The sequence below is a fragment of the Escherichia sp. R1 genome, from assembly GCF_003000935.1.
Classification (GTDB): Bacteria; Pseudomonadota; Gammaproteobacteria; order Enterobacterales; family Enterobacteriaceae; genus Escherichia; species Escherichia coli.
This window is the reverse complement of sequence record NZ_PSRU01000023.1, coordinates 1-56103: the sequence shown is the minus strand read 5'-3', so window position 1 is coordinate 56103 and position 56103 is coordinate 1. Positions and strand designations below refer to the sequence as shown.

Annotated in this window: 60 protein-coding genes, 1 rRNA gene, 1 other RNA gene, 1 pseudogene and 1 other annotated feature (1 of these 64 only partly in view); of the genes and pseudogenes, 24 read left to right on the top strand and 39 right to left on the bottom strand. The window is 50.1% G+C overall.

Annotated elements, in window-relative coordinates:
- The 7 genes from proW to C4F37_RS23160 form a co-directional block, all read right to left on the bottom strand.
- Positions 1 to 533: the 5' portion of a glycine betaine/L-proline ABC transporter permease ProW gene (gene proW, locus C4F37_RS23200; RefSeq protein ID WP_000774978.1), read on the bottom strand. 532 nt of this gene lie to the left of the window's left edge; only the first 533 of its 1065 coding nucleotides appear in the window; it begins with the start codon at positions 531 to 533; the stop codon falls past the left edge of the window.
- Positions 526 to 1728: a glycine betaine/L-proline ABC transporter ATP-binding protein ProV gene (proV, locus tag C4F37_RS23195; protein WP_000985490.1), complete on the bottom strand. Its 1203-nt coding sequence runs from the start codon at positions 1726 to 1728 to the stop codon at positions 526 to 528. The genes proW and proV overlap by 8 nt, the downstream gene beginning before the upstream one ends.
- A 356-nt stretch (positions 1729 to 2084) precedes the next feature.
- A complete protein-coding gene (gene nrdF / locus C4F37_RS23185; protein WP_000777941.1) occupies positions 2085 to 3044 on the bottom strand; it encodes a class 1b ribonucleoside-diphosphate reductase subunit beta in 960 nt (319 codons plus the stop codon).
- A 9-nt stretch (positions 3045 to 3053) separates the two neighbouring features.
- Entirely contained in the window at positions 3054 to 5198 is a 2145-nt protein-coding gene (gene nrdE, locus C4F37_RS23180) for a class 1b ribonucleoside-diphosphate reductase subunit alpha (RefSeq protein ID WP_001539410.1), read from the bottom strand.
- Positions 5171 to 5581, bottom strand: coding sequence for a class Ib ribonucleoside-diphosphate reductase assembly flavoprotein NrdI (nrdI, locus tag C4F37_RS23175; protein WP_000080947.1), 411 nt, complete (start codon positions 5579 to 5581; stop codon positions 5171 to 5173). Before nrdI ends, nrdE begins: the two co-directional genes overlap by 28 nt.
- Positions 5578 to 5823 carry a glutaredoxin-like protein NrdH gene (nrdH, locus tag C4F37_RS23170; protein WP_001223227.1) on the bottom strand — a complete coding sequence of 82 codons (246 nt, stop codon included), beginning with the start codon at positions 5821 to 5823 and terminating at the stop codon, positions 5578 to 5580. Before nrdH ends, nrdI begins: the two co-directional genes overlap by 4 nt.
- A 208-nt stretch (positions 5824 to 6031) precedes the next feature.
- Positions 6032 to 6463 (bottom strand): carboxymuconolactone decarboxylase family protein, encoded by a 432-nt coding sequence (locus C4F37_RS23160; protein WP_000209797.1) that lies wholly within the window; start codon positions 6461 to 6463, stop codon positions 6032 to 6034.
- 77 nt (positions 6464 to 6540) lie between these two features.
- On the opposite strand from C4F37_RS23160, the pseudogene C4F37_RS23155 reads away from it, so the two are divergent.
- Positions 6541 to 7296: pseudogene (locus tag C4F37_RS23155) on the top strand (aminotransferase-like domain-containing protein); the annotation flags it as partial.
- 56 nt (positions 7297 to 7352) lie between these two features.
- Here the strand turns inward: C4F37_RS23155 and C4F37_RS23150 are convergent.
- Positions 7353 to 7682 (bottom strand): DUF883 domain-containing protein, encoded by a 330-nt coding sequence (locus C4F37_RS23150; RefSeq protein WP_001295174.1) that lies wholly within the window; start codon positions 7680 to 7682, stop codon positions 7353 to 7355.
- A gap of 151 nt (positions 7683 to 7833) precedes the next feature.
- On the opposite strand from C4F37_RS23150, the gene C4F37_RS23145 reads away from it, so the two are divergent.
- On the top strand, positions 7834 to 8178 hold the full coding sequence (locus C4F37_RS23145) for a DUF2002 family protein (protein ID WP_000281320.1): 345 nt from the start codon (positions 7834 to 7836) through the stop codon (positions 8176 to 8178).
- A gap of 36 nt (positions 8179 to 8214) precedes the next feature.
- Here the strand turns inward: C4F37_RS23145 and alaE are convergent, their stop codons facing one another.
- Complete coding sequence (gene alaE, locus C4F37_RS23140) at positions 8215 to 8664, bottom strand: L-alanine exporter AlaE (RefSeq protein ID WP_000492656.1); 450 nt, start codon at positions 8662 to 8664, stop codon at positions 8215 to 8217.
- Positions 8665 to 9331: 667 nt separating this feature from the next.
- Here alaE and stpA point away from each other — a divergent pair.
- Complete coding sequence (gene stpA, locus C4F37_RS23135) at positions 9332 to 9736, top strand: DNA-binding protein StpA (protein WP_000115381.1); 405 nt, start codon at positions 9332 to 9334, stop codon at positions 9734 to 9736.
- A gap of 46 nt (positions 9737 to 9782) precedes the next feature.
- Here the strand turns inward: stpA and ygaP are convergent, their stop codons facing one another.
- Complete coding sequence (gene ygaP / locus C4F37_RS23130) at positions 9783 to 10307, bottom strand: thiosulfate sulfurtransferase YgaP (RefSeq protein ID WP_001539405.1); 525 nt, start codon at positions 10305 to 10307, stop codon at positions 9783 to 9785.
- Between the two features lie 9 nt (positions 10308 to 10316).
- Entirely contained in the window at positions 10317 to 10616 is a 300-nt protein-coding gene (locus tag C4F37_RS23125; protein ID WP_000137287.1) for an ArsR/SmtB family transcription factor, read from the bottom strand.
- A gap of 182 nt (positions 10617 to 10798) precedes the next feature.
- On the opposite strand from C4F37_RS23125, the gene C4F37_RS23120 reads away from it, so the two are divergent.
- Together C4F37_RS23120 and kbp are read left to right on the top strand one after the other, a co-directional pair.
- A complete protein-coding gene (locus tag C4F37_RS23120) occupies positions 10799 to 10957 on the top strand; it encodes a YqaE/Pmp3 family membrane protein (RefSeq protein WP_000508177.1) in 159 nt (52 codons plus the stop codon).
- An 83-nt stretch (positions 10958 to 11040) separates the two neighbouring features.
- Positions 11041 to 11490: a potassium binding protein Kbp gene (gene kbp / locus C4F37_RS23115; protein ID WP_001539402.1), complete on the top strand. Its 450-nt coding sequence runs from the start codon at positions 11041 to 11043 to the stop codon at positions 11488 to 11490.
- On the opposite strand, the gene csiR is transcribed toward kbp, so the two are convergent.
- The 12 genes from csiR to C4F37_RS23040 all read right to left on the bottom strand — a co-directional run bounded on the left by csiR (position 11491) and on the right by C4F37_RS23040 (position 24436).
- A complete protein-coding gene (csiR, locus tag C4F37_RS23110) occupies positions 11491 to 12153 on the bottom strand; it encodes a DNA-binding transcriptional regulator CsiR (RefSeq protein ID WP_001357560.1) in 663 nt (220 codons plus the stop codon).
- 20 nt (positions 12154 to 12173) lie between these two features.
- Positions 12174 to 13574 (bottom strand): GABA permease, encoded by a 1401-nt coding sequence (gene gabP / locus C4F37_RS23105; protein WP_001298180.1) that lies wholly within the window; start codon positions 13572 to 13574, stop codon positions 12174 to 12176.
- Positions 13575 to 13810: 236 nt separating this feature from the next.
- Positions 13811 to 15091: a 4-aminobutyrate--2-oxoglutarate transaminase gene (gene gabT, locus C4F37_RS23100; protein WP_001774023.1), complete on the bottom strand. Its 1281-nt coding sequence runs from the start codon at positions 15089 to 15091 to the stop codon at positions 13811 to 13813.
- Between the two features lie 13 nt (positions 15092 to 15104).
- Entirely contained in the window at positions 15105 to 16553 is a 1449-nt protein-coding gene (gabD, locus tag C4F37_RS23095; RefSeq protein ID WP_001539397.1) for an NADP-dependent succinate-semialdehyde dehydrogenase, read from the bottom strand.
- 22 nt (positions 16554 to 16575) lie between these two features.
- Positions 16576 to 17844 (bottom strand): L-2-hydroxyglutarate oxidase, encoded by a 1269-nt coding sequence (gene lhgO / locus C4F37_RS23090; RefSeq protein WP_001539394.1) that lies wholly within the window; start codon positions 17842 to 17844, stop codon positions 16576 to 16578.
- A gap of 19 nt (positions 17845 to 17863) precedes the next feature.
- Positions 17864 to 18841, bottom strand: coding sequence for a glutarate dioxygenase GlaH (glaH, locus tag C4F37_RS23085; protein ID WP_001539393.1), 978 nt, complete (start codon positions 18839 to 18841; stop codon positions 17864 to 17866).
- Positions 18842 to 20041: 1200 nt separating this feature from the next.
- A complete protein-coding gene (locus C4F37_RS23065) occupies positions 20042 to 22375 on the bottom strand; it encodes a primase-helicase zinc-binding domain-containing protein (RefSeq protein WP_106106717.1) in 2334 nt (777 codons plus the stop codon).
- A gap of 14 nt (positions 22376 to 22389) precedes the next feature.
- Positions 22390 to 22710 (bottom strand): DUF5375 domain-containing protein, encoded by a 321-nt coding sequence (locus tag C4F37_RS23060; protein WP_000856729.1) that lies wholly within the window; start codon positions 22708 to 22710, stop codon positions 22390 to 22392.
- Between the two features lie 135 nt (positions 22711 to 22845).
- A complete protein-coding gene (locus tag C4F37_RS23055; protein ID WP_000459295.1) occupies positions 22846 to 23301 on the bottom strand; it encodes a hypothetical protein in 456 nt (151 codons plus the stop codon).
- Entirely contained in the window at positions 23294 to 23581 is a 288-nt protein-coding gene (locus tag C4F37_RS23050) for a hypothetical protein (protein ID WP_001244665.1), read from the bottom strand. The genes C4F37_RS23055 and C4F37_RS23050 overlap by 8 nt, the downstream gene beginning before the upstream one ends.
- On the bottom strand, positions 23574 to 24173 hold the full coding sequence (locus C4F37_RS23045) for a host cell division inhibitor Icd-like protein (protein WP_001774021.1): 600 nt from the start codon (positions 24171 to 24173) through the stop codon (positions 23574 to 23576). Before C4F37_RS23045 ends, C4F37_RS23050 begins: the two co-directional genes overlap by 8 nt.
- The gene (locus C4F37_RS23040) at positions 24170 to 24436 is read right to left on the bottom strand and encodes a helix-turn-helix transcriptional regulator (RefSeq protein ID WP_001149160.1); all 267 of its coding nucleotides are present in this window, start codon (positions 24434 to 24436) and stop codon (positions 24170 to 24172) included. Before C4F37_RS23040 ends, C4F37_RS23045 begins: the two co-directional genes overlap by 4 nt.
- Positions 24437 to 24989: 553 nt before the next feature.
- Between C4F37_RS23040 and C4F37_RS23035 the strand changes: the two genes are divergently transcribed.
- From C4F37_RS23035 to C4F37_RS23015, 5 genes are all read left to right on the top strand, one after another.
- Positions 24990 to 25724 (top strand): hypothetical protein, encoded by a 735-nt coding sequence (locus tag C4F37_RS23035; RefSeq protein WP_001392508.1) that lies wholly within the window; start codon positions 24990 to 24992, stop codon positions 25722 to 25724.
- On the top strand, positions 25721 to 26221 hold the full coding sequence (locus tag C4F37_RS23030) for an ogr/Delta-like zinc finger family protein (protein ID WP_001774020.1): 501 nt from the start codon (positions 25721 to 25723) through the stop codon (positions 26219 to 26221). The genes C4F37_RS23035 and C4F37_RS23030 overlap by 4 nt, the downstream gene beginning before the upstream one ends.
- A gap of 73 nt (positions 26222 to 26294) precedes the next feature.
- Positions 26295 to 26867: a phage polarity suppression protein gene (locus tag C4F37_RS23025; RefSeq protein WP_001430678.1), complete on the top strand. Its 573-nt coding sequence runs from the start codon at positions 26295 to 26297 to the stop codon at positions 26865 to 26867.
- 52 nt (positions 26868 to 26919) lie between these two features.
- Positions 26920 to 27129, top strand: a complete 210-nt coding sequence (locus C4F37_RS27965; RefSeq protein ID WP_071590424.1) for a hypothetical protein — start codon at positions 26920 to 26922, stop codon at positions 27127 to 27129.
- 41 nt (positions 27130 to 27170) lie between these two features.
- Positions 27171 to 29912 (top strand): restriction endonuclease, encoded by a 2742-nt coding sequence (locus tag C4F37_RS23015; protein ID WP_000113630.1) that lies wholly within the window; start codon positions 27171 to 27173, stop codon positions 29910 to 29912.
- 24 nt (positions 29913 to 29936) lie between these two features.
- On the opposite strand, the gene C4F37_RS23010 is transcribed toward C4F37_RS23015, so the two are convergent.
- From C4F37_RS23010 to smpB, 3 genes are all read right to left on the bottom strand, one after another.
- Positions 29937 to 31124, bottom strand: coding sequence for an integrase domain-containing protein (locus C4F37_RS23010; protein ID WP_000124712.1), 1188 nt, complete (start codon positions 31122 to 31124; stop codon positions 29937 to 29939).
- Between the two features lie 184 nt (positions 31125 to 31308).
- Positions 31309 to 31671: a transfer-messenger RNA gene (gene ssrA, locus C4F37_RS23005) on the bottom strand.
- Positions 31672 to 31884: 213 nt separating this feature from the next.
- Positions 31885 to 32367, bottom strand: a complete 483-nt coding sequence (gene smpB, locus C4F37_RS23000; protein ID WP_000162574.1) for an SsrA-binding protein SmpB — start codon at positions 32365 to 32367, stop codon at positions 31885 to 31887.
- A 170-nt stretch (positions 32368 to 32537) separates the two neighbouring features.
- Here smpB and ratA point away from each other — a divergent pair, with 170 nt between their 5' ends.
- Both ratA and C4F37_RS22990 read left to right on the top strand, forming a co-directional pair.
- Positions 32538 to 32975 (top strand): type II toxin-antitoxin system toxin RatA, encoded by a 438-nt coding sequence (ratA, locus tag C4F37_RS22995; RefSeq protein ID WP_001339419.1) that lies wholly within the window; start codon positions 32538 to 32540, stop codon positions 32973 to 32975.
- Positions 32965 to 33255 (top strand): RnfH family protein, encoded by a 291-nt coding sequence (locus tag C4F37_RS22990; protein WP_001117834.1) that lies wholly within the window; start codon positions 32965 to 32967, stop codon positions 33253 to 33255. The genes ratA and C4F37_RS22990 overlap by 11 nt, the downstream gene beginning before the upstream one ends.
- 61 nt (positions 33256 to 33316) lie before the next feature.
- Here C4F37_RS22990 and bamE read toward each other — a convergent pair whose 3' ends face one another.
- The 3 genes from bamE to nadK all read right to left on the bottom strand — a co-directional run bounded on the left by bamE (position 33317) and on the right by nadK (position 36432).
- Positions 33317 to 33658, bottom strand: a complete 342-nt coding sequence (gene bamE, locus C4F37_RS22985; RefSeq protein ID WP_001203437.1) for an outer membrane protein assembly factor BamE — start codon at positions 33656 to 33658, stop codon at positions 33317 to 33319.
- Positions 33659 to 33806: 148 nt separating this feature from the next.
- A complete protein-coding gene (gene recN, locus C4F37_RS22980) occupies positions 33807 to 35468 on the bottom strand; it encodes a DNA repair protein RecN (protein WP_000880935.1) in 1662 nt (553 codons plus the stop codon).
- A gap of 85 nt (positions 35469 to 35553) precedes the next feature.
- Positions 35554 to 36432 (bottom strand): NAD(+) kinase, encoded by an 879-nt coding sequence (gene nadK / locus C4F37_RS22975; RefSeq protein ID WP_001059176.1) that lies wholly within the window; start codon positions 36430 to 36432, stop codon positions 35554 to 35556.
- A 122-nt stretch (positions 36433 to 36554) separates the two neighbouring features.
- Here nadK and grpE point away from each other — a divergent pair, with 122 nt between their 5' ends.
- Positions 36555 to 37148 carry a nucleotide exchange factor GrpE gene (gene grpE / locus C4F37_RS22965; protein ID WP_001332400.1) on the top strand — a complete coding sequence of 198 codons (594 nt, stop codon included), beginning with the start codon at positions 36555 to 36557 and terminating at the stop codon, positions 37146 to 37148.
- Positions 37149 to 37202: 54 nt separating this feature from the next.
- On the opposite strand, the gene C4F37_RS22960 is transcribed toward grpE, so the two are convergent.
- Both C4F37_RS22960 and C4F37_RS22955 read right to left on the bottom strand, forming a co-directional pair.
- Positions 37203 to 38489 carry an HlyC/CorC family transporter gene (locus tag C4F37_RS22960; protein ID WP_032140825.1) on the bottom strand — a complete coding sequence of 429 codons (1287 nt, stop codon included), beginning with the start codon at positions 38487 to 38489 and terminating at the stop codon, positions 37203 to 37205.
- 20 nt (positions 38490 to 38509) lie between these two features.
- The gene (locus C4F37_RS22955; RefSeq protein WP_001314062.1) at positions 38510 to 39301 is read right to left on the bottom strand and encodes a cytochrome C assembly family protein; all 792 of its coding nucleotides are present in this window, start codon (positions 39299 to 39301) and stop codon (positions 38510 to 38512) included.
- A gap of 166 nt (positions 39302 to 39467) precedes the next feature.
- On the opposite strand from C4F37_RS22955, the gene ffh reads away from it, so the two are divergent.
- From ffh to rplS, 5 genes are all read left to right on the top strand, one after another.
- Entirely contained in the window at positions 39468 to 40829 is a 1362-nt protein-coding gene (gene ffh, locus C4F37_RS22950) for a signal recognition particle protein (RefSeq protein WP_000460035.1), read from the top strand.
- Between the two features lie 136 nt (positions 40830 to 40965).
- Positions 40966 to 41214: a 30S ribosomal protein S16 gene (rpsP, locus tag C4F37_RS22945; protein ID WP_000256450.1), complete on the top strand. Its 249-nt coding sequence runs from the start codon at positions 40966 to 40968 to the stop codon at positions 41212 to 41214.
- Between the two features lie 18 nt (positions 41215 to 41232).
- On the top strand, positions 41233 to 41781 hold the full coding sequence (gene rimM / locus C4F37_RS22940; RefSeq protein WP_000043335.1) for a ribosome maturation factor RimM: 549 nt from the start codon (positions 41233 to 41235) through the stop codon (positions 41779 to 41781).
- A gap of 30 nt (positions 41782 to 41811) precedes the next feature.
- A complete protein-coding gene (trmD, locus tag C4F37_RS22935) occupies positions 41812 to 42579 on the top strand; it encodes a tRNA (guanosine(37)-N1)-methyltransferase TrmD (protein WP_000264777.1) in 768 nt (255 codons plus the stop codon).
- 41 nt (positions 42580 to 42620) lie between these two features.
- Positions 42621 to 42968 (top strand): 50S ribosomal protein L19, encoded by a 348-nt coding sequence (rplS, locus tag C4F37_RS22930; RefSeq protein WP_000065253.1) that lies wholly within the window; start codon positions 42621 to 42623, stop codon positions 42966 to 42968.
- Between the two features lie 76 nt (positions 42969 to 43044).
- On the opposite strand, the gene C4F37_RS22925 is transcribed toward rplS, so the two are convergent.
- The 4 genes from C4F37_RS22925 to C4F37_RS22910 form a co-directional block, all read right to left on the bottom strand.
- On the bottom strand, positions 43045 to 43527 hold the full coding sequence (locus tag C4F37_RS22925) for an OmpA family protein (RefSeq protein WP_000589793.1): 483 nt from the start codon (positions 43525 to 43527) through the stop codon (positions 43045 to 43047).
- Between the two features lie 15 nt (positions 43528 to 43542).
- Complete coding sequence (gene dgcN, locus C4F37_RS22920; RefSeq protein WP_000969007.1) at positions 43543 to 44769, bottom strand: diguanylate cyclase DgcN; 1227 nt, start codon at positions 44767 to 44769, stop codon at positions 43543 to 43545.
- Positions 44759 to 45277 carry a YfiR family protein gene (locus tag C4F37_RS22915; RefSeq protein ID WP_001212400.1) on the bottom strand — a complete coding sequence of 173 codons (519 nt, stop codon included), beginning with the start codon at positions 45275 to 45277 and terminating at the stop codon, positions 44759 to 44761. Before C4F37_RS22915 ends, dgcN begins: the two co-directional genes overlap by 11 nt.
- A 148-nt stretch (positions 45278 to 45425) precedes the next feature.
- On the bottom strand, positions 45426 to 45791 hold the full coding sequence (locus tag C4F37_RS22910; RefSeq protein WP_001298694.1) for a DUF2799 domain-containing protein: 366 nt from the start codon (positions 45789 to 45791) through the stop codon (positions 45426 to 45428).
- Between the two features lie 209 nt (positions 45792 to 46000).
- On the opposite strand from C4F37_RS22910, the gene aroF reads away from it, so the two are divergent.
- Together aroF and tyrA are read left to right on the top strand one after the other, a co-directional pair.
- A complete protein-coding gene (aroF, locus tag C4F37_RS22905) occupies positions 46001 to 47071 on the top strand; it encodes a 3-deoxy-7-phosphoheptulonate synthase AroF (protein ID WP_001168045.1) in 1071 nt (356 codons plus the stop codon).
- A gap of 10 nt (positions 47072 to 47081) precedes the next feature.
- Entirely contained in the window at positions 47082 to 48203 is a 1122-nt protein-coding gene (tyrA, locus tag C4F37_RS22900; protein WP_001539387.1) for a bifunctional chorismate mutase/prephenate dehydrogenase, read from the top strand.
- Between the two features lie 42 nt (positions 48204 to 48245).
- Here tyrA and pheA read toward each other — a convergent pair whose 3' ends face one another.
- The 4 genes from pheA to bamD form a co-directional block, all read right to left on the bottom strand.
- Positions 48246 to 49406, bottom strand: a complete 1161-nt coding sequence (gene pheA, locus C4F37_RS22895; RefSeq protein ID WP_000200106.1) for a bifunctional chorismate mutase/prephenate dehydratase — start codon at positions 49404 to 49406, stop codon at positions 48246 to 48248.
- A gap of 21 nt (positions 49407 to 49427) precedes the next feature.
- Positions 49428 to 49553, bottom strand: a sequence feature (Phe leader region).
- Positions 49505 to 49552 (bottom strand): pheA operon leader peptide PheL, encoded by a 48-nt coding sequence (gene pheL, locus C4F37_RS22890; protein WP_001386991.1) that lies wholly within the window; start codon positions 49550 to 49552, stop codon positions 49505 to 49507. (Overlaps the previous feature by 48 nt.)
- A gap of 102 nt (positions 49554 to 49655) precedes the next feature.
- A complete protein-coding gene (gene raiA / locus C4F37_RS22885; protein WP_000178456.1) occupies positions 49656 to 49997 on the bottom strand; it encodes a ribosome-associated translation inhibitor RaiA in 342 nt (113 codons plus the stop codon).
- A 269-nt stretch (positions 49998 to 50266) separates the two neighbouring features.
- Entirely contained in the window at positions 50267 to 51004 is a 738-nt protein-coding gene (bamD, locus tag C4F37_RS22875; protein WP_000197686.1) for an outer membrane protein assembly factor BamD, read from the bottom strand.
- 134 nt (positions 51005 to 51138) lie between these two features.
- On the opposite strand from bamD, the gene rluD reads away from it, so the two are divergent.
- The 4 genes from rluD to C4F37_RS22855 form a co-directional block, all read left to right on the top strand.
- Complete coding sequence (gene rluD / locus C4F37_RS22870) at positions 51139 to 52119, top strand: 23S rRNA pseudouridine(1911/1915/1917) synthase RluD (RefSeq protein WP_000079112.1); 981 nt, start codon at positions 51139 to 51141, stop codon at positions 52117 to 52119.
- Positions 52116 to 52847, top strand: coding sequence for a purine nucleoside phosphorylase YfiH (gene yfiH / locus C4F37_RS22865; RefSeq protein WP_000040138.1), 732 nt, complete (start codon positions 52116 to 52118; stop codon positions 52845 to 52847). Before rluD ends, yfiH begins: the two co-directional genes overlap by 4 nt.
- Positions 52848 to 52976: 129 nt before the next feature.
- Positions 52977 to 55550 (top strand): ATP-dependent chaperone ClpB, encoded by a 2574-nt coding sequence (gene clpB, locus C4F37_RS22860; RefSeq protein WP_001539382.1) that lies wholly within the window; start codon positions 52977 to 52979, stop codon positions 55548 to 55550.
- A 441-nt stretch (positions 55551 to 55991) separates the two neighbouring features.
- A 16S ribosomal RNA gene (locus C4F37_RS22855) occupies positions 55992 to 56103 on the top strand; the annotation flags it as partial.

The window sequence follows — 56103 nt, the reverse complement described above, 5'->3', positions numbered from 1 at the left end:
TTCGCCGCTCGCGGACTTCTCGCCAGCCAGATCCCCAACGGCAAACCTATGACGATACAGAACAGCAGGGCTGTTAACACCAGCGCCAGGGTAACCATTGCCTGTGACCAGGCACCGATTGCGCCGATGGCAATTAGCGAAACCAGCGTCGCCACGCCCATTCCGACCCCGGAAATCTGCCAGGCGATGAGAGCGAAAACGATAATCGCCACCGGCGCGGGCATACCCAGCAGCAATTGCTGGAAACCGTTGAGGATGTAATCAACCGGAACGCGCACGCCCTGAAAGACGGGACGAAAATGGGTAACGACCCAGTCGATCCCTTCAGTGACCCAACTGTCGAGCGGGATCAGCGTTTTATGGAACGGATCGAGAATATTAAAATGCTCGACGTTTGGCGCAGGCGTACTGGTCAGCCAGTCAGCGCCACCGCCGTCAGTCGGTGCAGTCGCCGGTGTACCCCAGGCGTCTGCGGATTGTGCAGCACTGTCCGCCGCTGGCGTGGTATCCCACGGATTATTTTGATCAGCCATTATTTACCCCCTCACGATCTAAAGCGCGCAGCAGCATTCCTTTCGAAATGATGCCGACATACTGTTGGTCCTCGTCGACCACGGGCACCGCACAGGGTGCCTGTCCGACATGAGAGAGCAATTCGCTAAGAGGCGTTTGTGCATCGACCGCTAACGGCGCATCAATCAGCGCCGCATCAAGACCTTGCTGCTGCGTTAACGCGGCTTTAAGCGAATCGATAGACACAGCGCCGACAAACTTATTACCGCGTTCGATGACGTAGCCATATTCGCGATCTTCATCCTGCAATAATTTCAGTGCCGAACGCGGGCCGAAGCCGGGGGTTTTACGAATTAAGCCGTTCGGTGTACGACGGGCAATATCTTTCGCACTGAACACCTGGCTAATATCGACGCCACGGAAGAAGGTTCGGACATAATCATTCGCCGGATTATTAAGAATTTCATCCGGTGTACCAACCTGCACCACTTCACCATTTTGCATAATGGCAATTCGGTCACCAATACGCATAGCTTCATCGAGATCGTGGGAAATAAAGACAATGGTGCGCTGATGTTTCGCCTGTAATTTTACCAGCTCATCCTGCATCTCGGTGCGAATTAATGGATCGAGCGCCGAGAAGGCTTCGTCCATTAATAATATATCCGGATTAATCGCTAACGCGCGGGCTAATCCCACACGTTGACGCATCCCGCCAGAGAGTTCATCCGGGTAGCTGTGGGCATAATTTTCCAGCCCGACCTGACGCAGTGCATCAAGGGCTTTTTCCCGGCGTTCTTCGGCATTAATTCCGGCCAATTCCATACCGAATGCAGTATTGTCCAGCACGGTCATATGCGGCATTAAGGCAAAGGACTGGAAGACCATCGCAATCTTTTTTCTGCGCACCTCACGGAGTTCGGCGTCGGATATTTTGGCAATATCCACACCATCAATCAGCACTTGCCCGCGGGTGGGTTCAATCAGGCGATTGAGAAGGCGTACCATTGTGGATTTACCCGAACCGGATAATCCCATGATGACAAATATCTCGCCTTCTTCAATGGCCAGACTGGCGTCTTTTACGCCAAGCGATAGCCCAGTTTTTTCCAGAATTTGTTCTTTTGAAAGTCCTTGTTCGATATATTTGAAAGCTCGCTGTGGATGCTCACCAAATATTTTATAAAGATTTTTAATTTCTAATTTAATTGCCATGCAATAGAAAGATTCCTGTTATTTGTTTATGTCGATACATTACCCAATGGAAATAGTCACTTTTTTCTACCCTAACATACTGAGAATCTGAGGCAACCCCTGATGGCAAATGTGGCATGAATATTGATGTGAGCAAATCGCCGGAATTTCCCATGATATAAGGGCTGAGAGCAAATCGAGAAAAGTTGATATTTTTTGTCAAAGATAGCGAAAAAACGCCTGAATATTGTGGTTTCAGGCGAATAATGCAACAGAGTGTCAGTGTAGATCACCACAAAATATTTGCGTGATAAAAAGCTATTTGGCGGGAATTATTTCCCTGCTGCGGGTAGTGATATTTTTGAAAAATAACACCCTCAGAAATTCCAGTCTTCATCTTCTGTTTCGACCGCTTTTCCCATCACATATGAAGAGCCTGAACCGGAAAAGAAATCGTGATTTTCATCGGCATTCGGCGAAAGCGCGGCGAGGATTGCCGGATTCACTTCCGCCATTTCTGCGGGAAATAACGGTTCGTAGCCCAGATTCATCAACGCCTTATTGGCGTTGTAACAGAGAAACGCTTTCACATCGTCAGCCCACGGGGTTTCGGCGTACAGCTCATCGGTGTATTGCAACTCGTTGTCATAAAGTTCCAGCAACAAATCGAAGGCGAAACTCTTCAACTCTTCACGTTGTGCCTGGGAGATCTTTTCCATGTTTTTCTGATATTTATAGCCGATGTAATAACCGTGGACTGCTTCATCCCGGATAATCAGACGGATCAGGTCTGCGGTATTGGTTAGCTTTCCGCGGCTGGAAAAATACATCGGCAGCCAGAAACCGGAATAGAACAAAAAAGATTCAAGAAACACACTGGCGATTTTCTTTTTCAGCGGATCATCCCCGCGATAATGTTGCTGAATAATCTGAGCTTTTCGCTGCAACGGTGCGTTTTCTTCACTCCAGGCGTAGGCGGCATCGACATCTTTGGTCTGGCACAGCGTCGAGAAAATTGAACTGTAAGAGCGGGCATGAACCGCTTCCATAAAGCTGATATTTGATAATACCGCCTCTTCATGGGGGGTGAGTGCATCGGGCATCAGCGAGGGCGCGCCGATAACATTTTGCAGCGTGTCGAGCAGCGTCAGGCCAGTAAAAACGCGCATTGTTAGTTGTTGTTCTACGACACTTAATGTCTGCCATGCAGGAATATCGTTCGACAGTGGCACCTTTTCTGGTAGCCAGAAATTGCTGGTCAGGCGATTCCACACCTCCAGATCTTTATCGTCAGATATCTTGTTCCAGTTGATGGCGCTGATACGTGAGAGTTTCATAGATATTCCTTAAAGTGCACAGGAGACGCAGCCTTCAATTTCAGTGCCTTCCAGCGCCATCTGACGCAGGCGAATGTAATAGAGCGTTTTGATACCCTTGCGCCAGGCGTAAATCTGCGCTTTGTTGATATCGCGAGTGGTGGCGGTATCGGGGAAAAACAGCGTCAGCGACAGCCCCTGATCGACATGGCGAGTCGCTTCCGCGTAGGTGTCGATGATCTTTTCTGCGCCGATTTCGTAAGCGTCCTGATACAGCGCCAGATTTTCGTTAGTCATAAACGGGGCAGGGTAGTAAACGCGTCCTGTTTTGCCCTCTTTGCGTATCTCTACTTTCGCCACAATCGGATGAATACTCGACGTGGCATGGTTGATATAAGAGATAGAACCGGTTGGCGGCACCGCCTGGAGATTCTGGTTGTAGATACCATAGCGCATCACGTCGTCGCGCAGCTGTGCCCACATCTCACGGGTAGGTAACGTAATACCGCTACGGGCAAACAGTTCGCCAACTTTCGCCGTTTTCGGCTGCCAGTTACCTTGCAGATATTGGCTGAAATATTCACCACTGGCATAGCGTGACTGTTTGAACCCGGCGAAGGTTTCACCGCGTTCGCGCGCCAGCAACATCGAGGTACGCAGTGCGTGCCAGGTGATGGTATAGAAATAGAGATTGGTGAAATCCAGTGCTTCCGGCGACCCATAAGCGATGCCTTCTCGTGCCAGATAACCGTGTAAATTCATCTGCCCCAGACCGATGGCGTGTGAGGCGGCATTTCCGGCTTCGATGGACGGCACGCTGCGGATATGACTCATATCTGACACCGCCGTTAAACCGCGTACGGCAGTCTCTACCGTGCGGGCAAAGTCGGGGGAATCCATGGTGTGGGCAATATTCAACGACCCTAGATTGCAGGAAATATCATGTCCTGTACGAGCATAGTCGAGATTCTCGTCATATTCTGAGGCGCTGTTAACCTGCAAAATTTCTGAGCAGAGATTGCTCATATTTATGCGCCCGGCGATAGGGTTAGCACGGTTAACCGTGTCTTCATACATGATGTACGGATAGCCGGACTCAAACTGGATTTCTGCCAGTCGCTGGAAGAAATCACGGGCGTTGAGGTATTTTTTGCGGATGCGTTCATCGGCAACCAGTTCGTCATAGTGTTCACTGATGGCGACATCGGCAAACGGCTTGCTATAAACTCGCTCTACGTCATAGGGCGAAAACAGCGCCATCTGCGCATTCTCTTTTGCCAGATGGAAAGTGATATCCGGGATCACCACGCCCAGCGACAGTGTTTTAATGCGGATTTTTTCGTCGGCATTTTCCCGTTTTGTATCGAGAAAACGCAGAATATCGGGATGATGAGCATGTAAATAGACTGCCCCAGCCCCCTGACGCGCGCCGAGTTGGTTGGCATAGGAAAATGCGTCTTCCAGCATTTTCATCACCGGAATCACGCCAGAAGATTGATTTTCAATACGTTTAATTGGCGCGCCCGCTTCCCGCAGATTCGACAGCAAAAATGCTACGCCGCCGCCGCGTTTCGACAGTTGTAGTGCGGAATTTACTGCCCGGCCAATCGACTCCATATTGTCTTCAATACGCAGCAGAAAACAGGAAACCAGTTCGCCGCGCTGCTGCTTACCGCAGTTGAGGAATGTTGGCGTGGCTGGCTGAAAGCGTCCTGACAGCATCTCATCAGTGAGCTGCGTCGCCAGTGTTTCATCGCCTTGTGCCAGCGTCAGCGCCACCATCGTGACGCGATCGGCAAAATCTTCCAGATAACGCTTACCGTCGAATGTCTTCAACGTATAGCAGGTGTAAAACTTCCATGCTCCGAGGAATGTCTGGAAACGAAAACCGCTGGCGTGCGCGTGGGCAAACAGCGTAATGACAAAATCGCGAGAGTAGCGATTAAGGACACTTTCATCATAGTAACCTTCGTTAACCAGCCAGTTCAGGCGCTGCTGCTGGCTACTGAAGGCCACACTGTTCGGACGCACATGCGTCGTCATAAAGGCGTCTACTGCCTGGCTGTCTTTATCGAACTGAATGCGACCTGCGCTATCGTAAAGGTTAAGCATCGCATTCAGAGCGTGATAATCCATCGTTTCCTGCGTCAGGCGTTCTGCGGTTGTCGTTGCCAAAATTCGGTTACTCCTTTACGAACGTTTTCGATATCGCTTTGCGTACCCATGAGTTCAAAGCGGTACAGCCACGGCACGCCGCATTTCCGGGCAATCACATCTCCGGCGCGGCCATATGCCTCACCAAAGTTGCGATTACCCGAAGCAATAACGCCGCGCAGCAACGCCCGGTTATGCTCGTCGTTTAAAAAGCGAATGACCTGTCGTGGCACCGCGCCAGCCGTACCGCCGCCGCCGTAAGAGGGCACGATCAGGATGTAAGGCTCGTCTACCTGAATCCGTTCCCGCTCATTGAGCGGGATGCGCACCGCGGGCAGCCCTAAACGTTCGATAAAACGCTGCGTATTTTCGGAGCTGCTGGAAAAGTAGACGAGCTGGCTCATGCACTGGCCGCGTGTGGCGCTGGATGCAGACGATTGATCATGTCCGGGCGGAAACCAGACCAGCTAAGATCGCCTGCAATCACAACCGGCAACTGACGAAAGCCCTGAGCACGCAGCGCTTCTGCCGCTTCAGGAACGCGATCGACATTAATCATTTCAAAATCAAAGCCCCGGTTTTCCATCGCCCGTTTGGTGGCGTGGCACTGGACGCAATCGTTACGAGTGTAAATAGTAATGCGCATGATTCGTATTTCCGTTTAAAATGAAGATACGGCGCGATGATACGCGTCGGGTTGTCTCTCTGTTGATACAGAGATACTAGATGTAGTTGAAAAAAGATTCAACCACACAAGATATGGGAATTTTAGATTGATTACGCCACCGATGAATGGCTCAACGGGGTAGGGGATTTTGTGTTTTTTTGCCGGGCAAATACCCGGCATCAAGAAGTTACATCCGCATGGAAACGGCCAGACGGTTAAAACAATTCATCAGCCCGATGGCAAACGTTAAGTCGCTGATCTCTGCTGCGCTGAAATGCTCAAGCAAAGGCTGATAAACCTCGTCTTCCGCATGGGTTCTGGCAATTTCGGTTACCGATTCTGCCCATGCCAGCGCCGCCCGCTCGCGTTCATCAAAATGATGGCTTACGCGCCAACCTGCCAGGGCGTCCAGTTTGTGCTGTGGCACGCCGGATTTGCGCAATGCTTTGCTGTGCATCTCCAGACAAAATGCGCAGCCGTTGATTTGCGAGACGCGCAAATAAACTAACTCCATCAACGTGGTATCCAGCGTGCTATTTTCCAGTGCCGTTTTGGCCTGCACTAGTGCGTTATACACTGCCGGGCTAAGTTCGTAGTAAGGCTGACGTAATGTAGTCATACAGTTTCTCCTCTTATTAACGCCCGCAATGTAGCACTATAATGGACTGTTAAAGAGAGCCATAAATTACCTAAAAAAGCAGACCAGATGTGGAAATTTTGCCTGTGCCGGTTGATGACAATGGACTGGATATCACAAGCGGAATACAAAATTATCCTGATGCGCGTTTTGCCCTGATAACACCAGCACACCAAAGTCCGCTGGGTGTGGCGCTCTCTTTAGCGCGCAGGCATCAGATACTGGAATGGGCAGATCGTAGTCAGGCATGGATTATTGAAGATGATTATGACAGTGAGTTTCGCTATCACGGTAAGCCGTTACCGGCGTTAAAAAGTCTCGACGCACCGCAGCGGGTAATTTATGCCGGAACATTCAGCAAAGCGCTATTTCCTGCATTGCGCTGTGCGTGGCTGGTGGTGCCGGTGAAGCAAATTACACAATTCCGCCACCAGGCGTCACTGGCTCCATGTGCGGTACCTGTTCTATGGCAGAACACACTGGCAGACTTTCTTCGCGAGGGGCATTTCTGGCGGCATCTGAAGAAAATGCGTCAGCATTATGCTCAACGTCGGCAATGGATTGAGCAAGCGTTGACGCAGCAAGGATTTCAGGTTGTGCCGCAGAAAGGTGGTATCCAGATGGTGATCAGAATGATAGGCGATGATATTGCCCATGCGCGTAAAGCCAATGCTGCAGGCCTTGCGGTGCAGGCACTTAGCGACTGGCGTATCCGTTCAAGTGGGGAAGGTGGATTACTGCTTTCGTTTACTAATATCGTTAACGAAGCTATGGCGCGACAGGTAGCACAACAATTACGTAAAGCCTTAAGCTAAAAAACCCCGAAGCCAGGCTTCGGGGTCAAAGACGCGTATTTATTATCATTTTTGCACTACGATTTGCGCATGCTTAACAGTGCGCCGATAAAAATACCCACCGCTGCCGCTGTACCCACACTACACCAGGGTCTTTCACGAACAAAAGAATCCGCGCAGCCAACGGCATCGCGCGCGGCTTGCTGGACGCGAGTACGACCATGCATTCGCGCCCTGGTTTCTTTCAGTAGAGCCTGCGCTTTACTACGAGCGGCTTCGGCTTCCCCTTTGGCGTCGCTGCCCCAGGACTTCAATACAGATTCGAGACTGTCAGCTAATTGATTGACATCATTCTGGATATCCTGCACGCCATCATCAACGTCGTTGCGGTTCGGTCGGTTAAACATATGATCCCCCATTAGAATTCGATGTAATTTTCAGTGTAGACCATAATTTTCTTAACTGAGGTTCATCGCGGCTTTATGGACTTTTCTGAAAGCGTTGTGAATGCGCAATCAGGTAAGGTAGGCCCGCGGTTGATAATAACGAGGATCAAATATGTATTTACGACCAGACGAGGTGGCGCGCGTACTTGAAAAAGTCGGTTTTACTGTCGATGTGGTAACCCAGAAAGCGTATGGTTACCGCCGTGGGGAAAATTATGTCTATGTTAATCGCGAAGCGCGAATGGGACGTACCGCCCTGGTGATTCATCCAACATTAAAAGAACGTAGTTCAACACTGGCTGAACCCGCTTCCGATATTAAAACTTGCGATCATTACCAGCAATTTCCGCTCTATTTAGCGGGTGAACGTCATGAGCATTACGGTATCCCGCATGGCTTTAGTTCGCGTGTTGCGCTTGAACGTTATTTGAATGGTTTATTTGGCGAAGCCAGTTAAAGACGCGACTGGCGATGCCAGTCGCGAAAAGAAGGGTCAGGCTTTTACCTGCTGGTAACGGCTGACTTTAAACAGTCGGCGGCAATAATCGAGGAAGTAGCCATAAACCGCCCCCATCAACATCGAAACAACGATGTTTGAACTGACCGCCGCCATAATCTGATGCCAGTCTGCGCCCACCACTAACAAGATCGCCACATACACCGGTGACTGGAACGTCACATAAGCCAGGATATCCGCCAGATTTTTTATCCAGCCCGACGGGCTAACTTTGCGTGCCGCGCGCATAAACAGATCGCGGTACATACCGTATGGCCATGCAATTAAGATGTTCACCGGAATCGCTACCAATCTGGAATAAAAAGACTGTTCGAAGCTCATTCCGGAGAGGAAAACTTCAATACACATGTTCACGACAGAACAGTAAACAACCATCGCGAACGTATCTGCAACTGCATGACGCAAGCGTGACTGCGGTGAGAACATGCTAATGCTCCTTAATAAAAGCGTAATGGGATGTTAATGGAGATGAAAGCAGTGGATCTCATTGCCATCTGCATTTTCGCATAGCGTATATCGCTGGCTATGACTAATCAATTAGTGAAAAATTTTTATTTAATCTGTTTTTGTAGATAAAATATTCCGTAACGGCGCGTTTTTTGTACATTGTGGATTTTTACATGCCGGTATGATTTATTTTTAATTAAATCAATTGGATATGTGTTTACCTTTATTTTCACTCATGAAGGTTTGGGGGTGAGGTAACGCTATAAGCGTAGAGAATTCGGTGTATGTAGTGACCGGGTCATTTTCAGCATTTTTTATGCCAGATAATGTACATTGACAGCAGAAAGCACCAGTGATAGATGTTTTCTTTTATTCGGTTGAGTTGCATTTTTATTCACTTTGGTTTTGTCAGGCTTGCGGAATTATCGAGCAGAGAGAGCAGCTCTGTTCACCAATAACCGAAATTACTCATCAAAATGGCTAATATATAATCTTGAAATTATTCTGAGAGTTTCAGAAAATAACAGCTGAAATAATCTCGTGCAGGACTGTAAATAGATTAAATTTTGTGGAAATATAATAAGTGATCGCTTACACTACGCGACGAAATACTTTTTTGTTTTGGCGTTAAAAGGTTTTCTTTATTATGTCCGTAATGTTACAAAGTTTAAATAACATTCGCACCCTTCGTGCGATGGCTCGCGAATTCTCCATTGACGTTCTTGAAGAAATGCTCGAAAAATTCAGGGTTGTCACTAAAGAAAGACGTGAAGAAGAAGAACAACAGCAGCGTGAACTGGCAGAGCGCCAGGAAAAAATTAGCACCTGGCTGGAGCTGATGAAAGCTGACGGAATTAACCCGGAAGAGTTATTGGGTAATAGCTCTGCTGCGGCACCACGCGCTGGTAAAAAACGCCAGCCGCGTCCGGCGAAATATAAATTCATCGATGTTAACGGTGAAACTAAAACCTGGACCGGTCAGGGCCGTACACCGAAGCCAATCGCTCAGGCGCTGGCAGAAGGTAAATCTCTCGACGATTTCCTGATCTAATTACTGAGGCCGGATGTCGCTGCTATGGCGCGTCCGGCGTCGCTTCTCAAGCTCGTTGGTTCCACGGCATCTTATCTAACAACCTTGCCATTCCACAAAAACCACTAATTCCTGCAAACAGTAACCCAGCACCAACAAAGCCGCTTAATAAGAAGAAAACGCTATTTACGGTATAACCCAGTACAACGCCGATTAATATTAAACCACCCGCGGCGATCTGCACCTGGCGCATTAACGGCAAGGATTGGGATTTATTTACCGCTACTGGCAATCCTGCTTTTTTCCAGCCATCAATCCCATCTTCGAGTAAAAAGATTTCTGCGGGGGCGGCAATCGCTGCTAATTTATCGGCGTTATTACTGGTGCGTTTACCTGACTGGCAGTGGAATATAATTTGCTCGCGACGTAATTTAGGCGGAAGACCTGACTGTTCCAGTACGGATAATGGAGCTAGATCTGCTTCAGGAATATGTTCACGAAGATATTCATCAGCATCACGAATATCGATTAACTTTGCGCCGCGTGCGATTAATTCTTGTGCATCATGCGGCGAAATGGTTGTCAAAGCCATAGTGACTCCTTACGGACAATAGACATTTTTCAGGGTGGCGATAATGGCATTTACCGCCTCATTTTTAATGGAATATAGAATGCGTTGGGCATCCCGTTGGCTGTCGATAAGCCCTTCGTCCCGCATACGAGCGAGATGCTGTGATGTCGCAGAGGCACTCAGTCCGGTAATGCGCGTCAGCTCTCCCGCGCTGGTGCCGGGGGAACCGCTAAGCATACACAGAATCAGCAACCGTTTAGGGTGGCTCATTGATTTCAATAAGGCCGCTGCCTGTTCGGCACTGGCCTGTAATTGTGCGAGTTCAGTCATAGTTATTTAAGTATTTTCTAAATTAAGTAAACTCTAAACTAAGAGTGCAACATATACCAGCCTCAGCCGCGTAAATGAGAGTAAAAGCGTACGCTGAAACTGGCAGGCTCCGCTAAAATTACTACGCTTAAGAGATAAAATCTCTTTTTAAACAATGAGTAATTTTCTTATAGGGAGTACATATGGGTTTCTGGAGAATCGTCATCACCATCATTCTGCCGCCGCTCGGCGTGCTGCTCGGTAAAGGGTTCGGTTGGGCGTTCATTATTAATATTCTGCTGACACTGCTTGGCTATATCCCCGGTTTGATTCACGCGTTCTGGGTGCAAACCCGCGATTAAACCTGTGCTCACCCCCGCGGCGTTAACGCGCCGCGTTCCTCTGCTACACTTTCTGAGTGTTTCCGTTAACGAATGAGGTAGCTATGGGTCTGTTCAATTTTGTGAAAGATGCCGGAGAAAAACTCTGGGACGCGGTTACAGGTCAGCACGATAAAGACGATCAGGCGAAGAAGGTGCAGGAGCATCTGAACAAAACCGGTATACCTGATGCCGATAAAGTGAACATTCAAATTGCCGACGGCAAAGCGACGGTCACTGGTGACGGCTTAAGTCAGGAGGCGAAGGAGAAAATCCTTATTGCGGTGGGGAATATTTCCGGTATTGCCAGTGTCGATGATCAGGTGAAAACGGCGACACCAGCCACTGCCAGCCAGTTTTATACCGTTAAGTCTGGCGACACTCTGAGTGCCATTTCCAAACAGGTCTACGGTAACGCTAATCTGTACAATAAAATCTTCGAAGCGAATAAACCGATGCTAAAAAGCCCGGATAAAATTTACCCGGGGCAAGTGTTGCGTATTCCTGAAGAGTAGTTAATTGCCAGCCATCGCCTGCTGGATAATGGGAATTGGCGTCAGTAAATGCTGGCGCATTAACTCACTGGCGCGCGCGGTATCTCGCGCCAGTACCGTCGCAGTCAGGGTCTGGTGCTGATCGTGTTTATCTTCCAGCATTTCCACCGAAAGCACTGTTCGCCGCAGCCAGATAAATCGATAACGCGCTGCCAGATCAAACAACCGTTCACGCATTTGCAGCAAATAGTAAGAACCACAGCCCGCCACAATTGCAGTATGAAACGCCTGATGACGCAGATCCCACTCATCAAGCATTTTCTCACTGGCGTCACAGGCCTCAAGCTTACTGAGCAGATGCGCCTTCGCAAGAACGTCTGCCTCCCATTCATCGCCACCGCGGGCAATCGCCAGATTCACCAACATCGCTTCCATATTGGCGCGGGCATCGAAAATATCGAGCAGCTCTTGCTCTGACATAGACGCCACCCGATACCCTTTTTGATTCACCACCGTGACCAGTCGTTCTGCCACCAGTTGCGAAAGCGCTTCCCGCAACGGCCCAACGCCAAGTGCATAACGCGATGTCAGCAAACTCATCCGTAATTTTTCATCCGGCTGAAAATTGCCGCGAATAATATCGTTCTTCAGCCAGCGATAGCCATCCAGAGAAGTAATGGTCATGGTGTGACTCCTGATCATTATCAGCGCGTATTATGAATGGGTGTTTTTTGCCACATTATCAGCTTTTTCCAGCGAGCCATAATTGGCACGGTACAGATAATCCCAATCGCTAATAAGCCGGTGGAGAGCACTTCTAACTGTTGCGCCGGGCGGAATAGCATCACTACCAACACAAAGGTAATAAAACCGATTACCAGCCAGGTGAGCCACGGATAAAGCCACATCCGCAGGCGAATTTCGCTTCCTTCTGCTCGCAGAATTTTGCGCATCCGCAATTGTGAAACGGCGATGACTAAATAAACCAGCAGGGCGATAGCGCCGGAGCTGTCGATCAGAAATTTAAACACCTTCGCAGGCGCGTAATAGTTCACCACCACCGTTAAGAATGCCGCGCCGGTGGAGAGTAACACCGCTACGTATGGGGTTTTACTGCGGTTGATTTTACCCATTACCGCGGGAGCATCACCGCGACGGCTTAAGGAGTAGAGCATCCTGGAAGCGGTATACAGTGCCGAGTTCAGGCAACTGGTTACGGAAAGTAATATCACGCAGTCCATGATTAATTTCGCATGAGGAATATTGAGCAATTCCAGAACCGAGCGATAAGAACCAACGGCTTTCAGCCCTGGCATATTCCACGGGATTAATGCAACAACGACAAAAATAGAACACAAATAGAAAATAGAGATACGCCAGATAACCGAGTTGGTGGCGCGGACAATATGTTTTTCCGGCGTGTCGGATTCCGCGGCGGCAATGGTGACAATTTCTGCGCCCATAAACGAGAACATGGTGATCAACATCGCGCTTAATACCGCACCGAAGCCGTTGGGCATAAAGCCGCCGCTATCCCACAATCTTGAAATACCGCTCACGTCGGCATACGGGTAAAAACCGCTAATTGCGACTGCACCAAGGAAAATAAAGGCCAGGATAGCGATGACTTTACACAGCGCCAGCCAGAACTCAAATTCGCCGTAGTTTTTAACGCTTAATAAATTACTGCCGGTTAAGGCGAGGGTAATGACGAGGGAAAATAACCAGATGGGAATGCCTGGAACCCACGAGTGCAGGATCATGGCGGCGATGTTGGCTTCAAGTGGGATAACCAGTACCCAAAACCACCAGTACAACCAGCCGATGGTATAGCCCGCCCAGCGGCCAATGGCTTTATCGGCATAGGTGGAAAACGAACCGGTATCGGGCGTGGCAACCGCCATTTCCGCCAACATCCGCATAATCATAACCACCAGTAATCCGGCGAACAGATAGGCCAGTAATACCGCCGGGCCCGCTTCGGCGATGGCGACGCTGGAACCGACAAACAGACTTGCGCCGATAACACCGGCAATAGACAACATGGTGACGTGGCGTGACTTCAGCCCGCCGCCTAACTCATGTGGTTGCGATGATTGCCCCATCCTGAATCCTCTCGAAAGTGTGTCACTTGGGAGAGCGCCCCGACATTTCCCGCGTCGGGTCACGCGTTTAATTGTTATTGGTTCTTTTTGCCGGAGAGCGGCTCCGCCTTATCCGGCCGACATAGATTTATTCCTGTTCACGTACAGATTGTCGGATGCGGCGTAAACGCCTTATCCGACCTGGATTCTCGTAGGCCGGACAAGACGCGCAGCGTCGCCTCCGGCATGGTGCGGTGCTACTGCTTCGCCTCAGCAAAACACTGGCTGATGATCTCCAGACCCTGACGGATCTGAGCGTCTTCAATGGTGAGCGGTACAAGGATGCGCAGCACGTTGTAATACGGGCCGCAGGAGAGAAGAATCAGACCCTTATCGCGGGCGCGTGCCACGATCTCGGCGGTGAGTTTTGCGTCCGGTTTGCTGTGATCGCCATCTTCAAACAGCTCGATGGCGATCATCGCCCCCAGCCCGCGTACGTCGCCGATCTCCGGGTGTTTTTCGGCGATCGCCAGCAATCCGTCTTTCAGCTTCTGCCCCAGAACGTTGGCTTTTTGCAGCAGATTTTCCTGCTCGAACACCTTCAACACTTCCAGCGCCGCTACGCAGGCAATCGGGTTACCGGCATAGGTGCCACCCAGTCCGCCCGGTGCGACGGCGTCCATCACTTCCGCGCGCCCGGTGACGCCCGCCAGCGGGAAGCCGCCTGCGATCGATTTCGCAAAGGTGGTGAGATCCGGCGCCACGCCCATCTGCTCCATCGCAAACAGCGTGCCGGTACGCCCCGCGCCGCTCTGCACTTCATCGGCAATCAGCATGATCCCGTGTTCGTCACACAGCGCGCGTAAACGCAGCATAAAGGCTGGTGTTGCGGCGTAGAAACCGCCTTCGCCCTGAACGGGCTCAATCACGATGGCGGCGATATCTTCCGGCGCGGCGTCATTTTTGAAGATCCGGTGGATGCTGGCGATAGCGTCATCCTCGCTTATGCCGTGCAGCGGGCAAGGATAAAGCGCGCGATAAACATGACCCGGCATCAGCCCCATGCCCGCAGAGTATGGATTCACCTTGCCGGTCAGCGCCAGTGTGTAATGCGTGCGCCCGTGATACGCACCGCTAAAGGCGATAGTACCGCTACGTTTAGTGGCGGCGCGGGCGATTTTCACCGCATTTTCCACCGCTTCGGAACCGGTCGTAACCAGCAGAGTTTTCTTGGCAAAATCGCCCGGCACCTTCTGATTCATAATCTCGCACAGCTCAAGATACGGCTCGTAAGCCAGCACCTGGAAGCAGGTGTGCGACAGTTTTTTCAACTGCGCTTCCACCGCCGCAACCACTTTCGGATGCAGGTGCCCGGTATTGAGCACCGCAATCCCGCCCGCGAAATCAAGATACTCACGGCCTTCAACGTCCCACACCCGGCAGTTTTCCGCGCGGTCAGCGAAAATCGGGTAAATTTGCCCAACGCCACGGGGAATCGCCTGACTGCGGCGCTGCATTAACTCTTTATTGCTGCTCATTCGCATTCTCCAGTTAAAGACCGATGCACATATATTTGATTTCTAAGTAATCTTCGATGCCATACTTCGAACCTTCACGACCCAGACCCGAGGCTTTAATGCCGCCAAACGGGGCCACTTCATTGGAAATAATGCCGGTGTTGATGCCGATGATGCCGTACTCCAGTGCTTCGCCCACGCGGAAGACGCGGCTTAAATCACGGGCGTAGAAATAGGCTGCAAGTCCAAATTCGGTGTCATTGGCTTGCGCAATCACATCGGCTTCATCTTTAAAACGGAACAGCGGGGCGAGGGGGCCAAACGTCTCTTCTTTCGACACTTTGGCGTTAGCCGGAACGTCCACCAGAATGGTCGGCTGGAAGAAGTTACCGCCGCGTTCATGTGCTTTACCGCCGCAAACCACGCGCGCGCCTTTCTCCAGCGCATCGGCAATATGCTCTTCCACTTTTGCTACCGCTTTTTCATCGATCAGCGGCCCGATGGTGACGCCTTTCTCCAGCCCGTTGCCGATGTGCAGTTTGCTCACCGCCTGCTGCAATTTTTCGGCAAAGCGGTCATACACGCCGTTCTGCACATACAGGCGGTTGGCGCAGACGCAGGTTTGCCCGGCGTTACGGAATTTCGAGGCCAGCGCGCCTTCCACGGCTTTATCGAGATCGGCATCGTCAAAGACAATAAACGGTGCGTTGCCGCCCAACTCCAGCGACACTTTTTTGATGTCTTTCGCGCACTGTTCCATTAACTGACGGCCAATTTCGGTCGAGCCGGTAAACGACAGCTTGCGCACCAGCGGGTTGCTGGTCAGTTCGTTACCGACCGCGCCCGCCGAACCGGTGACCACGTTAAACACGCCAGTCGGAACGCCCGCGCGAATCGCCAGTTCTGCCAGCGCCAGCGCAGAGAACGGCGTCTGACTGGCGGGCTTCAGCACCATCGTGCAGCCTGCCGCCAGCGCCGGACCTGCTTTACGGGTAATCATCGCCGCCGGGAAGTTCCACGGCGTGATAGCCGCGGTGACGCCAATCGGCTGCTTGATAACAATCAGGCGTTTATCGGCCTGATGACCGGGAATGGTGTCGCCATAAATACGTTTGCCTTCTTCGGCAAACCACTCAATAAATGAGGCGGCGTAGCTGATTTCGCCTTTCGCTTCAGCCAGTGGTTTGCCCTGTTCGAGGGTCATCAGGCGCGCTAAATCGTCCTGATGCTCCATCATCAAATTGAACCAGTTGCGCAGAATGTTGGCGCGTTCTTTGGCGGTGAGCGCACGCCAGGCGGGCAGAGCGCGGTTGGCGGCGTCGATAGCGGCGCGGGTTTCATCAGCGCCCATTTTGGGTACGCTACCCAGCTTGTCGCCGTTCGCCGGATTGGTGACGTCGATGACCTCGCCATTGTTGGCGTCCAGCCATTCCCCGTTAATCAACGCCTGCTGGCGGAATAAGTTACTGTCGTTAAGTTTCATTGTTACGTCCTGTTTTCAAAGGTTATTGATTAAATGCGGCGTGTAAGGCATCCACACTACGTGCCGCTCGCAGCGTGCGTCCGGGGTTACTCTGGCTTGCCAACAGCGTTTGTACCTTGCTGACAATATGCGCACCAATAGGAATTGCTGATGTCGCTGCCGGGGAGGGCGCATTGCAGGTGTGGATCGTGCGCGGGGTGGTGACAAACAGAAAATCGTCAATCAGCTTGCCGTCCGGCGATACCGCCTGCGCCCGCACACCTGCGGGCCAGGGCTGGAGATCGCTTAACGAAAGCCGGGGACAATACTTTTGCACCAGCCGCAGATAGCCGCTTTTGCACAGCGAGTTTTTCATCTCGCCCAATCCTGAGCGTAGATGGTTTTGCAGCACCCGGCGAATCCCCGACGAGCCTAAAATCTCCAGCGTGTCACTAAACGAGAAATCGCGCTTGCGATAGCCTTCGCGTTTAAAAGCCAGCACCGCGTTTGGCCCGACGGTCACGCTGCCATCGATCATGCGGGTGAGATGCACGCCCAAAAATGGCATCGCGGGGTCGGGAATGGGGTAAATCAGGTGGTTAACAATCTGGTTATGCTCCGGCGCAAGGCGGAAATACTCGCCACGGAACGGGCAGATAATAAAGCCCGGTTCGAGGCCGAGCATTTTCACCAGCCGGTCAGCCATCAGCCCGGAACAGCTAATCAGCGTCGATGCTTCATATTCACCGCCCTGACGGGTACGTATCACCACGCCGTTTTTATGCTCACTGAGGGCGCTGACTTCGGCGTTATAAATAATCTCGCCGCCTCTGGCCTGGAAGATTTTTGCCATCGCCGCCGTCACTTCGCGATAGCTGACAATGCCGCTGGACGGCACAAAAATGCCGCCAAGCCCGGTGATATTCGGTTCGCGCTCGCGCAGTTCCTCGGCGTTTAACCACTCGCGCTCGATACCGTTCGCCGCCGTGCGTTCCCACAACGCGCGCATCCGTTCCATTTCGAGTTCAGAGGTGGCGACCAGCATCTTGCCGCAGTTGTCGTAGCGAATGCCGTTTTGATCGCAAAAGACTTTAGTGGCACGGTTCCCCGCCAGGCAAAACTGCGCCTTCAGGCTGCCGGGCGTGTAATAGACTCCGGCATGGATCACGCCGCTGTTGTGGCCCGTCTGGTGACAGGCCGGGCCGGACTCTTTTTCCAGCAACGCAATGCGGGCATCCGGATAAACATCAATCAGTTGCATGGCGGTCGACATGCCGATGATGCCGCCGCCAATAATCAAAAAATCATACATCCGCTCAATTCCTTTGCGCTTACTGATGCGTCTGGTAGTGGTGAGTGGCGTAAGCGAAATAGCCACGCTGACGCATCAGTTCACGGCACAGATCCGGGTGCGGAGTAAAGCGGTCGCGACCGTGCAGCCAGAACAGGTTGTTAATCAACAGGAATTTGCCAACGGGAACGGGTACAGAAAGAATGCCTGTACTGGTTTCAATGGCGTCCGAAAGCTCGCTCAACCACACGCCTTCTTCGAAGTCTTTCGGCTGGACAAACTGGTCGATATAGCGCATCACCGGGCGGCCCTGCTGATCGACATCGAACACCGGATGGAAGACATCTTTGCTGACGTTTTTGCTCGGCGGCGCGGCAAAGCGCATCGGACGGCGCGCCAGCGGATGGCGGAAAAAGTGGTCCAGATGTTCCCAGTCATCGAGATGCAGCAGCAGCGAGTTACCGCCCTGCATGTTTTGCTCGTCGATTTTCATCATCAGCACGTAATCAGTGATCTCTTCAACGTAAGTGCCGTCGTTGTGCAGCTCCATTACGCGGTGCGGCTGACGAAGATAGCTGTCTGAGTTATCAACATTTTTCACCACGAAACGCGCGTAATACTGACCGCTCATGGCGTCAAAATTGGAGCGACCAATCAGATGCGCCACCGCCGTCGCCAGCTTCACCATCTCATCCGCCTGCGCGACATCATCGATACCCACCGCATTGATCAACAGCGCACCTTCAGCGCGGTTTAACAGGGTCTTCAACAGCAGCGGTTGCAGCTGATTCGCACACAGATCGTCGAGAATTTTGCCTACCCGAAAACGCAGAAACGATTTGTACTCCAGCGCCTGCACGGGCCACTCGGCAACCTGTTCGAGGAACCGATTGGTCGTCTGTTCGGTGAAGGTGAGTTCCGGCAGACGCGGGGATTGCGCCGACGGGATGAGAGTGAATCCGCTATAGTCCTGGCCTGAATCGACAGCGTTATTTTGTACGGCGGTCAGTGCATTCATCAGAAGCGATCCTCTTATGAGATGTAGGGTGACATGGCGATGCTCATTTCGTAGCCATAATCTAAAAATATCTACATTTCTGAAAAATGCGCATAAAAGTTACATATTGTTTTCTTATTGTGATCAAAAATAACAAATTAATAACAAATAATGTGAGGGATAAGAATTGGGTTGAAAGGAAATGAATAATTAAAACAATATATTAAGTGTGCTTATACTCTTTTTCGAACTGGTGGCATTTGTTTAAATGCTATTTAAACTGCTTTTCCAGAGTTCAACTTACTGAGTTCCGTGTCGACTAATGTGAGTAAGATCAATCGCATCCAACCTATGTTACTTGATGGAATCGATAACAATATTAATGAATATACAGATTCCGGGAAGGCTGGCTATGGGAGCAAATTATTCTCTTTCTGGCAACGGGTAAATAACAGTGACCATTTGTCGAGAAGCTGATACTGAGCTGAGGGATACTGTATATGTCTGGACTGTAATTGGATGAATTCTATTCAGGGCGGGTCAGGACCAATAAAAAAGCCCGCATCAGCGGGCTTTAATGTCATAGGGAGTCGCGACTCCGTTGCGTATCCTTTTTTGTCTCCTCACCGTCTGGTCGGTGTCCTGCTGAGACTTATAACTTCCTGTTTTTGTTGGTGTAGTCCTTACACCGTCCAATCATGATTGGTGGAGCTGGCGGAGTTTGAATAAATATTGTATTGCTTTGATTTTTAATGATTTTGTTTAATTCAGTTTTTGTGCGTATACCTAATCGTATACCAATGGCTGTAAGTTAATGTGAAATGAAAGCGCATTTTTACTTGGATTGATGCTATATCGTACAGGAAAAAAATTTTTTTTCGGAAGAACTGTTCACACTGTTCACCTTTCTGTTTTTTCCTTTTATTTCAGTTGGATAGGTGGTAAATAATGGGTGAAGGGTGAACATTCGATTCTTCACCTCCGGCATTCTGCCGGTGTGACTCATACCGGCGATTAATCCTCCGCACTGAAAATCACACAGGAAGAAAAAAAGTTTTTTTTGATTTGATTGTTCACACTGTTCACCTTTCGTTTTTCTCTTTTAATTTCAGTGTGATAACGGGTGAACATACGGTGAAGGGTGAACACTGGATTGTTCACCTTCGGGGGATTCAGGGATGAAAAAAGACCGGCAGATGCCGGTCAGATGAGTCATGATGGTCAGGTTGTTGCAGGGTCGTCACATTTTGGCAGCCAGTCGCCGTAGCTTTCCTCTTTCAGCGTCAGGTTGGTCTGTATCCCCTGTTTGGTATGGCGCTTCTCGTAATTCAGTCCGTATTCCTTCAGCATCACCGGCAGCCCCAGCCCGAACATTTTCAGACTGAGTACATTCCGGTAGCCGTTTGCCTCCATGTAGGCCAGATAGGCGTGATAGAGGTATTTACGGTAATTACGCGGGATGATACTGGCGTTCCCCATATACATGCCGCTGGTCTGCGGCAGGGTTTCCAGATAGCCGATAAAATCAAACGTCGGGTCGGCATCCCGTTTGATGTTCAGTGCCTCGTCTGAGTTCTGCTGGGACTGAAGCAGTGACCGGGCGAGCATCGGGTCGCTGAACTTCTGCATCAGGTGACGCACGATGACCGCCAGCTCGCGGGTGATTTTGTCCTTAAGCTGCGGGTCGCGCTCCTGCGGGGCTATCTGTTCCGGGAAGTGAATAATCACCCGCCGGCGTGACACGCCGCCGCTGCGGTCGGTGAAGCGCATCGGGTTATTGTTCACGGCCAGAATTACCGCCGGGATGTGCGTGGAGTACGCATCCCGGTATTTCGGGTCAACGGACACCGCATCGCCGCCGGTGATGGCCTTGAGTCCGGCTCCGTCGCCGCTCCATTTTTCCTGGTCCGGCAGGCGTATCAGTGAGAAGCCAGTTAACGCGGCACGTTCACGCGGGGATTCCAGCGTCTCGATGGTGGCCGACGTGGCGTTATCCTCACCAGCCAGCAGGGTGGCTATTTCGGCCATGATACTTTTGCCGCTGCCGCCGGGACCGGTCACCTCCAGAAAGAGCTGCCAGTCGTAGCGGTTTGCCAGCACCATAAACAGTGCGGCCAGAATCACGTCGCGTTTTTCCGCACGGCCACCGGCGGCACGGTCAAGCCAGCGCCAGAACGCGGGAGCGTGGGTTTCCAGCGTTTCACCTTCCACCGGCGGGGTGAAATCCACATCGCACAGGGTGCGCATCCAGTGTGACGGACTGTGCGGGTGGAACGTGCCGTTCTGCGTGTCGAGCACGCCGTTACGAAAGCCAATCAGGCGGCGGGAGGGGGCTTCCTGTTGCGGAATAATCAGCTTCAGGGTGTCCACCACGAAGGCCACCTTCCCGGAGGAGAACGGCGCGCGCAGCCGCTGAAACAGCCCGGCCACATCCCGGGCAAAGTCCTGTGGTGGCAGCACCTTCCAGACACCATTTTCATAACGGGACAGAAGCTGGCCGTTGGCATCGACCGCGAGCGCCTCGCCGTAATGCTCATAGATACGCATGGCCTTTTCGCTGGTACTCATGGCGGAAAACTCCGCTTCGCTCATGGTGTCGAACGGGCTTTCAGCCGGTGGCCGGATGGCATCGTAAATGGCCTTACGGGTGGCCTCCCCGCCGTACTGCGTGAAGGCATCATTCCAGTCACCGAAGACCGGCGGCAGGGCAACAACGCCCTCACACGCATCTGCGGCTGCGGCGGCTTTTGTCTGGCCGTCACCGCTGAGGTCACGGTCTGCGGCAAGGACAATCTGACAGGCCGGATACTTCTGTCGGGCAAGGCTGGCCAGAGAAAGGAGGTTCACGGAAGAAAGCGCCACCATCACCGTTTCACCGGTCAGGTGATGCACGGTAAGTGCGGTCGCGTATCCCTCCGCTATCCACAGACGTTTTCCTGCCTGATTCTGTCCTTCAAGGGTGTGACAGGTGCCCCTGACCTGTCCGCCTTTCAGGGTGCGCTTACGGCCGTCAGCACTGATTAACTGAAGGTTAACCAGTTCGCCGCTGTCGTCATACAGTGGCACCACAAGGTCACCGGCGCGCCAGCTCACGCCACCGGCTCTGTGTGTGCCGGTCAGCATCCGGCATTCCCGGCCGGGAAAGCCCTTGCGGGTCAGGTAGGCGTTACCGGTTCCGGGACAGGTTTTCGCCATCAGGGTTTGTGCCAGTGCGGCGGCGTTCTTCCGGGCAGCGTCTGTTTCAGCAACGGCGGCGGTCGTCACTGCCGGGTCAGCCGGTGGCAGGCTGCCGGTCACGGCAGCCACCTTTGCGGCCGCGTCGGACGGGGAAACACCAAACACCTTTTCAACCAGTTTCAGGCCGTCACCGGCACCACACTGATTGCAGTACCAGGTGCCGCGCCCCTCCCTGTCATCAAAACGGAAGCGGTCACTCCCGCCACAGACCGGACAGGGCTGATGACGGTTCTTCAGCACCTGAATCCCCAGCGCCGGGAGAATACGCGGCCAGTGGCCGAGCGCATGGCTGACGGTGGCGGTTACGTTCATTTTCATGGTGTTGTTCTCCTTCAGTGCAGTACCGGCGCTTTTATGTGACGGGCACAGAGTTCATCCATCACAACCAGCCCGAGAAAGGACAGCGACGGCGCGGCCTTCAGGGGGCCGGATTCCATTAAATCTTCCAGCAGGGCACAGGCTATCTGACGCCCTTTTTCCTCACCGTGCTGGCGCAGATAAAAGCCCTCCAGCTCAGCGGCGATGGCCGCCTCCAGTGACTCAAGGGTGAGATGCGGGTAGCGGTGCTGACGTTCGCACACGGTCAGCCAGGCACAGGCGACAGCGCGACGGTAAAGGGCTGCGCGTAAGACGGGCGGTAAGGGTGTTTTCATTTGCTTTCCTCCCTGTGACAGATGACTGCATTCCGTGCCGGTTGCATTAACTGATAAGGCATATCTGCGTCTCCTGAAGACGTGCGTATCCCTGCGCGAATACGCACATTTAATTTTTCGGGTGTCGTTTTTTAATTACAGATAATTGCGGTAACTGTTATCCGGGGTGGTTTCCGGGTCAGGCTCCGTGCGGGGAATTTCCCGCCATTCCCGCGCCACCGGTGCCGCCCGGCTGACCGGAACAGGGTCCTGCGGGTAAATATCCAGATATTTCTCCCGCCATTTCTGTAATTCCGGGTCTCCGGCCATTTCTTTCAGTACCGCATGCCGGTTTACGGGGCTGCGTTTGAACAGGTCAGGACGGTCACAGGTAAATTCCCGCAGAAAACGCCCCAGCGGGATGTCTGTGGTGCGCCCGTCAGCGAGGATACGCACAAGGATACTGAATTTACGGCGGTACGGATTCCAGACAATGTCCGGGCAGCGGTACGGCATTTCCCACGGAATACCGTCTTCCAGAATGCCGACCACGGCCACATCGGGAAAACCGGCAGAACGGTAAATCTCACCGGGCTGGGGAAAATCAAACATGCGTCCTGTCTCCCCGGTCTTTCTGCTGGGCGAGAAAATCGCGGCACAGGCCTTTGGCTTTCAGCTCATTCAGCACAAAATCAATATCTTCATTCAGGTAGCTGAAAATATGCGGAATGTAGAGCTGATGCAGGCCGGAGAGTTCACGGTGAATCAAATCACCCCCAACAAACTGGGATACGGCGCTGGCGCGGTTGAGCTTATGGTAAGCCTCAATGCTGAGGTGTTCACGGGCGTCATGACGCGCTGAGACGGTCTGAGGGGCTTTTTTATTACGCACGGGACACCCCCATCACCGGCAGACGGGCAGCAAGGGAGAGCACATAGTCACGGACAAGGGAACGGCGGGCGCTGCGTTCATCACCGGCGACGGTGCGAAGCATACAGATACGGGGATGACGGTCTGCGCGACGGACAGCCGCAAACACAAAGACAAATTCAGGGTGTGAGGGGGTAAGGGTTGTAGCCATGATGGCAGCCTCCTGTGAATAGCAAATAACGCTATCGCCGGAGTTCTCACGCTCGATGGCGATAGCCCAGACGGGGGTGAGAATACCGGCTTCACAGGATACCGGCCAGCCCGGAGGCTGCCCCGCCTGAGCTACCATTGACTCTGCGGCATAATGAGCGGACGCGGGCAGGATGCACGGAATGCCATCTGCACGACTGACCACACACCACACCATAATCTGGCGCTCTGTGGCATTGATTGCGACACAAAAAAAGACGCGTGGCGCGTCATATGTCGCCTGTGAATTGCTCGGGTTCTCACGCCCGGCTGCCGATTTTGCGGCAGCGGAAAAACTATATCCGCAAATGCCGGAAAAAGGCAAGCCAGAAAAAGGGAGTTTTTGCAGAGCGGGCATCATCATGCGTCGTACCCCCGTTTGCGTCCGGCAATGCGCCCGGCCATCCATGCGGTGACTTCAGAGTGCAGCCAGGCCACATTTTTACCGCCAAGACTCACCTGCGGCGGAAATTCCCCCTTACGGATGAGTTCATAGATGGTCGAGCGTGACAGGCCGCACAGGTGCATCACTTCCGGAAGACGTAAAAAACGCTCCTGTGTGATGTCCGGCAGCGGCATCAGTGGCGTCACAGGGGCGGGAGACGGGGAAGAAAAAACAGCTTGCATCGGGCTACCTCGTTAATGTCCATACAGCACCGGATAAGTCCGTCCGGCTTCGGGTAGCGCTTTATTTTGTGAATATTTTCAGCAGACGCAACAGGGGGGATTTGTTCCGGCAGCCTTACAATGCTTGTGTATTTTTTGTTCATCTCCACTTAAAGTCATTTAAAGCCACTTAAAGCAATTCGTAATTTTTATAGTGAAATACAAATCGTTTTTTCTTATTCATTCCCGGCGAATTAATAAAAACAAACAGTAATAAACAGCACAAAAAGCCCATCAACGGGTGAACAGTGGTGAACAGACGGTGAACAGTCATTACTGCGATTGTTCACCCTTTAACTTACTGTATTACTTATCTTTTTTCTTATGGTGAACAGAGGTGAACAGTAAAATATAAAAAAAATAAACAGTAAGCCGTTTTTTCCAGCGACCTTTTCCTGGCTTGCCGGTGTGAGGATGAGTCTCCTGTGTCAGGGCTGGCACATCTGCAATGCGTCGTGTTGTTGTCCGGTGTACGTCACAATTTTCTCAACCTGAAGTGACGAGGAGCCGGAAAATGTCTGACAACACCATCCCTGAATATCTGCAACCCGCACTGGCACAACTGGAAAAGGCCAGAGCCGCCCACCTTGAGAACGCCCGACTGATGGATGAGACCGTCACGGCCATTGAACGGGCAGAGCAGGAAAAAAATGCGCTGGCGCAGGCCGACGGAAACGACGCTGACGACTGGCGCACGGCCTTTCGTGCAGCCGGTGGTGTCCTGAGCGACGAGCTGAAACAGCGCCACATTGAGCGCGTGGCACGCCGGGAGCTGGTACAGGAATATGACAATCTGGCCGTGGTGCTGAATTTTGAACGCGAACGCCTGAAAGGGGCGTGTGACAGCACGGCCACCGCCTACCGGAAGGCACATCATCACCTTCTGAGTCTGTATGCAGAGCATGAGCTGGAACACGCCCTGAATGAAACCTGTGAGGCGCTTGTCCGGGCAATGCATCTGAGCATTCTGGTACAGGAAAATCCGCTCGCCAACACCACCGGGCATCAGGGCTACGTCGCACCCGATAAGGCTGTCATGCAGCAGGTGAAATCATCGCTGGAACAGAAAATAAAACAGATGCAAATCAGCCTCACCGGCGAGCCGGTTCTCCGGCTGACCGGACTGTCAGCGGCAACACTCCCGCACATGGATTATGAGGTGGCAGGCACACCGGCACAGCGCAAGGTGTGGCAGGACAAAATAGACCAGCAGGGAGCAGAGCTTAAGGCCAGAGGACTGCTGTCATGATTTACTGCCCGTCGTGTGGACATGTTGCTCACACCCGTTGCGCACATTTCATGGACGATGGCACCAAGATAATGATTGCACAGTGCCGGAATATTTATTGCTCTGCGACATTTGAAGCGAGTGAAAGCTTTTTCTCTGACTGTAAAGATTCAGGAATGGAATACATTTCAGGCAAACAGAGATACCGCGATTCACTGACGTCAGCCTCCGGCAGCATGAAGCGCCCGAAAAGAATGCTTGTTACCGGATATTGTTGTCGGAGATGTAAAGGCCTTGCGCTGTCAAGAACATCGCGGCGTCTGTCTCAGGAAGTCACCGAGCGTTTTTATGTGTGCACGGATCCGGGCTGTGGTCTGGTGTTTAAAACGCTTCAGACCATCAACCGCTTCATTGTCCGCCCGGTCACGCCGGACGAGCTTGCAGAAAGCCTGCATGAAAAACAGGAACTGCCGCCAGTACGGTTAAAAACACAATCATATTCGCTGCGTCTGGAATGAGGGCTGCCGGTTAACACCGGCCGTCGCCGCACACCGTATTTTTATTCTTCAGCATGATGAGAAAGAGATAACGATGGAAAGCACAGCCTTACAGCAGGCCTTTGACACCTGTCAGAATAACAAAGCAGCATGGCTGCAACGCAAAAATGAGCTGGCTGCGGCCGAACAGGAATATCTGCGGCTTCAGTCAGGAGAAGGCAGAAACGTCAGTCGCCTGGACGAATTACGCAATATTATCGAAGTCAGAAAATGGCAGGTGAATCAGGCCGCCGGTCGTTATATTCGTTCGCATGAAGCCGTTCAGCACATCAGCATCCGCGACCGGCTGAATGATTTTATGCAGCAGCACGGCACAGCACTGGCGGCGGCACTGGCACCGGAGCTGATGGGCTACAGTGAGCTGACGGCCATTGCCCGAAACTGTGCCATACAGCGTGCCACAGATGCCCTGCGTGAAGCCCTTCTGTCCTGGCTTGCGAAGGGGGAAAAAATTAATTATTCCGCACAGGATAGTGACATTTTAACGACCATCGGATTCAGGCCTGACGCGGCTTCGGTGGATGACAGCCGTGAAAAATTCACCCCTGCGCAGAACATGATTTTTTCGCGTAAAAGTGCGCAACTGGCATCACGTCAGTCTGTGTAAAATTCCCCGAAAATCCTCCCGTTTTTACTGAAAAAAGCCATGCATCGATAAGGTGCATGGCTTTGCATGCGTTTTCCTGCCTCATTTTCTGCAGACCGCACCATTCCCGGCGCGGTCTGAGCGTGTCAGTGCAACTGTATTAAAACCGCCCCGCAAAGCGGGCGGGCGAGGCGGGGAAAGCACTGCGCGCTGTGGGTGCATAACCAAAAGTTTTGATGTCGTAAATATGCGCAAGATACTGGTTTCTGAAACTCGAGGTTGATATCTTACTTGTCAAAAGGATATGAGATAAGGAGTGTATAAATGGCCAGGCCGTTACCACTGAATAAAGATTTGATAGTTTGTGTACCTAGTAATTATTCCAATACCTCGAGAGGGAAGTTTTTCGAGAATTTTTGCGCTGATATACTCCGCCGGCAATCGTATAGAATTGATGGTATGGAAGTCAGAAAATCTGGCATGGAAATTGATATTCAGGCTACTCATACACCATCAAATGAAAAGCTGTATGTAGAATGTAAATTCATGCAGCAAAAAGTTGATTCATCTGTGGTTGATTTGGCATTTTCTCAAGCATTTAGGTTGAGAGTTAAAAAAATTGCACTTTTTTCAATTTCTGATTTGGGTAAAGATGCTCAGTCAACGCTTGAGGATTATAGACTTGATGAGCGTATAGATTATTCTTTTTTTGATAAAAAAGAGATTCTTATATCTATACTTGCAACAGGTAAGGTTGAGGATATTCCAACAGATGACATTCCGGCAAAATATACTAGTGCAACACTTTTAGTTCATCCTGAAATAGAAATGACTTGGCTTTTGCAAGAAGTTGAAAATGGTAGCCCTATAAGAGTGGTGCCGTTCGCTATAAATAAAAATAGTAAAATTCCAAGTGTCAGTCGCATAAGTGATATTATAAAGGAGCAAGGGCTTTTTGAAGGGTTGGAAGTAACTGATTTTTATATATTATCTGAACCGGAACAAACTGTTTCGTCTTCAAAATTATCTGAAAATTACGAAAGGGAAATTGTCAGTGAAATAATTCTTGCTGACGATTTTATGGATTATAAGCCATGTCAGCCGAAAGACTTTGTTGGTCGCGAATATATACAGAAAGAAGTTTGGGATTATCTTGAGAATGTTAGAGGAAATAGCTCTCAAAGTAGAGTCCTATCACTTATAGGCGGTTCAGGAAATGGAAAGTCATCTTTAATAGCAAGGCTATCCTCAAGATTTAAAAATCAAAAATGGAAGAATAAATTCTTCCTTACACCAGTCGATGTCCGTTCTGCTAGAGGCGGACGTTTTGTGGCAGAAGCTGTCGTTAAAGCTTTCAGCAGTGCGATCAAAGAAGGTTTTATCGAATATGAAAAACCATTCCTGATTGAGAGTGTTACGGATATCATAGGATCTGAGAGTGTTCAGGAATGTTTAAAATACCTTTCCGAACATGATAAGGTATTGACTATTTTCTTTGATCAGTTCGAAGAAGTCTTTATGAAAGAGGAACTATTCGGGCTATTTAAAGAATTTGAACGATTCGCACTCGATGTCTCGGCACTACAAAGCAATTTAGTTGTAGGGTTCTCATGGAGAACTGGTATTACTTTAGGGGATGAAAATCCAGCGTACTCAATGTGGAATCGGCTAAAAGATTATAGGGTTGAAAAGAAACTTGAGCCTTTTGATCTAAAAGATTCATCTAAATTAATTAATAGTTTCGAGCTAAATACAGGGTTTAAATTAAATAAACCTTTACGCACGCGTCTTATTCAGCAAGCTCAAGGTTATCCATGGTTATTGAAAAAGCTTTGTATTCATGTATTCAAAAAACTAAAAGGAGGTATCTCACAGGATCAAATGTTGGTTAGTCAACTACAGATCTCAAATTTATTTCATGAGGATTTAGATAGGCCTGAAAAACAAAATTCATGTTTAAAATTTGTGGCAAAGAACTCTCCGATTAGTCAATATGAAGTTACTAAAGAGTTTGGGAGTGATACTGTTTTAGAGCTAATTTCAGATAGGATGGTAATTAAAACAGGTGAAAAATTATCAGTGTATTGGGACGTTTTTCGAGATTACTTGAAAGGAAATGACCTTCCAGTTATACCATGGTCATATATGCCATCAACATCTCCGAAAATGGTTTTGTTAATTCTTGATGTTGTAAACTCGTTCAAAACCATTAGCTTGGATGAACTGCAAACTAAACTAAAATATAGTCGGGGAACATTAATAAATGTTTTAATGGATTTGCAGTATTTTGTTCTCATAGACAGAGATTTAAATGGGAATATAGTTTGTAAACAGACTATCACAAATGTCCCTGAGTTTCTTCGTGAGCATTTTAAGAGTCATAGTGTTTTGTTAGAATTGGCAGAGAATATTGTTGATGCCGATTTAAGAAGAGTTCCTATCGATAAGTATGAATCTATAATAGCCCATACTTATAAGAATAAAGACGGTGGTTATCCTAAGTCTTATAGTTCAAAATTATTGGCTTGGTTACAATTTACGGGGCTGATAGCGGTTATCGGGAAATCTGTGGTTATATATGATGGCGAGTTGTTTTCCCCAGCATTTGGGGCGATTGATCTAGATAAAAGAGGGGCACGTAATAGAAGAGGATCACTTTTCTTAGCTGCTACTTCGCCAGAAAAAACACTCGAAGTTGCCGAGTATCTGTGCGCCAATAAAAAAATGAGCCATTCATTCATTCAGGCGAATAAACATAGGAATGCAGTGCAGGATTTAATTTCTTTAGGTTTTTGTTCTCGACAAGATGATGGTGTGGTGATAAATAATAAAATAGAAGTTATATTAGAAAGCATCAGCCTTGAAAGGGCTTTAGCTAGGTTAGTCACTGAATCTCCAGCTATCAAAATATTAAATGCTTATGTAAATAAATTTGGCGATGATGATAAGAAAATGATGGGGGCAGCACTAGCAAAAGAACTTGAGAGAACATGGACACCTGCATCTACTACTAGATATATTTATGCACTAATGAGATATCGAAATTTCGCATTGGAAACTTTATAATTATTAAATCATAGGGCGAAAGCCCTATGATTTTACTTTTATACCCCACCATGACATCAATTCTCTGCGTTGTTCTAAATAAATAGAACGATTATACGCCCGCCGTACTTCATTTTTATCTATATGCGCTAAAGCTGATTCTATAATATCGGAATTAAAACCAGACTCGTTCAACGCTGTGCTAGCTATAGAACGAAGCCCATGAGCAACGAGTTTACCGCCATAACCAATCCTTTTAAGAGCAGCATTAGCAGTTTGGCTATTCATAGGTTGTTTAGGATCATTCCTGCTGGGAAAAACATGTTCTCGGTGAGCGCTAATTGGCTTCATTACATCCAGAATCTCTAATGCCTGTGGTGATAAAGGAACAATGTGTTCCCGCTTAGCTTTCATCCGTTCGGCTGGAATAGTCCAGAGCTTCGTATCGAGATCGATCTCTGCCCAACGGGCACCAGAGGCCTCAGAAGGGCGCACGAGCGTCAGGAGTTGCCATTCAATGAGACAGCGAGTCGGAACAGACAGATTTGACATGACTAAAGAACGCATCAGCTTCGGCAATTCTTCTGGCCGCAGCGTCGGCATGTTTTGTTTTTTGGGCTTCTCAAAGGCCATTCCAATACCTGATGCTGGATTGGCATCAATCAGACCAGTGTTTACGGCATAAATCATTATCTCGTTAATACGCTGCACTAGTCGACGTACAGTCTCAAGCGCTCCACGAGCTTTGATTGGTTCCAATGCTTCAACTAATATTCGGGCTTTAATTTGCTGAACGGGGATCTCACCGATGGCAGGGAATACATCTTTCTCCAATGAGCGCCAAATGTCTTTTGCGTAATCAGGGGTAACGCTTTTACTTTTGAGCTGGAACCAGTTAGCGGCGACCATTGAGAAAATACTGTCCAGAGCGATTTGCTGCTGTTCCTCTGCAACTTCGGCCTGAATTTGTGGGTCAATTCCGTTGGCTAACAAGGCAAGGTAATCCGCTCTTAACCCTCGGGCGTCAGCAAGTGAAAGGGCGGGGAAAGCACCAAGCCCCATCATTGTCCGCTGTTTTGTCGCTGGACGTTGATAACGGAAACGCCAGAGCTTTTTCCCGCTGGTTTTCACTATCAGGAAAAGGCCATCGCCATCATGCAGAGTTAGATCCTTCTCTAACGCTTTAGCGCGAAGAACTTCGGTGTTGGTAAGGGGGCGTGTTGTCCGTGCCACTGTGGCCGCTCCTTCATGAATTGGTATACGCTTTTAGGTATACATCCTACCGTATACCTAAACGTATACCAATAATCACCGGATTTAGCCGGATGTTCTCGGACAACGACAGACACAAAAAAGCCCGCAGGGCTTGTGCCATGCGGGCTTTCTGTACTTCACCGGACGTATCCGGATCATGATTTGGTGGAGCTGGCGGGAGTTGAACCCGCGTCCGAAATTCCTACATCCTCGGTACTACATGCTTAGTCAGTCTTTACATTCGCTTGCCAGCTGCGGACGGACACGCCACTAACAAACTAGCCTGATTAAGTTTTAACGCTTCAACCCCAGGCAGGGCTTCCACGCGATCTCTTTTGGGTTTGACCTCTCTTGATCCCCGTCCTAAGAGCGGAGGCTAGGGAGAGAGGGCTCTAAGCAGGTTATTAAGCTGCTAAAGCGTAGTTTTCGTCGTTTGCGACTATTTTTTGCGGCTTTTTACGAGGCCAACCGCCCCTCGGCATGCACCTTGGGTTTCGCAAATCCCGTCGAATCCAGAATCAGCCCCAATGTGTAACGGTAAGTATACCAGATTTATGAGCAGCATGACTAGCCCAAAAGGCGTTATCATCCTGGAATTAGCGCCTGCATAGTATGATTTTTTTCGATTAAGCAATGGGATGGCTACATCTGTGTCAGATTTGACAGTCGATAAGATGTTCATTCGCGCCACCGGATAGGGAGGCGCGGTGAGGATTTGATTAGTATCGCTTATATAGGTTTAACGGTGGGCGTTTTTCATGATACGCGCTTTATCCACCTGCCATTCGCGTTCTTTGATATCTGAACGTTTATCGTGCTGTTTCTTACCTTTGGCGACGCCGATTTTCACTTTGCACCAGGCATTTTTCCAGTACAGGGAGAGCGCCACTACGGTATAGCCTTCTCGATTGACGCGACCGTACAATGAGTCCAGTTCGCGCTGGTTGAGAAGTAACTTGCGGGTACGGGTAGGATCGCACACCACATGCGTGGAGGCCACAGCCATTGGCGTGATGTTAGCGCCAAACAGAAATGCCTCTCCGTCGCGCAGAAGGACATAGCTGTCGCTGATATTGGCTTTTCCTGCGCGCAGGGATTTAACCTCCCAGCCTTGCAGGGCAAGTCCCGCTTCGAACTCTTCTTCGATAAAGTATTCGTGACGGGCGCGCTTGTTAAGCGCGATGGTCGCTGAACCAGGTTTATGTGCTTTTTTCTTCGTCATAAGCGTCGTGAATCATCGGTAATCTGAAATCGAAAACACCCCATATCAATCCTGCGGGGGACAAGGCTCTATCTTAGCATGAACCCGATGTTACCCAGCGCCGGGATAGCGTTTTTTTTACAGCAGGATAAATGATATTATTTGTTGGATTTTTGTTGATGGAAATTGTTATGCCTCAGATTAGCCGGACCGCACTGGTGCCCTACAGCGCGGAGCAAATGTATCAGTTAGTGAATGACGTTCAGTCTTATCCTCAGTTTTTGCCGGGTTGTACCGGAAGTCGGATTCTGGAGTCCACTCCTGGGCAGATGACTGCTGCGGTAGATGTGTCTAAGGCTGGGATCAGCAAAACGTTTACAACCCGCAACCAGTTGACCAGTAATCAAAGTATTCTCATGAGTCTGGTTGATGGACCGTTTAAGAAATTGATCGGCGGTTGGAAGTTTACGCCGTTGAGCCAGGACGCGTGCCGTATTGAGTTTCATCTCGACTTTGAGTTTACCAATAAGTTGATTGAACTCGCCTTTGGTCGTGTGTTTAAAGAGCTGGCAGCTAATATGGTGCAGGCTTTTACTGTTCGTGCAAAAGAGGTCTACAGTGCCAGGTAAAATTGCCGTTGAGGTGGCTTATGCGCTACCTGAGAAGCAGTACCTGCAGCGCGTGACGTTGCAGGAGGGCGCGACGGTTGAAGAAGCTATTCGCGCCAGTGGTTTGCTGGAATTGCGTACCGATATCGATTTAACTAAAAACAAAGTCGGCATTTACAGCCGTCCGGCAAAACTCAGCGATATTGTGCATGATGGCGATCGGGTGGAGATTTATCGTCCTCTCATTGCCGATCCGAAAGAGCTTCGCAGGCAACGAGCAGAAAAATCAGCGAATAAATAACAGACAGAAAAAAGGTGCTCATTGAGCACCTTTTTTAACGTCTTTGAGAGCAACTTTATTATTAGTTACCACTCAGCGCAGGTTTGTTATCAATGTTGGTCAACACACCGCTACTGTTAAAGGTCAGCGTCAGCGTTTGCTGCGTTACACCTTCATGACCAGGTTGCTGGCGGAAGACATAGAACCAGGTATTTGTACCAAATGGATCGGACATCAGCGGTGTACCCAATGCGTACGCAACTTGTTGTTGCGTCATGCCAACACGTATTTTGGATACGTCGTTAGCGGTCAGATAGTTCCCCTGGTTGATGTCAGGACGGTAAACCACTCGCTCCAGAGTGGAACAGCCTGCGGTCAACATCAATAGTACTGCTGCTGCAGCAGTCAGCGTTTTACAGCGCATAGTGATTTGATTCCTTTTCGGGCCCGAGCAGTACGTGGCTCATCTGTAATATGCCGATGATAATAGACCTTTCATCACTTTAAAACCTTTTGCTTTCCGGTCTTACGGCGTTTTGCTGTTTACTCTGACCGTGAAGCAGGAAAAAAGTTTACGCCGCAAGCAGTTCTTTCGCATTCGCCAGTGTGTTACGTGTGACTTCACTGCCACCAAGCAGGCGCGCCAACTCTTGTAACCGCGCTTTTTTATCCAGGGATTGCATATGCGTTTCTGTCATCGCACCATCAGTTTCTTTGCTGACAAAATAGTGTTGATGACCACATCCCGCGACTTGTGGCAGGTGGGTAACACACATCACCTGAGTTGATTCGCCAAGTTGACGTAGCAGTTTGCCGACAACTGCCGCTGTTGGGCCGCTAATCCCTACATCCACTTCATCAAAAATCAGTGCCGGGGTTTCCATTTTACGCGCGGTAATGACCTGGATTGCCAATGCGATGCGGGACAACTCACCACCGGATGCGACTTTGGCAATAGGCTGCATTGGCTGACCTGGGTTGGTGGTTACCCGAAACTCAATACGATCAGCGCCGTCAGCGCCCAGGTGATGCTCGTCAAATTTAACATCGATCGTAAACTGCCCATGTGGCATAGAGAGTGCATGCATACTATCGGTGATCAGCTGTGCCAACTCATTTGCATAATGCTGGCGTTGCTGGTGTAACGCGCGCGCCGTTTCCAGTGCCTGCTGATGATGTTTCGTTACCGCCAGCGCGAGCGTTTCTTGTGAGTCGGCCTGATCGTCCAGTTGCTGCTGTTCTTCCAGTAGCGACTGGTAATACTGTGGCAATGCCTCAGGGCTGACGTGATGTTTACGTGCCAGCGAAATCTGTTTTGAGATGCGCTGTTCAAGTTCAAACAGTCGGTTGGGATCGAGATCCAGACGATCGCAGTAGTGGCGCAGTTCATCACTGGCTTCAGCAATCTGGATGGTAGCCTCTTCCAGCATATCAAGTACGCCGGACAGTTTGCTGTCCATGCCAATCAATTCGCTCACCAGTTGTTTAGCCGTGTAAAGTTGACTTTGCAGGTTTGCGTCTTCACCGTCAGCCATTAATGCCAATGCATTCTGGCTGGTGGTCAGCAATTGACCGCTGTTCGCCAGACGTTTGTACTCTTCGTCGATTTGCTCAAACTCTCCAGGCTGCGGATTAAATTCGTTAAGTTCTTTTAATTGGTATTGCAGCAGCTCCGCACGAGCGGCGCGTTCCTGACTTAACTGTTGATGATGCGCGAGGTCACGGCAGCTTTGATGCCACAAATGATAACGTGCGGTCATTTCCTGGAGCTGAGAGGTTTCATTGGCATAGCCATCAAGCAGGAATTTTTGGTGCTCGGGTTTGGTGAGTAACTGATGAGCGTGCTGACCATGGATCTGAATCAGCAACTGACCCAGTTCGCGCAGTTGTGACAGAGGAACAGCTGTACCGTTGATGAAACCACGGGAGCGACCATCGCTGCTGATTACGCGACGAAGCAAACATTCATGCCCGTCTTCAAGCTGGTTTTCTTCCAGCCAACGCAGGGCCGCTGGCGTATCTTTCAGAGAAAAACGGGCGCACAGGTCGGCACGAGCAGCGCCGGTACGCACCATGTCGGCTTCAGCGCGACCACCGAGACAAAGGCCGAGGGCATCTATTGCAATAGATTTACCCGCGCCGGTCTCGCCAGTTATTACGGTCATGCCGCTATGAAAATCAATCTCAAGCTCACGAACGATAGCAAAGTTGCTGATGGTCAGTTGTGCCAACATAGTTGTTTTCCTGTATGAAAAACCATTACTGTTATTGTGTACAGTATAAACTGGTTTTATATACAGTAAAGAGGCTGGCGTAAAATTAGAATAATTTTTTTGACCAGCCGAGCTTGGTGCTTAATGTATTGAAATAACTGTAATCTTTCGGATGAATCAGATTCAGATGGTAATCACAGCGACGAATCAGGACATCTTCACCTTCCTGAATCGGCAGTGCTATCTGGCTGTCGCAACTGATTTCCAGGTCGTTACGGCGATGCGAAAAACGTAGACGGATCGTGCTGCTGCTGTTTATGACCAGTGGTCGTGCTGACAACGTATGCGGGAACATGGGCACCAGGGTAATCGCATCCAGAGAGGGTGTCAGAATAGGACCGCCCGCAGAGAGGGAATATGCGGTGGAGCCTGTTGGCGTCGAAATAATCAGTCCATCGGAACGCTGCGAAAACGCAAAGATCTCGTCGATATACACTTCGAACTCAATCATATGCGCCACTTTGCCAGGGTGAAGTACCACTTCGTTAATCGCCGTGCTGATGCGTTTCTGGCAATCTTGCTGACAGACTTGCGCTTCCAGCAAAAAACGTTTCTCGCTGATGTAGTGGCCTTCCAGCACATCGGCTAATTGTTGCTGGGCGTTATCGGGATCAAGGTCAGTCAGGAAACCCAGGTTGCCACGGTTGATTCCAATAACTTTAATATCATAGCGCGCGAGCGTGCGCGCCGCGCCCAGCATATTACCGTCGCCGCCAACGACAACCGCGAGATCAGCCTGTTGCCCAATCTCCGCGAGCGTGCCAGTTTTCACATTCTTCAGTTGCAGTTCGTGAGCGATTTGTTGCTCAACGATGACCTCGTAACCTTTTGTGCACAGCCAGCGGTAGAGCATTTCATGTGTTGTCAGTGCAGTGGGGTGCCGTGGGTGTCCCACAATGCCAATACACTTGAAATGATTATTCATTTTTCCGAGGTCCTTGTTGCGAAGATTGATGACAATGTGAGTGCTTCCCTTGAAACCCTGAAACTGATCCCCATAATAAGCGAAGTTAGCGAGATGAATGCGAAAAAAACGCGGAGAAATTCATGAGTAGTAAAGAACAGAAAACGCCTGAGGGGCAAGCCCCGGAAGAAATTATCATGGATCAGCACGAAGAGATTGAGGCAGTTGAGCCAGAAGCTTCTGCTGAGCAGGTGGATCCGCGCGATGAAAAAATTGCGAATCTCGAAGCTCAGCTGGCTGAAGCCCAGACCCGTGAACGTGACGGCATTTTGCGCGTAAAAGCCGAAATGGAAAACCTGCGTCGTCGTACTGAACTGGATATTGAAAAAGCTCACAAATTCGCGCTGGAGAAATTCATCAACGAATTGCTGCCGGTGATTGATAGCCTGGATCGGGCGCTGGAAGTGGCTGATAAAGCTAACCCGGATATGTCCGCGATGGTTGAAGGTATTGAGCTGACGCTGAAGTCGATGCTGGATGTTGTGCGTAAGTTTGGCGTTGAAGTGATCGCCGAAACCAACGTCCCACTGGACCCAAATGTGCATCAGGCCATCGCAATGGTGGAATCTGATGACGTTGCGCCAGGTAACGTACTGGGCATTATGCAGAAAGGTTATACGCTGAACGGTCGTACGATTCGTGCGGCGATGGTTACTGTAGCGAAAGCAAAAGATTAATTTCTGCTTTCGTAATAAATCACGGCCCAGCATGCGAATGCCGGGCCGTTTTCGTTACTCCGCCACACTCTCGCGCAGCGGTTTTACAGGAAAAACTTTTACCTGCTTAATCATATTGTCCTGTACGTCGAGAATATCGATATCGTACTCGCCTATACGCACGCGGGTGCCTGCTACCGGGATCTCCTCCAGCGCTTCCAGAATGACGCCGTTAACAGTACGAGCATCATCTTCCGGTAGATGCCAGTTAAAGGCTTTGTTAATTTCTCGCACGTTGGCGGTGCCATCGATAATCACCGACCCGTCGTTTTGCGGCGTGACCTCTTCGGCAAGTGTTGGCGACATCGACGTGGTGAAATCGCCGACAATCTCTTCGAGAATATCTTCGACCGTCACCAGTCCCTGAATGTCTCCATACTCGTTGACGACCAGGCCGACTTTCTTTTTGTTGCGCTGAAACTTCACCAACTGTGTGCTGAGCGGCGTACCCTCCGGGACAAAATAGATCTCGTCCGCGGCGCGTAGCATGGTTTCTTTGGTGAACTCTTTTTTCTCCGACATGAGTCGCCAGGCTTCACGCACACGCAGCATACTGATGGCGTCGTCCAGCGAATCACGGTAGAGCACGATGCGCCCGTGAGGTGAGTGGGAGAGTTGGCGCAGAATCGATTTCCAGTCATCGTTGATATCAATACCGATAATTTCACTGCGCGGCACCATGATGTCATCGACGGTCATCTTTTCCAGATCGAGCACCGACAGCAGCATATCCTGATTGCGACGGGAAATTTGTGAGCGTGATTCGTGCACGATGGTACGCAACTCTTCTTTGCTCAAAGAGCCGCTAACCACGATATCGGTTTTGATGCCCATCATGCGCATCAAAATTCGGGTGATGGCATTTAGTAACCAGACTAGCGGCATCATCAGGACTTGTAGCGGCGCCAGTAGAAAACTACTCGGATAGGCGACTTTTTCCGGGTACAGTGCGGCAATGGTTTTCGGCAATACTTCAGCAAAAACCAGCACTACGAAGGTCAGCACGCCAGTCGCAATTGCCACGCCAGCATCGCCATACAAGCGCATCCCGACAATAGTGCCGAGTGCGGAAGCAAGGATATTGACCAGATTATTGCCGATTAACACCAGGCTTATCAGGCGGTCTGGCTTGCGCAGTAATTTTTCGACGCGTTTTGCCGAGCGATTACCTTGCTTCGCCATGTGTCTCAGGCGATAGCGGTTGAGTGTCATCATTCCAGTTTCTGAACCGGAAAAATAGGCTGAAATGACCACCATGATGATCAGAATAATGATCAACGTAGTAGTAGAAATGTGTTCCAGGGGAAACTCCTTTTCTGGGTTTAGCTGATTAACTGCTGAAAAATTCGGCTGCCGAAGTAGGCCAGTGTCAGAATGACTGCACCCGCAACGTTAAACCAGACGACGCGGCGTCCACGCCATCCTTCATGATAATGTCCCCACAGCAGCACAATATAGACAAACCACGCCACGATAGAGAGCACGGCCTTGTCGATATTTTCCATGCTAAATAAGTTGTGCATGTAGAACAGGCCAGTGCAAAGAGTGAGCGTTAGCAGCACCACGCCAATCTGCGTGATATGGAACATTTTACGCTCGATACTCATCAATGGAGGCATTTCCTGGTTAAACGCCAGCTTCTTGTTCTTCAGTTGGTAATCAATCCACGCCAGTTGCAGCGCGTACAGGGCAGCGATAATTAGCGTGGCATAGGAAAAAAGCGATAAGCCAATGTGCACCAGCATCCCCGGCGTTGCTTCCAGATGGGTGATGTATTCATTGGGCATGAAGGTCGCCAGCGCCAGGTTGATAAGCGCAAAGGCATAGACAATGGGTAGCAACAACCAGCCACGATTGCGAGAAGCCACAATGGTCATTACCGTACAGATCATCAAACTGACCAATGAACCAACGTTCAGCAGGCTGAGGTTTTGTCCGCTATCACCGTCGGGCAGGATGCGGGCTTCCAGAGCGATTGCGTGGCAGACCAGCGCGATGACCGCAGAAATAATAGCCATGCGCCGCCAGCCGCCGTTTTTTTGCAGCAGACCGGGAACAATCAGCGCAAGACTGACGGAGTAGGCGACAAGCGCGAGCAGAGCAAAAACGGGCATAGTAATGTCGACAGTTTGAGCAATAAGAAAGAGAAGCAGTATAGCGTCAGGTGAACGCTGCTCCAACCGTTGCATAACAACAAAGACGCCTTCATGTTATACTGCGGCAAAATACTGATGATGTGTCGCGATTGCGGCCAACCGTTTCCACCCCAGGCGAGAGACAATGTTTGATAATTTAACCGATCGTTTGTCGCGCACGCTGCGCAATATCAGTGGCCGTGGACGCCTCACTGAAGACAACGTAAAAGATACGCTGCGCGAAGTGCGCATGGCGCTGCTGGAGGCGGACGTCGCTCTGCCGGTAGTGCGTGAGTTTATCAATCGCGTAAAAGAGAAAGCGGTTGGTCATGAAGTTAATAAGAGCCTGACGCCGGGGCAGGAGTTCGTCAAAATTGTCCGTAACGAACTGGTTGCGGCGATGGGCGAAGAGAACCAGACCCTGAACCTGGCTGCGCAACCGCCTGCGGTCGTGCTGATGGCGGGCCTGCAAGGTGCCGGTAAAACAACCAGCGTTGGTAAACTCGGTAAGTTCCTGCGCGAGAAGCACAAGAAGAAAGTGCTGGTGGTTTCTGCCGACGTCTATCGCCCGGCGGCAATCAAACAGCTTGAGACGCTGGCAGAGCAGGTGGGCGTTGATTTCTTCCCTTCTGATGTTGGTCAGAAGCCGGTAGATATCGTTAACGCGGCGCTGAAAGAAGCCAAACTGAAATTCTACGACGTGCTGCTGGTGGATACTGCCGGTCGTCTGCACGTTGACGAAGCGATGATGGACGAGATCAAACAAGTCCATGCGTCGATTAATCCGGTTGAAACCCTGTTTGTGGTCGATGCCATGACCGGTCAGGATGCGGCCAATACGGCAAAAGCATTCAATGAAGCGTTACCGCTTACCGGTGTAGTGTTGACCAAAGTGGACGGCGATGCCCGCGGCGGTGCGGCGCTCTCTATTCGTCACATCACTGGCAAACCGATCAAGTTCCTCGGTGTTGGCGAGAAAACCGAGGCGCTGGAGCCATTCCATCCGGACCGTATTGCCTCCCGTATTCTCGGCATGGGCGACGTACTGTCACTGATCGAAGATATCGAAAGCAAGGTTGACCGCGCGCAGGCAGAGAAATTAGCCAGCAAGCTGAAAAAAGGCGACGGCTTCGATCTCAACGACTTTCTTGAGCAGCTGCGCCAGATGAAAAATATGGGCGGCATGGCTAGCCTGATGGGCAAGCTGCCGGGCATGGGGCAGATCCCGGATAACGTCAAGTCACAGATGGACGATAAAGTGCTGGTGCGTATGGAAGCCATCATCAACTCGATGACGATGAAAGAGCGCGCTAAGCCAGAAATCATCAAAGGTTCGCGTAAGCGTCGTATCGCTGCCGGTTGCGGTATGCAGGTGCAGGACGTTAACCGTCTTCTGAAACAGTTCGACGACATGCAGCGCATGATGAAGAAAATGAAAAAGGGCGGGATGGCGAAGATGATGAGAAGCATGAAAGGGATGATGCCGCCGGGATTTCCTGGTCGCTAAATGACCTTATGCGATAGAGTTATTAACTGCTGATTGCATTTTCTCCAGAAATCAGTAAAATTTTCGGGCTTTTAATATGACACCGGACTCCGTTCCTCGATGGGGTCCGGTTGTTTTATTCACACAAGAGGATGTTATGGTAACTATTCGTTTAGCACGTCACGGCGCTAAAAAGCGTCCGTTCTACCAGGTTGTTGTCGCTGACAGCCGTAATGCACGCAACGGTCGCTTCATCGAGCGCGTTGGTTTCTTCAACCCAATCGCTAGCGAAAAAGAAGAAGGCACTCGCCTGGATCTGGATCGCATCGCTCACTGGGTTGGCCAGGGCGCAACTATTTCTGATCGCGTTGCTGCGCTGATCAAAGAAGTAAACAAAGCAGCTTAATCTGTCACGGTGGTCATGATGAGCAAACAACTCACCGCGCAAGCACCTGTTGATCCCATCGTTTTGGGAAAAATGGGGTCGTCTTACGGTATTCGTGGGTGGCTCAGAGTGTTTTCTTCCACCGAAGACGCCGAAAGCATTTTTGACTATCAGCCCTGGTTTATCCAGAAGGCGGGTCAGTGGCAGCAAGTCCAGCTGGAAAGCTGGAAGCACCACAATCAGGACATGATCATCAAGCTGAAAGGCGTTGACGATCGTGATGCGGCGAACCTGCTGACGAATTGTGAAATTGTCGTGGATTCATCGCAGTTGCCTCAGCTTGAAGAGGGGGACTACTACTGGAAAGACCTGATGGGCTGCCAGGTAGTAACCACTGAAGGCTACGATCTCGGTAAAGTCGTAGATATGATGGAAACCGGATCTAATGACGTTCTCGTCATTAAGGCAAACCTGAAAGATGCGTTTGGTATCAAGGAACGTCTCGTACCGTTCCTCGATGGGCAGGTTATCAAGAAAGTCGATCTCACTACACGTTCAATCGAAGTAGATTGGGATCCTGGTTTTTAAACCACCGGATAAACGGTAAAAGACGGCGCTATGTGGATTGGCATAATTAGCCTGTTTCCTGAAATGTTCCGCGCAATTACCGATTACGGGGTAACTGGCCGGGCAGTTAAAAATGGCCTGCTGAGCATCCAGAGCTGGAGTCCTCGCGACTTCACGCATGACCGGCACCGTACCGTGGACGATCGTCCTTACGGCGGCGGACCGGGGATGTTAATGATGGTGCAACCCTTGCGGGACGCCATTCATGCAGCAAAAGCCGCGGCGGGTGAAGGCGCAAAGGTGATTTATCTGTCACCACAGGGACGCAAGCTTGATCAAGCGGGCGTCAGCGAACTGGCAACGAATCAAAAATTGATTCTGGTGTGTGGTCGCTACGAAGGTATAGATGAGCGCGTGATCCAAACCGAAATTGACGAAGAATGGTCAATCGGCGATTACGTTCTCAGTGGTGGTGAGTTACCAGCAATGACGCTGATTGACTCCGTTTCCCGGTTTATTCCGGGAGTACTGGGACATGAAGCCTCGGCAACGGAAGATTCCTTTGCTGAAGGATTGCTGGATTGCCCGCACTATACGCGGCCTGAGGTGTTAGAAGGGATGGAAGTTCCGCCAGTGTTACTGTCGGGCAACCATGCCGAGATACGTCGCTGGCGTTTGAAACAGTCGCTGGGCCGTACCTGGCTTAGAAGACCTGAACTTCTGGAAAACCTGGCTCTGACTGAAGAGCAAGCAAGGTTGCTGGCGGAGTTCAAAACGGAACACGCACAACAGCAACATAAACATGATGGGATGGCGTAAGCCCCCGAGATATCAGTTTACCCAGGATAAGAGATTAAATTATGAGCAACATTATTAAGCAACTTGAACAAGAGCAGATGAAGCAGGACGTACCTTCCTTCCGTCCGGGTGATACCGTGGAAGTGAAAGTATGGGTTGTTGAAGGTTCCAAAAAACGTCTGCAGGCATTCGAGGGCGTGGTTATCGCTATTCGTAACCGCGGTCTGCACTCTGCATTCACTGTTCGTAAAATTTCCAACGGCGAAGGCGTTGAGCGTGTCTTCCAGACTCACTCTCCGGTAGTTGACAGCATTTCTGTCAAACGTCGTGGTGCTGTTCGTAAAGCTAAACTGTACTACCTGCGTGAGCGTACTGGTAAGGCTGCTCGTATCAAAGAGCGTCTTAACTAAGATTTCGCTTAAGCGACATCCTGTTAAGAAGGGCTGGCCAATTGGCTGGCCCTTTTTTTGTCTGTTTGCTCGTGTTTTAAGGGGTTGTAATCACCACTGCGACGCGGCGGTTCTCGGCGCGGCCCTGGGCGGTCTTGTTACTGGCTATGGGATATTTTTTTCCTAAACCCTGAGTGGTGAGATTGCTGCGCGGAATTTGTCCACCCATAGCCCATGCATCGGCCACGACATTCGCCCGTTTCAATGATAAGACTTCGTTGTAACTGTCTTCACCATAGTTGTCGGTGTGTCCATCCATACGGGCATGTGTTAGCCCTGTCGAGGCCAATTTGGCTGCCATGGTTTGGATCTGTTGCTGGCTTTCCGGGAGCAATTTGTAGTCATTTTTTGCAAACAGAATGGCATCTGATAAGCCCAGCGACCAGTCGCCGGCGGATTCAGTAAATCCATAAGATTGCATAGCGGCGACTTGCTCAGGAGTAAACTTTCCCTGAGGGGACTGGCAGCCAGTAAGTATTAGCGAGGTGAAAATCAGGGGTGCTAGCAGGTGCTTTATCATATCGATATATCCTTGTTATCTCACCAGCTTTTCGGCACGCTGGTGTTTGGCCTGATACATATTGTGATCGGCAAGCTCTTGTAAATTTTCCGCAGAGGCGTGCTCAATAGTCATCGCGTAACCAATGCTTAATGTCATGGTAGTCTGATGGCCATTATGAAGATCAAACGGGAGATTAAAAATTTGTGTCAGTGCTGAGCATATCTGCTGCACTTCAGATTCCGACTGTACATCATAGAGCACCATAGCGAATTCATCGCCGCCCAGGCGGTATGCTTTATGTCGCAGCCCGCCAAATTCAGCTAACCGTTTTGCTATTTCAATCAAGACTCTATCGCCCGTCGCATGACCCCAGGTATCATTGATATATTTGAAATTATCGCCATCAAGAAATAGTAACGCCGACGTTTTTCGGGCATCGGAATTGTTCATCAACGTGTTGATGCCGCTACGAAACGCTGCGCGGTTAGCCAGCCCGGTTAATGGGTCATGTAGCGCGGTACGTAGAAGCTGCGCATTTTTGGCCTGTAAACGAAGCTGCCACTCTTCCATTTCATCCAGCAGACTGTTGAAGTCGAGAGCGAAGCGGTGAAACTCAGCGATACGTTCTTCCGAAACTCGTCGGGAAAAATTGCGGTTAGAACGCACATCATGTACGACATCGGTGATATTTTTCAGCGCTTCCACCAGGCCATTGTGCAAATGGCGGGTGAGGGTAATTGCGATGCCTGATGCCAGCAGAATACAACCGGTCAGGACAGCGAGCGAAAACCAGATAAAATGGCTGATTGAACTGTCGCGAGCAGTTAAGCGTACTTCGCCAATGGTTTCACCATTGTGGCGAATCGGCTGAATGATGGGGGCAGGGAAGAGCCAGTGGCTTATGAAATTGCTGAAAGTATCGCCTGGTTCCTTATGGGTGTAATGCCAGGATGCCAGAATATTTTGCTGCTTATCACGCACTTCTGCAGTTGAAAATTGGCCTTGCTGGCCCAGCGCTGCCAGTGTTTCAGTTGCTGCAGGGCCATCGGCAAAAACGACAGCTGCTTCCAGACTGTAAGTCATTGTTGCTGCTGTCAGTGCCAGGTTTTTTTGCGCGTATTGTTTCAGGGTTAGCACTGACGTCACGGAAAGCAGCAGCCAGATCAGCGTCATAGTGATAAATATGCTGGTCATGCTGATGTTGCGTAATGCTCTTTTAAACGTGGGGCGCTTATGAAGAGAATTATCGTTATCCATCATTTTTCTTCCGTGCGAGCATTAAGACATCCGGGTTGACCTTTACACCGCTACGCGATAAGGCATCCAGGTTTACGGCAAATCTGACGTCATTATTGTGGATGATCAGACAAAAGGCGCTACCAATAATGCACTCGGTATTTTGTTCGGCAATTAATAATAACGCCTTTGACGGATATTGTTCGGTTAATTCCATCTGGAATGTCGGTGACTCGTTGCCAAAATAAAAACCATTGCAGCCTGAAATTATCGCCTCTTGTTGAGTATGAATGATGACAGGCAGATAAGGTAAAGATGTAGCAGCATTTTCTTGTAAGGCGGTACTAAAACGTGAAGATGAAAAGATACATAACTTTGGTGGCCCTGATAGCCCAGGCCAGCGGGTGTAACTGACAATACCGGAAACCATCATACGCACGTTTTTCGCAACGTCAGAAGGTTCCTGAGCGAGTATTGGTGCTCCCGTCAGCAGGAGAATCAGCAGTAAGAACAGTCGGTGAGAAAAACGCATTCAGGGATCTTCACCATCTTCGCTCGAAATGCATCGATATTTTTTCAGAATGCTCATTAAAATATCATCCTTTCATGCGGTCGTCATCAATGTGAGAAATAAAACATAATGAGTAAAATCTCATGCTTAATTGATTTTGGGGGGGTAATTAATTTAATCGTATTGTGCTGGCATTTTCATCAGCCCCTTTTCGCCATACTTCATGCAGTTGGCTTGTATTTTCAACATTATTGCAGCTGGCAGGAAAGCTTTTACCAGAAAGTCCCCGGGCATAAGTAAAATCGGTCTGGCAAGTTTTCTTTTGCCCTTCGGCATATCCTTTAAGGTATAGACCGCGATCCGCCTGTGAATCGCTAAATGCATCGTCATCTTTAATGGCGCTGCCCGATATCGCATCTTCCATACCAACATCATACCAGTCGGTGCTGGTCAAGGTTGGCGCGTGAGTATAAGGATCAATCTGACATCCGCTAACCAGTAAAGCCAACAAGGGGGCGATAAATTTTTTCATCATTTCTTTCTCCTTTTTCAAAGCATAGCGGATTGTTTTTAAAGCTGGTGTAAATTTATTTATACAGAAATAAGAGGAAAAAGCGCGAATAAATTGCTTATGTAAAGAAATATGTACTAAATATGGATTGAAAACTTTACTTTATGTGTTATCGTTACGTCATCCTCGCTGAGGATCAACTATCGCAAACGAGCATAAACAGGATCGCCATCATGCAGAAAGACGCGCTGAATAACGTACATATTACCGACGAACAGGTTTTAATGACTCCGGAACAACTGAAGGCCGCTTTTCCATTAAGCTTGCAACAAGAAGCCCAGATTGCTGACTCGCGTAAAACCATTTCAGATATTATCGCCGGGCGCGATCCTCGTCTGCTGGTAGTATGTGGTCCTTGTTCCATTCATGATCCGGAAACTGCTCTGGAATATGCTCGTCGATTTAAAGCCCTTGCCGCAGAGGTCAGCGATAGCCTCTATCTGGTAATGCGCGTCTATTTTGAAAAACCCCGTACCACTGTCGGCTGGAAAGGGTTAATTAACGATCCCCATATGGATGGCTCTTTTGATGTAGAAGCCGGGCTGCAGATCGCGCGTAAATTGCTGCTTGAGCTGGTGAATATGGGACTGCCACTGGCGACGGAAGCGTTAGATCCGAATAGCCCGCAATACCTGGGCGATCTGTTTAGCTGGTCAGCAATTGGTGCTCGTACAACGGAATCGCAAACTCACCGTGAAATGGCCTCCGGGCTTTCCATGCCGGTTGGTTTTAAAAACGGCACCGATGGCAGTCTGGCAACGGCAATTAACGCTATGCGTGCCGCCGCCCAGCCGCACCGTTTTGTTGGCATTAACCAGGCAGGGCAGGTTGCGTTGCTACAAACTCAGGGGAATCCGGACGGGCATGTGATCCTGCGCGGTGGTAAAGCGCCAAACTATAGCCCTGCGGATGTTGCGCAATGTGAAAAAGAGATGGAACAGGCGGGACTGCGCCCGTCTCTGATGGTAGATTGCAGCCACGGTAATTCCAATAAAGATTATCGCCGTCAGCCTGCGGTGGCAGAATCCGTGGTTGCTCAAATCAAAGATGGCAATCGCTCAATTATTGGTCTGATGATCGAAAGTAATATCCACGAGGGCAATCAGTCTTCCGAGCAACCGCGCAGTGAAATGAAATACGGTGTATCCGTAACCGATGCCTGCATTAGCTGGGAAATGACCGATGCCTTGCTGCGTGAAATTCATCAGGATCTGAATGGGCAGCTGACGGCTCGCGTGGCTTAAGAGGTTTATTATGGTTGCTGAATTGACCGCATTACGCGATCAAATTGATGAAGTCGATAAAGCGCTGCTGAATTTATTAGCGAAGCGTCTGGAACTGGTTGCTGAAGTGGGCGAGGTGAAAAGCCGCTTTGGACTACCTATTTATGTTCCGGAGCGCGAGGCATCTATGTTGGCCTCGCGTCGTGCAGAGGCGGAAGCTCTGGGTGTACCGCCAGATCTGATTGAGGATGTTTTGCGTCGGGTGATGCGTGAATCTTACTCCAGTGAAAACGACAAAGGATTTAAAACGCTTTGTCCGTCACTGCGCCCGGTGGTTATCGTCGGTGGTGGCGGTCAGATGGGACGTCTGTTCGAGAAGATGCTGACACTCTCGGGTTATCAGGTGCGGATTCTGGAGCAACATGACTGGGATCGAGCGGCTGATATTGTTTCCGATGCCGGAATGGTGATTGTTAGTGTGCCCATCCACGTTACTGAGCAAGTTATCGGCAAATTACCGCCTTTACCGAAAGATTGTATTCTGGTTGATCTGGCATCGGTGAAAAATGGACCATTACAGGCCATGCTGGCGGCGCACGATGGCCCGGTGCTGGGGTTACACCCGATGTTCGGCCCGGACAGCGGTAGCCTGGCAAAGCAAGTTGTGGTCTGGTGTGATGGACGTAAGCCGGAAGCATACCAATGGTTTCTGGAGCAAATTCAGGTCTGGGGCGCTCGGTTGCATCGTATTAGCGCTGTCGAGCACGATCAGAATATGGCGTTTATTCAGGCTCTGCGCCACTTTGCTACTTTTGCTTATGGGCTGCACCTGGCAGAAGAAAATGTTCAGCTTGAGCAACTACTGGCGCTCTCTTCGCCGATTTACCGCCTTGAGCTGGCGATGGTCGGGCGACTGTTTGCTCAGGATCCGCAGCTTTATGCCGACATTATTATGTCGTCAGAGCGTAATCTGGCGTTAATCAAACGTTACTATAAGCGTTTCGGCGAGGCGATTGAGCTGCTGGAGCAGGGCGATAAGCAGGCGTTTATTGACAGTTTCCGCAAGGTGGAGCACTGGTTCGGCGATTACGCACAGAGTTTTCAGAGTGAAAGCCGCGTGTTATTGCGTCAGGCGAATGACAATCGCCAGTAATAATCCAGTGCCGGATGATTCACATCATCCGGCACTTTTTCATCAGGTTGGATCAACAGGCACTACGTTCTCACTTGGGTAACAGCCCAATACCTTCATCGAACGGGTGATTTCCCCTAACTCTTTCAATGCTTTTTGCATTTCCGCTGATTCAAGATTGGCCTGAATATCCAGATAAAACATCTCTTCCCACGGATTACCGTGAATCGGACGTGATTCCAGACGGGTCATAATCAGACTGTGATTGCGCAGTACCAGCAACGCTTCAACCAGTGCACCAGCTTGTTGTCCGGTCGCCATTAACAACGTCGTTTTCGCCGGAACCTGGTCAGAAACGTTAATGGCTTTACGTGCCAACACCACAAATCGGGTGAAGTTTTGTCGCTGATTCGCTTCAATACGCTCCAGTACCTGCAAACCGTACAAAGTGCCGCCAGCTTCGCTTCCCAACGCAGCAACATGCGGTGATTTTGCCTGTGCAACCTTTTCCATTGCCGCAGACGTACTTTCGGTATATTCAATCTTCCAGTGCGGATAACGATTAAGGAATTTGCTGCATTGCTGGAATGGCTGCGGATGGCTGTAGACCGTATTGATGGCGGATAAATCAGTAGTGCCGGAGACCAACAAACAATGATCGATAGTTAACGTCATCTCGCCAACAATCGACAAACTGGTATGTTGCAGCAGATCGTAAACGTCGTTTATGGCACCGGAGCTGGTATTTTCAATCGGTACGACGGCATAGTCGGCCTGGCCGGTTTCCACCTGATTAAAAATATCGGCAAATTTGGCGCAGCCACTTTCAATGAATTGCTCAAAGTGACGAGCAGCATACTGGCGCGCCGCAAGATGGGAATAAGAACCTTTGGGGCCGAGAAAAGCGATGCGTGCTGAGTGCGGATTAATTTTATTGAGATGTTGCTGGAGCAAAGCCTGCTGAGTTAATACGGAATCTTCAATGATGAGCTGGAACAGGCGAGTAATGTAATGGGCGTCCAGATGGTGCGCTTTACCGAGCGTAATTAATCTTTCCAGCAAATCGCGTTCACGATCAATATCACGTACCGGGCGATGCGAGAGCAGTTTGGCTTTTCCCACCTCGACGGCCAGTTCGCGTCGCTCTGCCAGTAATGCTAATAATTTTTCATCCAGCGCGCTGATTTTCTCTCGCAGCGCCAGTAACGGGTTTTCCGATGTCATAGTGTTGCCTTTTTGTTATCAATAAAAAAGGCCCCCCGATTTGGGAGGCCTTATTGTTCGTCTTCGCATTCTGTTTCACACGACGAAACGCCTCCCATTCAGGGGAAGGTAAAAAAGAATGCGAAGAAAAACGGTGTGTGTTTCATGTTTGTTTCCTTAAGTGACTTTAGTACAGTACCCGTACTGTTTTCACGCTGTCAACAAAAAACGCGCCCGAAGGCGCGTTGGCGATACACTCAATATAAAGGACTACTCTTCTTCAACTTCTTCGACGAAGTTGGCGTCTTTCACCGATGTTGCGGCACGACGTGCTTCGCCTTTGTGCTGCAGTTTATTGAGCTGCCGTTCCAGCTTGTTGATCAATTCGTTAATTGCGGTGTACATATCTTCATGTTTACCACTGGCAACCAGAACGCCGTTAGGTGTATTGATTGTGGCGTCAGCAACAAACCCTTGTGGCTCTTTGGACAGAATGATATGTGGATTAATCAGATGTGTTTGCCATTTTTCCAGTTTGGCGAGACGGTCTGCGACATGTTGGCGGATGGCCGGAGTAATTTCCATTTGTTTGCTGGTAATGTTCATTGTCATAAATTTTACCTCTTGTCTTCCCGTCTTGGTGAATTCAGCATAACGTTCCTGATGTCAAAATGTGTGATGGAAATCTCATAATTTTGTCACTTTTTGTCAACGAATCTTTTTTGTGAGAAATCGCAGGAAGAGGTGTTTTTTTACTTGAGGAATATCTCAAAGCGAGCCATATTTGATGAGATCGATAGTGACTAAATCGCTTCAGTTTCACAACTAACAGAATAAAAAAACGGCAGCTCAAGGCTGCCGTTTTGTGTTTCAGGTTTCTGTTATGTATTGCTGCTGTTTGCGGCGATGATTTTCGCTACTTTTTCAGCTTGCGCATTCATCTGCATCTGACGGTATGCATTTTCCATCAGCGGCAGCGCATCACGCGTAGCCTGGGTATCCGGATAGTCGCGCAACATGCCTTCTACGCGGTTAACGACAGCAACCCATGCACCACGTTCTGTATAATACTCGGCCACGGAGTATTCATATTTCGCCAGACGATCTTTCAGGAATACCAGACGTTTGGTGGCATCGGTGGTGTACTGACTGTTCGGATAGCCGCGCACCAGTTTGGAAAAGTCACTAAACGCAGCTCGTGCATGTTGAGGATCGCGATCGCTACGGTCAACGCCAAAGAACCCTTGCAGCGCACTGTCATCCAGCGCCATATTGGTCAGGCCACGCATGTACATGACATAATCGATATTCGGATGGGTCGGGTTAAGGCGAATAAAACGATCGATGGCAGCCTGTGCTAACGGCAAATCGGCGTTTTTATAGTAGGCGTAGATGAGATCCAGCTGCACCTGCTGCGAATACGGACCAAACGGATAGCGATTATCTAACGCTTCCAGTTGCGTTATTGCCTGTCTCCAGTTACCGTCCTGCAGCTTTTGTTGTGCAGTCGCGTAAATTTCATTTGGCGGATTATCAGGTACTTCTTCCTTTGACCCCGAGCAACCCGCCAAAAACAGGCTTAGTGTGGCGGCTGCCACCAGATATTTCATGCGCGTCATGACGTTTTGACTTTCCTCAAAATGTAATACGGGAGATTCTCTGTTCCTGCTCCCGGTTAAGACCAGCTACAATAGCACACTATATTAAACGGCAAAGCCGTAAAACCCCAACGATAAACGAAGAAGCAGTATATATGGCACAACGAGTACAGCTCACTGCAACGGTGTCCGAAAACCAACTCGGTCAACGCTTAGATCAGGCTTTGGCCGAAATGTTCCCGGATTATTCACGTTCGCGGATAAAAGAATGGATCCTCGACCAGCGTGTGCTGGTTAACGGCAAAGTGTGTGATAAGCCAAAAGAAAAAGTATTGGGTGGCGAGCAGGTTGCCATCAACGCTGAGATTGAAGAAGAAGCGCGTTTTGAACCGCAGGATATCCCGCTGGATATCGTCTATGAAGATGAAGATATCATCGTCATTAATAAACCGCGCGACCTGGTGGTACATCCTGGCGCGGGTAACCCGGATGGTACGGTACTGAATGCGTTGCTTCATTACTATCCGCCCATTGCCGATGTACCGCGTGCGGGCATCGTCCATCGTCTGGATAAAGACACCACCGGCCTGATGGTTGTGGCAAAAACCGTTCCGGCTCAGACGCGTTTAGTCGAATCTTTGCAACGGCGTGAAATTACTCGTGAGTATGAAGCGGTGGCAATTGGTCATATGACCGCTGGCGGTACAGTAGATGAACCAATCAGCCGCCACCCGACCAAACGTACTCACATGGCGGTGCATCCGATGGGTAAACCGGCGGTCACTCACTATCGCATCATGGAACACTTCCGTGTGCACACGCGTCTGCGGTTGCGTCTGGAAACTGGACGTACGCACCAGATCCGCGTGCATATGGCCCATATCACTCATCCGCTGGTGGGCGATCCGGTTTATGGTGGCCGTCCGCGTCCGCCAAAAGGTGCTTCGGAAGCGTTTATCTCCACGCTGCGTAAGTTTGACCGCCAGGCGCTTCATGCAACCATGCTGCGTCTTTATCACCCGATCTCCGGTATCGAAATGGAATGGCATGCGCCTATTCCACAAGATATGGTGGAGCTGATTGAGGTGATGCGCGCCGATTTCGAAGAGCATAAGGATGAAGTGGACTGGTTATGAGTAAGCTGATTGTCCCGCAGTGGCCGCTGCCAAAAGGTGTTGCGGCCTGTAGCTCTACCCGTATCGGCGGCGTGAGCTTGCCGCCTTACGACTCTCTCAACCTTGGCGCTCATTGTGGTGATAACCCGGATCACGTTGAGGAGAATCGCAAGCGACTTTTTGCTGCGGGCAATTTGCCTTCTAAACCGGTCTGGCTTGAGCAGGTACACGGCAAAGATGTGCTTAAGCTTACTGGTGAGCCTTATGCCTCAAAACGAGCAGATGCCTCTTATAGCAATACGCCCGGCACGGTTTGCGCAGTGATGACTGCCGATTGCCTCCCTGTGCTGTTTTGCAATCGTGCGGGAACGGAGGTCGCCGCCGCTCATGCTGGCTGGCGTGGACTGTGCGCAGGCGTGTTGGAAGAGACGGTTTCCTGTTTTGCTGATAATCCGGAAAATATTCTCGCCTGGTTAGGGCCGGCAATTGGGCCACGTGCGTTCGAAGTGGGGGCGGAGGTTCGCGAGGCGTTTATGGTAGTAGACGCCAAATCGAGTACAGCTTTCATTCAGCATGGTGATAAGTATCTGGCGGATATTTATCAGCTTGCCCGGCAGCGTCTGGCGAGCGTTGGTGTTGAACAAATTTTTGGCGGTGACCGTTGTACATATACGGAAAATGAGACTTTCTTCTCTTATCGTCGCGACAAGACCACCGGTCGTATGGCAAGTTTCATTTGGCTGATATAACCTAAAGAATCAAGACGATCCGGTACGCGTGATTTTCTTTTCACATTAATCTGGTCAATAACCTTGAATAATTGAGGGATGACCTCATTTAATCTCCAGTAGCAACTTTGATCCGTTATGGGAGGAGTTATGCGTCTGGATCGTCTTACTAATAAATTCCAGCTTGCTCTTGCCGATGCCCAATCACTTGCACTCGGGCACGACAACCAATTCATCGAACCACTTCATTTAATGAGCGCCCTGCTGAATCAGGAAGGGGGTTCGGTTAGTCCTTTATTAACATCCGCTGGCATAAATGCTGGCCAGTTGCGCACAGATATCAATCAGGCATTAAATCGTTTACCGCAGGTTGAAGGTACTGGTGGTGATGTCCAGCCATCACAGGATCTGGTGCGCGTTCTTAATCTTTGCGACAAGCTGGCGCAAAAACGTGGTGATAACTTTATCTCGTCAGAACTGTTCGTTCTGGCGGCACTTGAGTCTCGCGGCACGCTGGCCGACATCCTGAAAGCAGCAGGGGCGACCACCGCCAACATTACTCAAGCGATTGAACAAATGCGTGGAGGTGAAAGCGTGAACGATCAAGGTGCTGAAGACCAACGTCAGGCTTTGAAAAAATATACCATCGACCTTACCGAACGAGCCGAACAAGGCAAACTCGATCCGGTGATTGGTCGTGATGAAGAAATTCGCCGTACCATTCAGGTGCTGCAACGTCGTACTAAAAATAACCCGGTATTGATTGGTGAACCCGGCGTCGGTAAAACTGCCATCGTTGAAGGTCTGGCGCAGCGTATTATCAACGGCGAAGTGCCCGAAGGGTTGAAAGGCCGCCGCGTACTGGCGCTGGATATGGGCGCGCTGGTGGCTGGGGCGAAATATCGCGGTGAGTTTGAAGAACGTTTAAAAGGCGTACTTAACGATCTTGCTAAACAGGAAGGCAACGTCATCCTGTTTATCGACGAATTACATACCATGGTCGGCGCGGGTAAAGCCGATGGCGCAATGGACGCCGGAAACATGCTGAAACCTGCACTGGCGCGTGGTGAATTGCACTGCGTAGGTGCCACGACGCTTGACGAATATCGCCAGTACATCGAAAAAGATGCTGCGCTGGAACGTCGTTTCCAGAAAGTGTTTGTTGCCGAGCCTTCTGTTGAAGATACCATTGCGATTCTGCGTGGCCTGAAAGAACGTTACGAGCTGCACCACCATGTGCAAATTACTGACCCGGCAATTGTTGCAGCGGCGACGTTGTCTCATCGCTACATTGCTGACCGTCAGCTGCCAGATAAAGCCATCGACCTGATCGATGAGGCAGCATCCAGCATTCGTATGCAGATTGACTCAAAACCAGAAGAACTCGACCGACTCGATCGCCGTATCATCCAGCTCAAACTGGAACAACAGGCGTTAATGAAAGAGTCTGATGAAGCCAGTAAAAAACGCCTGGATATGCTCAACGAAGAACTGAGCGACAAAGAACGTCAGTACTCCGAGTTAGAAGAAGAGTGGAAAGCAGAGAAAGCCTCGCTTTCTGGTACGCAGACCATTAAAGCGGAACTGGAACAGGCGAAAATCGCTATTGAACAGGCTCGCCGTGTGGGTGACCTGGCGCGGATGTCTGAACTGCAATACGGCAAAATCCCGGAACTGGAAAAGCAACTGGAAGCCGCAACGCAGCTCGAAGGCAAAACTATGCGTCTGTTGCGTAATAAAGTGACCGATGCCGAAATTGCTGAAGTGCTGGCGCGTTGGACGGGAATTCCGGTTTCTCGCATGATGGAAAGCGAGCGCGAAAAACTGCTGCGTATGGAGCAAGAACTGCACCATCGCGTTATTGGTCAGAACGAAGCGGTTGATGCGGTATCTAACGCTATTCGTCGTAGCCGTGCGGGGCTGGCGGATCCAAATCGCCCGATTGGTTCATTCCTGTTCCTCGGCCCAACGGGTGTGGGGAAAACAGAGCTTTGTAAGGCGCTGGCGAACTTTATGTTTGATAGCGACGAGGCGATGGTCCGTATTGATATGTCCGAGTTTATGGAGAAACACTCGGTGTCTCGTCTGGTTGGTGCGCCTCCGGGATATGTTGGTTATGAAGAAGGTGGCTATCTGACCGAAGCGGTGCGTCGTCGTCCGTATTCCGTCATCCTGCTGGATGAAGTGGAAAAAGCGCATCCGGATGTCTTCAACATTCTGTTGCAGGTACTGGATGATGGGCGTCTGACTGACGGGCAGGGGAGAACGGTCGACTTCCGTAATACGGTCGTCATTATGACCTCTAACCTCGGTTCCGATCTGATTCAGGAACGTTTTGGTGAACTGGATTATGCGCACATGAAAGAGCTGGTGCTCGATGTGGTAAGCCATAACTTCCGTCCGGAATTCATTAACCGTATCGATGAAGTCGTCGTCTTCCATCCGCTGGGTGAACAACACATTGCGTCGATTGCGCAGATTCAGTTGAAACGTCTGTACAAACGTCTGGAAGAACGTGGTTATGAAATCCACATTTCTGACGAGGCGCTGAAACTGCTGAGCGAGAACGGTTACGATCCGGTCTATGGTGCACGTCCTCTGAAGCGTGCTATCCAGCAGCAGATCGAAAACCCGCTGGCACAGCAAATACTGTCTGGTGAATTGGTTCCGGGTAAAGTTATTCGCCTGGAAGTTAATGAAGACCGGATCGTCGCCGTCCAGTAATGATAAAACGAGCCTTCGGGGCTCGTTTTTGTCTATAAGTTAGACGGAAAAGACTATATTAAAGATGTTTTGCCTGAAAAATGAGCGAACAATAAAGTTTTTATATTTTTTGCTTGTCAGGCCGGAATAACTCCCTATAATGCGCCACCACTGACACGGAACAACGGCAAACACGCCGCCGGGTCAGCGGGGTTCTCCTGAGAATCTCAACAGAGGAAAGCAAAAATAAATGCTTGACTCTGTAGCGGGAAAGCGTATTATGCACACCCCGCGCCGCTGAGAAAAAGCGAAGTGGCACTGCTCTTTAACAATTTATCAGACAATCTGTGTGGGCACTCGAAGATACGGATTCTTAACGTCGCAAGACGAAAAAATGAATACCAAGTCTCTGAGTGAACACGTAATTCATTACGAAGTTTAATTCACGAGCATCAAACTTTTAAATTGAAGAGTTTGATCATGGCTCAGATTGAACGCTGGCGGCAGGCCTAACACATGCAAGTCGAACGGTAACAGGAAGCAGCTTGCTGCTTTGCTGACGAGTGGCGGACGG

Excerpts from the sequence above, each read along its gene's own strand:
- C4F37_RS22955 (WP_001314062.1), bottom strand. The coding sequence starts at position 39,301 with ATGCCCGTTTTTGCTCTGCTCGCGCTTGTCGCCTACTCCGTCAGTCTT.
- bamE (WP_001203437.1), bottom strand. The coding sequence starts at position 33,658 with ATGCGCTGTAAAACGCTGACTGCTGCAGCAGCAGTACTATTGATGTTG.
- aroF (WP_001168045.1), top strand. The coding sequence starts at position 46,001 with ATGCAGAAAGACGCGCTGAATAACGTACATATTACCGACGAACAGGTT.
- rpsP (WP_000256450.1), top strand. The coding sequence starts at position 40,966 with ATGGTAACTATTCGTTTAGCACGTCACGGCGCTAAAAAGCGTCCGTTC.
- C4F37_RS23160 (WP_000209797.1), bottom strand. The coding sequence starts at position 6,463 with ATGACTACATTACGTCAGCCTTACTACGAACTTAGCCCGGCAGTGTAT.
- grpE (WP_001332400.1), top strand. The coding sequence starts at position 36,555 with ATGAGTAGTAAAGAACAGAAAACGCCTGAGGGGCAAGCCCCGGAAGAA.
- nrdH (WP_001223227.1), bottom strand. The coding sequence starts at position 5,823 with ATGCGCATTACTATTTACACTCGTAACGATTGCGTCCAGTGCCACGCC.
- alaE (WP_000492656.1), bottom strand. The coding sequence starts at position 8,664 with ATGTTCTCACCGCAGTCACGCTTGCGTCATGCAGTTGCAGATACGTTC.
- C4F37_RS23120 (WP_000508177.1), top strand. The coding sequence starts at position 10,799 with ATGGGTTTCTGGAGAATCGTCATCACCATCATTCTGCCGCCGCTCGGC.
- gabD (WP_001539397.1), bottom strand. The coding sequence starts at position 16,553 with ATGAAACTTAACGACAGTAACTTATTCCGCCAGCAGGCGTTGATTAAC.
- C4F37_RS23060 (WP_000856729.1), bottom strand. The coding sequence starts at position 22,710 with ATGAAAACACCCTTACCGCCCGTCTTACGCGCAGCCCTTTACCGTCGC.
- gabP (WP_001298180.1), bottom strand. The coding sequence starts at position 13,574 with ATGGGGCAATCATCGCAACCACATGAGTTAGGCGGCGGGCTGAAGTCA.
- dgcN (WP_000969007.1), bottom strand. The coding sequence starts at position 44,769 with ATGATGGATAACGATAATTCTCTTCATAAGCGCCCCACGTTTAAAAGA.
- csiR (WP_001357560.1), bottom strand. The coding sequence starts at position 12,153 with ATGACCATTACTTCTCTGGATGGCTATCGCTGGCTGAAGAACGATATT.
- tyrA (WP_001539387.1), top strand. The coding sequence starts at position 47,082 with ATGGTTGCTGAATTGACCGCATTACGCGATCAAATTGATGAAGTCGAT.
- bamD (WP_000197686.1), bottom strand. The coding sequence starts at position 51,004 with ATGACGCGCATGAAATATCTGGTGGCAGCCGCCACACTAAGCCTGTTT.
- C4F37_RS23145 (WP_000281320.1), top strand. The coding sequence starts at position 7,834 with ATGTATTTACGACCAGACGAGGTGGCGCGCGTACTTGAAAAAGTCGGT.
- C4F37_RS23150 (WP_001295174.1), bottom strand. The coding sequence starts at position 7,682 with ATGTTTAACCGACCGAACCGCAACGACGTTGATGATGGCGTGCAGGAT.
- ratA (WP_001339419.1), top strand. The coding sequence starts at position 32,538 with ATGCCTCAGATTAGCCGGACCGCACTGGTGCCCTACAGCGCGGAGCAA.
- rluD (WP_000079112.1), top strand. The coding sequence starts at position 51,139 with ATGGCACAACGAGTACAGCTCACTGCAACGGTGTCCGAAAACCAACTC.
- kbp (WP_001539402.1), top strand. The coding sequence starts at position 11,041 with ATGGGTCTGTTCAATTTTGTGAAAGATGCCGGAGAAAAACTCTGGGAC.
- yfiH (WP_000040138.1), top strand. The coding sequence starts at position 52,116 with ATGAGTAAGCTGATTGTCCCGCAGTGGCCGCTGCCAAAAGGTGTTGCG.
- C4F37_RS23015 (WP_000113630.1), top strand. The coding sequence starts at position 27,171 with ATGGCCAGGCCGTTACCACTGAATAAAGATTTGATAGTTTGTGTACCT.
- C4F37_RS23040 (WP_001149160.1), bottom strand. The coding sequence starts at position 24,436 with ATGCAAGCTGTTTTTTCTTCCCCGTCTCCCGCCCCTGTGACGCCACTG.
- glaH (WP_001539393.1), bottom strand. The coding sequence starts at position 18,841 with ATGAATGCACTGACCGCCGTACAAAATAACGCTGTCGATTCAGGCCAG.
- gabT (WP_001774023.1), bottom strand. The coding sequence starts at position 15,091 with ATGAGCAGCAATAAAGAGTTAATGCAGCGCCGCAGTCAGGCGATTCCC.
- C4F37_RS23025 (WP_001430678.1), top strand. The coding sequence starts at position 26,295 with ATGGAAAGCACAGCCTTACAGCAGGCCTTTGACACCTGTCAGAATAAC.
- raiA (WP_000178456.1), bottom strand. The coding sequence starts at position 49,997 with ATGACAATGAACATTACCAGCAAACAAATGGAAATTACTCCGGCCATC.
- smpB (WP_000162574.1), bottom strand. The coding sequence starts at position 32,367 with ATGACGAAGAAAAAAGCACATAAACCTGGTTCAGCGACCATCGCGCTT.
- stpA (WP_000115381.1), top strand. The coding sequence starts at position 9,332 with ATGTCCGTAATGTTACAAAGTTTAAATAACATTCGCACCCTTCGTGCG.
- C4F37_RS23045 (WP_001774021.1), bottom strand. The coding sequence starts at position 24,173 with ATGATGATGCCCGCTCTGCAAAAACTCCCTTTTTCTGGCTTGCCTTTT.
- C4F37_RS23055 (WP_000459295.1), bottom strand. The coding sequence starts at position 23,301 with ATGTTTGATTTTCCCCAGCCCGGTGAGATTTACCGTTCTGCCGGTTTT.
- nrdF (WP_000777941.1), bottom strand. The coding sequence starts at position 3,044 with ATGAAACTCTCACGTATCAGCGCCATCAACTGGAACAAGATATCTGAC.
- lhgO (WP_001539394.1), bottom strand. The coding sequence starts at position 17,844 with ATGTATGATTTTTTGATTATTGGCGGCGGCATCATCGGCATGTCGACC.
- C4F37_RS23065 (WP_106106717.1), bottom strand. The coding sequence starts at position 22,375 with ATGAAAATGAACGTAACCGCCACCGTCAGCCATGCGCTCGGCCACTGG.
- ffh (WP_000460035.1), top strand. The coding sequence starts at position 39,468 with ATGTTTGATAATTTAACCGATCGTTTGTCGCGCACGCTGCGCAATATC.
- recN (WP_000880935.1), bottom strand. The coding sequence starts at position 35,468 with ATGTTGGCACAACTGACCATCAGCAACTTTGCTATCGTTCGTGAGCTT.
- C4F37_RS22915 (WP_001212400.1), bottom strand. The coding sequence starts at position 45,277 with ATGCGTTTTTCTCACCGACTGTTCTTACTGCTGATTCTCCTGCTGACG.
- clpB (WP_001539382.1), top strand. The coding sequence starts at position 52,977 with ATGCGTCTGGATCGTCTTACTAATAAATTCCAGCTTGCTCTTGCCGAT.
- C4F37_RS22910 (WP_001298694.1), bottom strand. The coding sequence starts at position 45,791 with ATGATGAAAAAATTTATCGCCCCCTTGTTGGCTTTACTGGTTAGCGGA.
- C4F37_RS23030 (WP_001774020.1), top strand. The coding sequence starts at position 25,721 with ATGATTTACTGCCCGTCGTGTGGACATGTTGCTCACACCCGTTGCGCA.
- rimM (WP_000043335.1), top strand. The coding sequence starts at position 41,233 with ATGAGCAAACAACTCACCGCGCAAGCACCTGTTGATCCCATCGTTTTG.
- trmD (WP_000264777.1), top strand. The coding sequence starts at position 41,812 with ATGTGGATTGGCATAATTAGCCTGTTTCCTGAAATGTTCCGCGCAATT.
- C4F37_RS23035 (WP_001392508.1), top strand. The coding sequence starts at position 24,990 with ATGTCTGACAACACCATCCCTGAATATCTGCAACCCGCACTGGCACAA.
- nadK (WP_001059176.1), bottom strand. The coding sequence starts at position 36,432 with ATGAATAATCATTTCAAGTGTATTGGCATTGTGGGACACCCACGGCAC.
- C4F37_RS23125 (WP_000137287.1), bottom strand. The coding sequence starts at position 10,616 with ATGACTGAACTCGCACAATTACAGGCCAGTGCCGAACAGGCAGCGGCC.
- ygaP (WP_001539405.1), bottom strand. The coding sequence starts at position 10,307 with ATGGCTTTGACAACCATTTCGCCGCATGATGCACAAGAATTAATCGCA.
- C4F37_RS22925 (WP_000589793.1), bottom strand. The coding sequence starts at position 43,527 with ATGATAAAGCACCTGCTAGCACCCCTGATTTTCACCTCGCTAATACTT.
- rplS (WP_000065253.1), top strand. The coding sequence starts at position 42,621 with ATGAGCAACATTATTAAGCAACTTGAACAAGAGCAGATGAAGCAGGAC.
- pheA (WP_000200106.1), bottom strand. The coding sequence starts at position 49,406 with ATGACATCGGAAAACCCGTTACTGGCGCTGCGAGAGAAAATCAGCGCG.
- nrdI (WP_000080947.1), bottom strand. The coding sequence starts at position 5,581 with ATGAGCCAGCTCGTCTACTTTTCCAGCAGCTCCGAAAATACGCAGCGT.
- proV (WP_000985490.1), bottom strand. The coding sequence starts at position 1,728 with ATGGCAATTAAATTAGAAATTAAAAATCTTTATAAAATATTTGGTGAG.